The sequence below is a fragment of the Micromonospora musae genome, from assembly GCF_003626635.1.
GTDB lineage: Bacteria > Actinomycetota > Actinomycetes > Mycobacteriales > Micromonosporaceae > Micromonospora > Micromonospora musae.
Map to the genome: position 1 here is coordinate 228,293 of NZ_RAZT01000007.1, position 55,748 is coordinate 284,040.

Annotated in this window: 55 protein-coding genes, 1 pseudogene and 1 riboswitch (2 of these 57 running past the window's edge); of the genes and pseudogenes, 35 read left to right on the plus strand and 21 right to left on the minus strand. The window is 72.7% G+C overall.

Features of this window, described 5'->3' with window-relative positions:
- Positions 1 to 1,071: the 3' end of an RHS repeat domain-containing protein gene (locus tag D7044_RS15625; RefSeq protein ID WP_120689369.1), read on the plus strand. 1,836 nt of this gene lie to the left of the window's left edge; only the last 1,071 of its 2,907 coding nucleotides appear in the window; the start codon falls outside the window, past its left edge; its stop codon occupies positions 1,069 to 1,071.
- A 48-nt stretch (positions 1,072 to 1,119) separates the two neighbouring features.
- Here D7044_RS15625 and D7044_RS15630 read toward each other — a convergent pair whose 3' ends face one another.
- Positions 1,120 to 2,799: a DNA repair helicase XPB gene (locus tag D7044_RS15630; RefSeq protein WP_120673969.1), complete on the minus strand. Its 1,680-nt coding sequence runs from the start codon at positions 2,797 to 2,799 to the stop codon at positions 1,120 to 1,122.
- Between the two features lie 168 nt (positions 2,800 to 2,967).
- On the opposite strand from D7044_RS15630, the gene D7044_RS15635 reads away from it, so the two are divergent.
- Both D7044_RS15635 and D7044_RS15640 read left to right on the plus strand, forming a co-directional pair.
- The gene (locus D7044_RS15635; protein ID WP_120689370.1) at positions 2,968 to 3,834 is read left to right on the plus strand and encodes a L,D-transpeptidase family protein; all 867 of its coding nucleotides are present in this window, start codon (positions 2,968 to 2,970) and stop codon (positions 3,832 to 3,834) included.
- A 102-nt stretch (positions 3,835 to 3,936) separates the two neighbouring features.
- On the plus strand, positions 3,937 to 4,164 hold the full coding sequence (locus D7044_RS15640) for a hypothetical protein (protein ID WP_120673968.1): 228 nt from the start codon (positions 3,937 to 3,939) through the stop codon (positions 4,162 to 4,164).
- A 49-nt stretch (positions 4,165 to 4,213) separates the two neighbouring features.
- Here D7044_RS15640 and D7044_RS15645 read toward each other — a convergent pair whose 3' ends face one another.
- Positions 4,214 to 6,676, minus strand: coding sequence for a helicase-associated domain-containing protein (locus D7044_RS15645; RefSeq protein ID WP_120689371.1), 2,463 nt, complete (start codon positions 6,674 to 6,676; stop codon positions 4,214 to 4,216).
- A gap of 110 nt (positions 6,677 to 6,786) precedes the next feature.
- On the opposite strand from D7044_RS15645, the gene D7044_RS15650 reads away from it, so the two are divergent.
- Together D7044_RS15650 and D7044_RS15655 are read left to right on the plus strand one after the other, a co-directional pair.
- Entirely contained in the window at positions 6,787 to 7,410 is a 624-nt protein-coding gene (locus tag D7044_RS15650; RefSeq protein WP_120689372.1) for an HAD family hydrolase, read from the plus strand.
- A gap of 27 nt (positions 7,411 to 7,437) precedes the next feature.
- Positions 7,438 to 7,824, plus strand: coding sequence for a cold-shock protein (locus D7044_RS15655; protein ID WP_120689373.1), 387 nt, complete (start codon positions 7,438 to 7,440; stop codon positions 7,822 to 7,824).
- Here the strand turns inward: D7044_RS15655 and D7044_RS15660 are convergent.
- The gene (locus tag D7044_RS15660; RefSeq protein ID WP_120689374.1) at positions 7,785 to 8,615 is read right to left on the minus strand and encodes a 1,4-dihydroxy-6-naphthoate synthase; all 831 of its coding nucleotides are present in this window, start codon (positions 8,613 to 8,615) and stop codon (positions 7,785 to 7,787) included. The two genes, D7044_RS15655 and D7044_RS15660, sit on opposite strands and share 40 nt — an antisense overlap.
- Before the next feature lie 235 nt (positions 8,616 to 8,850).
- On the opposite strand from D7044_RS15660, the gene D7044_RS15665 reads away from it, so the two are divergent.
- Positions 8,851 to 9,066: a hypothetical protein gene (locus D7044_RS15665; RefSeq protein ID WP_147434673.1), complete on the plus strand. Its 216-nt coding sequence runs from the start codon at positions 8,851 to 8,853 to the stop codon at positions 9,064 to 9,066.
- Positions 9,067 to 9,232: 166 nt separating this feature from the next.
- Positions 9,233 to 10,093, plus strand: a complete 861-nt coding sequence (locus D7044_RS15670) for a GNAT family N-acetyltransferase (RefSeq protein WP_233564999.1) — start codon at positions 9,233 to 9,235, stop codon at positions 10,091 to 10,093.
- Positions 10,094 to 10,118: 25 nt separating this feature from the next.
- On the opposite strand, the gene D7044_RS15675 is transcribed toward D7044_RS15670, so the two are convergent.
- Positions 10,119 to 10,769: a futalosine hydrolase gene (locus D7044_RS15675; RefSeq protein WP_120689377.1), complete on the minus strand. Its 651-nt coding sequence runs from the start codon at positions 10,767 to 10,769 to the stop codon at positions 10,119 to 10,121.
- Entirely contained in the window at positions 10,766 to 12,397 is a 1,632-nt protein-coding gene (locus D7044_RS15680; protein ID WP_120689378.1) for an MFS transporter, read from the minus strand. The genes D7044_RS15675 and D7044_RS15680 overlap by 4 nt, the downstream gene beginning before the upstream one ends.
- 86 nt (positions 12,398 to 12,483) lie before the next feature.
- Between D7044_RS15680 and D7044_RS15685 the strand changes: the two genes are divergently transcribed.
- Entirely contained in the window at positions 12,484 to 13,323 is an 840-nt protein-coding gene (locus D7044_RS15685; RefSeq protein ID WP_120689379.1) for a DUF3027 domain-containing protein, read from the plus strand.
- Between the two features lie 28 nt (positions 13,324 to 13,351).
- Here D7044_RS15685 and D7044_RS15690 read toward each other — a convergent pair whose 3' ends face one another.
- On the minus strand, positions 13,352 to 13,603 hold the full coding sequence (locus D7044_RS15690) for a DUF2530 domain-containing protein (protein ID WP_120689380.1): 252 nt from the start codon (positions 13,601 to 13,603) through the stop codon (positions 13,352 to 13,354).
- Between the two features lie 88 nt (positions 13,604 to 13,691).
- Between D7044_RS15690 and D7044_RS15695 the strand changes: the two genes are divergently transcribed.
- The 5 genes from D7044_RS15695 to thpR all read left to right on the plus strand — a co-directional run bounded on the left by D7044_RS15695 (position 13,692) and on the right by thpR (position 18,340).
- A complete protein-coding gene (locus tag D7044_RS15695) occupies positions 13,692 to 15,170 on the plus strand; it encodes an NCS2 family permease (protein ID WP_120689457.1) in 1,479 nt (492 codons plus the stop codon).
- 119 nt (positions 15,171 to 15,289) lie between these two features.
- Entirely contained in the window at positions 15,290 to 15,739 is a 450-nt protein-coding gene (locus D7044_RS15700; RefSeq protein WP_187398797.1) for a MarR family winged helix-turn-helix transcriptional regulator, read from the plus strand.
- Positions 15,740 to 15,814: 75 nt separating this feature from the next.
- Positions 15,815 to 17,098, plus strand: a complete 1,284-nt coding sequence (locus D7044_RS15705; protein ID WP_120673621.1) for an MFS transporter — start codon at positions 15,815 to 15,817, stop codon at positions 17,096 to 17,098.
- 137 nt (positions 17,099 to 17,235) lie between these two features.
- On the plus strand, positions 17,236 to 17,748 hold the full coding sequence (locus tag D7044_RS15710; protein ID WP_120673620.1) for a hypothetical protein: 513 nt from the start codon (positions 17,236 to 17,238) through the stop codon (positions 17,746 to 17,748).
- Positions 17,749 to 17,761: 13 nt separating this feature from the next.
- On the plus strand, positions 17,762 to 18,340 hold the full coding sequence (gene thpR, locus D7044_RS15715) for an RNA 2',3'-cyclic phosphodiesterase (protein ID WP_120689458.1): 579 nt from the start codon (positions 17,762 to 17,764) through the stop codon (positions 18,338 to 18,340).
- 25 nt (positions 18,341 to 18,365) lie between these two features.
- Here thpR and D7044_RS15720 read toward each other — a convergent pair whose 3' ends face one another.
- The 4 genes from D7044_RS15720 to D7044_RS15735 all read right to left on the minus strand — a co-directional run bounded on the left by D7044_RS15720 (position 18,366) and on the right by D7044_RS15735 (position 23,338).
- Complete coding sequence (locus tag D7044_RS15720) at positions 18,366 to 19,364, minus strand: alpha/beta fold hydrolase (RefSeq protein WP_147434674.1); 999 nt, start codon at positions 19,362 to 19,364, stop codon at positions 18,366 to 18,368.
- Between the two features lie 131 nt (positions 19,365 to 19,495).
- Positions 19,496 to 20,572, minus strand: a complete 1,077-nt coding sequence (gene sepH / locus D7044_RS15725; protein WP_120673618.1) for a septation protein SepH — start codon at positions 20,570 to 20,572, stop codon at positions 19,496 to 19,498.
- 184 nt (positions 20,573 to 20,756) lie between these two features.
- On the minus strand, positions 20,757 to 21,884 hold the full coding sequence (gene serC, locus D7044_RS15730; protein ID WP_120689382.1) for a phosphoserine transaminase: 1,128 nt from the start codon (positions 21,882 to 21,884) through the stop codon (positions 20,757 to 20,759).
- A gap of 347 nt (positions 21,885 to 22,231) precedes the next feature.
- The gene (locus D7044_RS15735) at positions 22,232 to 23,338 is read right to left on the minus strand and encodes a citrate synthase 2 (protein ID WP_120673964.1); all 1,107 of its coding nucleotides are present in this window, start codon (positions 23,336 to 23,338) and stop codon (positions 22,232 to 22,234) included.
- A gap of 280 nt (positions 23,339 to 23,618) precedes the next feature.
- Here D7044_RS15735 and pdxH point away from each other — a divergent pair, with 280 nt between their 5' ends.
- The 7 genes and pseudogenes from pdxH (at position 23,619) to D7044_RS15770 (ending at position 29,798) form a co-directional block, all read left to right on the plus strand.
- A complete protein-coding gene (gene pdxH, locus D7044_RS15740) occupies positions 23,619 to 24,245 on the plus strand; it encodes a pyridoxamine 5'-phosphate oxidase (protein ID WP_120673616.1) in 627 nt (208 codons plus the stop codon).
- Positions 24,242 to 25,516: pseudogene (locus D7044_RS15745) on the plus strand (MFS transporter); the annotation flags it as partial. The gene pdxH and the pseudogene D7044_RS15745, both read left to right, overlap by 4 nt.
- Positions 25,517 to 25,651: 135 nt before the next feature.
- The gene (locus tag D7044_RS15750; protein ID WP_120673614.1) at positions 25,652 to 26,578 is read left to right on the plus strand and encodes an aldose 1-epimerase family protein; all 927 of its coding nucleotides are present in this window, start codon (positions 25,652 to 25,654) and stop codon (positions 26,576 to 26,578) included.
- 18 nt (positions 26,579 to 26,596) lie between these two features.
- Positions 26,597 to 27,199: a nitroreductase family protein gene (locus tag D7044_RS15755; RefSeq protein WP_120689383.1), complete on the plus strand. Its 603-nt coding sequence runs from the start codon at positions 26,597 to 26,599 to the stop codon at positions 27,197 to 27,199.
- A gap of 188 nt (positions 27,200 to 27,387) precedes the next feature.
- Positions 27,388 to 27,693, plus strand: a complete 306-nt coding sequence (locus D7044_RS15760) for a type II toxin-antitoxin system VapB family antitoxin (RefSeq protein ID WP_120673612.1) — start codon at positions 27,388 to 27,390, stop codon at positions 27,691 to 27,693.
- Positions 27,694 to 27,738: 45 nt separating this feature from the next.
- Positions 27,739 to 28,914 carry an acyl-CoA dehydrogenase family protein gene (locus D7044_RS15765; protein ID WP_120689384.1) on the plus strand — a complete coding sequence of 392 codons (1,176 nt, stop codon included), beginning with the start codon at positions 27,739 to 27,741 and terminating at the stop codon, positions 28,912 to 28,914.
- A gap of 122 nt (positions 28,915 to 29,036) precedes the next feature.
- The gene (locus D7044_RS15770) at positions 29,037 to 29,798 is read left to right on the plus strand and encodes a DUF4230 domain-containing protein (protein WP_120673610.1); all 762 of its coding nucleotides are present in this window, start codon (positions 29,037 to 29,039) and stop codon (positions 29,796 to 29,798) included.
- A gap of 568 nt (positions 29,799 to 30,366) precedes the next feature.
- On the opposite strand, the gene D7044_RS15780 is transcribed toward D7044_RS15770, so the two are convergent.
- On the minus strand, positions 30,367 to 30,573 hold the full coding sequence (locus D7044_RS15780) for a PspC domain-containing protein (protein WP_120673609.1): 207 nt from the start codon (positions 30,571 to 30,573) through the stop codon (positions 30,367 to 30,369).
- Positions 30,574 to 30,984: 411 nt separating this feature from the next.
- Between D7044_RS15780 and D7044_RS15785 the strand changes: the two genes are divergently transcribed.
- From D7044_RS15785 to D7044_RS15810, 6 genes are all read left to right on the plus strand, one after another.
- Complete coding sequence (locus tag D7044_RS15785) at positions 30,985 to 32,355, plus strand: L-serine ammonia-lyase (RefSeq protein WP_120689385.1); 1,371 nt, start codon at positions 30,985 to 30,987, stop codon at positions 32,353 to 32,355.
- Positions 32,356 to 32,423: 68 nt separating this feature from the next.
- Positions 32,424 to 33,251: an ABC transporter permease gene (locus tag D7044_RS15790; RefSeq protein ID WP_120673607.1), complete on the plus strand. Its 828-nt coding sequence runs from the start codon at positions 32,424 to 32,426 to the stop codon at positions 33,249 to 33,251.
- A gap of 1 nt (position 33,252) precedes the next feature.
- Positions 33,253 to 33,999 carry an ABC transporter ATP-binding protein gene (locus D7044_RS15795; RefSeq protein ID WP_120673606.1) on the plus strand — a complete coding sequence of 249 codons (747 nt, stop codon included), beginning with the start codon at positions 33,253 to 33,255 and terminating at the stop codon, positions 33,997 to 33,999.
- Positions 33,996 to 35,966 carry a DUF5941 domain-containing protein gene (locus D7044_RS15800; RefSeq protein WP_120689386.1) on the plus strand — a complete coding sequence of 657 codons (1,971 nt, stop codon included), beginning with the start codon at positions 33,996 to 33,998 and terminating at the stop codon, positions 35,964 to 35,966. Before D7044_RS15795 ends, D7044_RS15800 begins: the two co-directional genes overlap by 4 nt.
- Positions 35,967 to 35,981: 15 nt before the next feature.
- Positions 35,982 to 38,192, plus strand: coding sequence for a bifunctional glycosyltransferase/CDP-glycerol:glycerophosphate glycerophosphotransferase (locus D7044_RS15805; protein ID WP_120673604.1), 2,211 nt, complete (start codon positions 35,982 to 35,984; stop codon positions 38,190 to 38,192).
- A 167-nt stretch (positions 38,193 to 38,359) separates the two neighbouring features.
- A complete protein-coding gene (locus D7044_RS15810; RefSeq protein ID WP_120673963.1) occupies positions 38,360 to 39,658 on the plus strand; it encodes an ABC transporter ATP-binding protein in 1,299 nt (432 codons plus the stop codon).
- Positions 39,659 to 39,697: 39 nt separating this feature from the next.
- Here the strand turns inward: D7044_RS15810 and D7044_RS15815 are convergent, their stop codons facing one another.
- Positions 39,698 to 40,036, minus strand: a complete 339-nt coding sequence (locus tag D7044_RS15815) for a hypothetical protein (protein ID WP_120673603.1) — start codon at positions 40,034 to 40,036, stop codon at positions 39,698 to 39,700.
- Positions 40,037 to 40,251: 215 nt separating this feature from the next.
- Between D7044_RS15815 and D7044_RS15820 the strand changes: the two genes are divergently transcribed.
- The 5 genes from D7044_RS15820 to D7044_RS15840 all read left to right on the plus strand — a co-directional run bounded on the left by D7044_RS15820 (position 40,252) and on the right by D7044_RS15840 (position 45,001).
- Positions 40,252 to 41,052: a helix-turn-helix domain-containing protein gene (locus tag D7044_RS15820; protein ID WP_120689387.1), complete on the plus strand. Its 801-nt coding sequence runs from the start codon at positions 40,252 to 40,254 to the stop codon at positions 41,050 to 41,052.
- Entirely contained in the window at positions 41,043 to 41,231 is a 189-nt protein-coding gene (locus D7044_RS15825) for a DUF397 domain-containing protein (RefSeq protein WP_120689388.1), read from the plus strand. Before D7044_RS15820 ends, D7044_RS15825 begins: the two co-directional genes overlap by 10 nt.
- A 100-nt stretch (positions 41,232 to 41,331) precedes the next feature.
- Positions 41,332 to 41,796: a DUF4442 domain-containing protein gene (locus tag D7044_RS15830; RefSeq protein WP_120673600.1), complete on the plus strand. Its 465-nt coding sequence runs from the start codon at positions 41,332 to 41,334 to the stop codon at positions 41,794 to 41,796.
- Between the two features lie 83 nt (positions 41,797 to 41,879).
- Positions 41,880 to 42,632, plus strand: a complete 753-nt coding sequence (locus D7044_RS15835; protein WP_120689389.1) for an HAD-IA family hydrolase — start codon at positions 41,880 to 41,882, stop codon at positions 42,630 to 42,632.
- On the plus strand, positions 42,629 to 45,001 hold the full coding sequence (locus D7044_RS15840) for a glycoside hydrolase family 65 protein (RefSeq protein WP_120673598.1): 2,373 nt from the start codon (positions 42,629 to 42,631) through the stop codon (positions 44,999 to 45,001). Before D7044_RS15835 ends, D7044_RS15840 begins: the two co-directional genes overlap by 4 nt.
- A gap of 213 nt (positions 45,002 to 45,214) precedes the next feature.
- Here D7044_RS15840 and D7044_RS15845 read toward each other — a convergent pair whose 3' ends face one another.
- A complete protein-coding gene (locus tag D7044_RS15845) occupies positions 45,215 to 45,415 on the minus strand; it encodes a hypothetical protein (RefSeq protein WP_120673597.1) in 201 nt (66 codons plus the stop codon).
- Between the two features lie 340 nt (positions 45,416 to 45,755).
- Between D7044_RS15845 and D7044_RS15850 the strand changes: the two genes are divergently transcribed.
- The 3 genes from D7044_RS15850 to D7044_RS15860 all read left to right on the plus strand — a co-directional run bounded on the left by D7044_RS15850 (position 45,756) and on the right by D7044_RS15860 (position 48,138).
- A complete protein-coding gene (locus tag D7044_RS15850; protein ID WP_120689390.1) occupies positions 45,756 to 46,409 on the plus strand; it encodes a dienelactone hydrolase family protein in 654 nt (217 codons plus the stop codon).
- A 68-nt stretch (positions 46,410 to 46,477) separates the two neighbouring features.
- Positions 46,478 to 46,660, plus strand: a complete 183-nt coding sequence (locus D7044_RS15855; protein WP_120673595.1) for an antitoxin — start codon at positions 46,478 to 46,480, stop codon at positions 46,658 to 46,660.
- A gap of 128 nt (positions 46,661 to 46,788) precedes the next feature.
- Complete coding sequence (locus D7044_RS15860; protein ID WP_120689391.1) at positions 46,789 to 48,138, plus strand: FUSC family protein; 1,350 nt, start codon at positions 46,789 to 46,791, stop codon at positions 48,136 to 48,138.
- A gap of 8 nt (positions 48,139 to 48,146) precedes the next feature.
- Here the strand turns inward: D7044_RS15860 and D7044_RS15865 are convergent, their stop codons facing one another.
- From D7044_RS15865 to D7044_RS15890, 6 genes are all read right to left on the minus strand, one after another.
- Positions 48,147 to 48,803: a C39 family peptidase gene (locus D7044_RS15865; protein WP_120673593.1), complete on the minus strand. Its 657-nt coding sequence runs from the start codon at positions 48,801 to 48,803 to the stop codon at positions 48,147 to 48,149.
- A gap of 618 nt (positions 48,804 to 49,421) precedes the next feature.
- Positions 49,422 to 49,829, minus strand: a complete 408-nt coding sequence (locus D7044_RS15870; protein ID WP_120673592.1) for a pyridoxamine 5'-phosphate oxidase family protein — start codon at positions 49,827 to 49,829, stop codon at positions 49,422 to 49,424.
- Positions 49,830 to 49,856: 27 nt separating this feature from the next.
- Positions 49,857 to 50,201 (minus strand): YkvA family protein, encoded by a 345-nt coding sequence (locus D7044_RS15875; protein WP_120673591.1) that lies wholly within the window; start codon positions 50,199 to 50,201, stop codon positions 49,857 to 49,859.
- Positions 50,202 to 50,268: 67 nt separating this feature from the next.
- The gene (locus D7044_RS15880) at positions 50,269 to 51,066 is read right to left on the minus strand and encodes a hypothetical protein (protein WP_233565000.1); all 798 of its coding nucleotides are present in this window, start codon (positions 51,064 to 51,066) and stop codon (positions 50,269 to 50,271) included.
- A 270-nt stretch (positions 51,067 to 51,336) separates the two neighbouring features.
- Positions 51,337 to 51,705, minus strand: coding sequence for a hypothetical protein (locus D7044_RS15885; protein ID WP_120689392.1), 369 nt, complete (start codon positions 51,703 to 51,705; stop codon positions 51,337 to 51,339).
- Positions 51,706 to 51,868: 163 nt separating this feature from the next.
- A complete protein-coding gene (locus D7044_RS15890; RefSeq protein WP_411710984.1) occupies positions 51,869 to 52,264 on the minus strand; it encodes a helix-turn-helix transcriptional regulator in 396 nt (131 codons plus the stop codon).
- Positions 52,265 to 52,437: 173 nt separating this feature from the next.
- On the opposite strand from D7044_RS15890, the gene D7044_RS15895 reads away from it, so the two are divergent.
- Positions 52,438 to 53,091: a carbonic anhydrase gene (locus D7044_RS15895; RefSeq protein ID WP_120673589.1), complete on the plus strand. Its 654-nt coding sequence runs from the start codon at positions 52,438 to 52,440 to the stop codon at positions 53,089 to 53,091.
- A 77-nt stretch (positions 53,092 to 53,168) separates the two neighbouring features.
- On the opposite strand, the gene D7044_RS15900 is transcribed toward D7044_RS15895, so the two are convergent.
- Together D7044_RS15900 and D7044_RS15905 are read right to left on the minus strand one after the other, a co-directional pair.
- Positions 53,169 to 54,185 (minus strand): coiled-coil domain-containing protein, encoded by a 1,017-nt coding sequence (locus D7044_RS15900; protein ID WP_120673588.1) that lies wholly within the window; start codon positions 54,183 to 54,185, stop codon positions 53,169 to 53,171.
- 3 nt (positions 54,186 to 54,188) lie between these two features.
- A riboswitch (cyclic di-AMP (ydaO/yuaA leader) is annotated at positions 54,189 to 54,320 on the minus strand.
- 166 nt (positions 54,321 to 54,486) lie between these two features.
- Positions 54,487 to 55,748: the 3' portion of a YibE/F family protein gene (locus tag D7044_RS15905; protein ID WP_120673587.1), read on the minus strand. It continues 100 nt past the right edge of the window; only the last 1,262 of its 1,362 coding nucleotides appear in the window; the start codon falls outside the window, past its right edge; the stop codon is at positions 54,487 to 54,489.

Genomic DNA, 55,748 nt, shown 5'->3' on the forward strand with positions numbered 1-55,748 from the left:
GGCATCCCCGGCGAGTTCGACTTCGGCACCGCGATGCCGGATGTGGACGTCTTCCTCTACCGGCTCAACGACGGGCCCGAGCAGATCGCCAACGCGGAGTACGGCTCGGCTCGGGTGACGCTCGCGCCGGACCGCTCCGGCAGCAACACACTGACCGTGCGTACGCGTTTCCTGGACGGGTCCTTCTCGCCGTCGCGCACCTACACCTTCGAGGTCAGCGACGCGCCGGTGGTGGCGTCCAGCGACTACCCCGAGAACGGCGACGCCGGCCAGCCCGGCCAGCCGGGCCGGTTCACCTTCAACCCGGGCCGCTCCGGCGTGACCGAGTACCGCTACGTGCTGGAGTACACCGGCGAGGAGCAGGTGGTGGCCGCCGGCGCGGACGGCCGGGCCACAGTCGAGATCACGCCGACGCACTCCGGTTACACGCTGCTGACGGTCACCAGCCGGACGGCCGACGGCACGGTCAGCCCGGAGCGCCGGTACTACTTCCGGGTCCGCGATCCCCGGGTGAACGTGAGCAGCGCGTACGACGAGTACAGCCCGCGCGGCGGGATCGGTTCGGTCGGCAGGTTCGGGGTCTACACCGAGATCAGCGAGGTGACCACCTTCGAGTACCAGCTCAACGGCGGGGCCTGGCAGAGCGTTCCGAAGGAGCCCGACGCGCTCGTCACGGACATCTCGGTGACCATGGACCGCAACGGCGCGAACGTCTTCTCGGTGCGGGGCCGGACCGCGTCGGGCGACTACACGCCGCAGACCGACTACCCGTTCCTGGTCGGCACGGCACCGAAGGTCGCGTCGAGCACCTATCCGGCCGACGAGTGGGCCGGCGGAGTGGGCGTACCGGGTGAGTTCACCTTCACCCAGGGCAGCCCGGGTGTGGTGGAGTTCGAGTACACGGTCGACGACGGGCAGCCGCTGACGGTGGCGGCGAACGCCGCCGGAGTCGCCACCGTGACCTACACGCCGACCTCGTTCAGCTCGCACACCATGCGGGTGCGCGGGCGCACCGCCGACGGGGCGTGGACCGACATGACGAGCTACTACTTCCTGGTCAACTTCTCCTGACCCGATGGTGACGGTGGGCCGCCCGTGCGGGCGGCCCACCGTGCTCGCTCAGTCGACTGCCGGCAGCGAGGGGCCGAGGACGTCGTCGGCGTCCACGATGGTGTACGCGTACCCCTGCTCGGCGAGGAAGCGCTGCCGGTGGGCGGCGTACTCGGTGTCGATGGTGTCCCGGGAGACCACCGTGTAGAAGTGCGCCTGCCGGCCGTCGGCCTTGGGGCGGAGCACCCGGCCGAGGCGCTGCGCCTCCTCCTGCCGCGATCCGAACGTGCCGCTCACCTGGATGGCCACGGCCGCCTCGGGCAGGTCGATGGAGAAGTTGCCCACCTTCGAGATCACCAAGGTGCGCAGCGAACCGGAGCGGAACTCGTCGAAGAGGCGTTCCCGCTCCTTGTTGGTGGTCGAACCCTGGATGATCGGCGCGTCCAGGTATTCGCCGAGCTGGTGCAGCTGGTCGATGTAGCCGCCGATCACCAGCACCTGGTCGTCGGGGTGCCGGTCCACCAGCGCCTTGACCACGGGGAGCTTGGTGCGGGCGGTCGCCGCCATCCGGTAGCGCTCCTCGGCCTCCGCCGTGGCGTACGACATCCGCTCCGCGTCGGTAAGCGTCACGCGTACCTCGGTGCACTCGGCCGGGGCGATCCAGCCCTGCGACTCGATGTCCTTCCACGGCGCGTCGTACCGCTTCGGGCCGATGAGGCTGAACACGTCGCCCTCGCGGCCGTCCTCGCGGACCAGGGTCGCGGTGAGGCCCAGCCGGCGGCGGGCCTGGAGGTCCGCGGTGAACCGGAAGATCGGCGCGGGCAGCAGGTGCACCTCGTCGTAGATGACCAGGCCCCAGTCACGGGCGCCGAAGAGGTCCAGGTGGGTGAAGGCGCCGCCGCGCCGTGAGGTGAGCACCTGGTACGTGGCGATGGTGACCGGGCGGATCTCCTTGCGCTCGCCCGAGTACTCGCCGATCTCCTCCTCGGTCAGCGAGGTGCGGGCGATCAGCTCACGCTTCCACTGCCGCCCGGCGACCGTGTTGGTGACCAGGATCAGCGTGGTGGCCTTCGCCTCGGCCATCGCGGCCGCGCCGACCAGCGTCTTGCCGGCGCCGCAGGGGAGCACCACGACACCCGAGCCGCCCGCCCAGAACGTCTCGACCGCCTCCCGCTGGTACGACCGCAGCGTCCACGGCTTCCGGCCTTCCTTGCCGGCCTCGGCCAGCTCGATCGGGTGCGCCTCGCCGTCGACGTACCCGGCGAGGTCCTCGGCGGGCCAGCCGAGCTTCAGCAGCGCCTGCTTGAGCCGGCCCCGCTCGGAGGGGTGCACCGCGATCGTGTCGTCGTCGATCCTGGCGCCGAGCATGCCGGCGAGCTTCTTGCTCTTGGCGACCTCGACCAGCACCACCCGGTCCAGCGCCCGCAGCACGAGGCCGTGCACCGGGTCGTTGGCGAGCTGGAGCCGGCCGTACCGGTCCATCGTCTCGGCCACGTCGACGAGCAGCGCGTGCGGCACCGGGTAGCGGGAGAACTTGATCAGCGAGTCGACCACGCTCTCGGCGTCGTGCCCGGCGGCCCGGGCGTTCCAGAGGCCGAGCGGGGTCAAGCGGTAGGTGTGCACGTGCTCGGGGGAGCGCTCCAGCTCGGCGAAGGGGGCGATGGCCATCCGGCACGCCTGCGCGTCGGGGTGGTCGATCTCCAGCAGCAGGGTCTTGTCCGACTGCACGATCAGGGGTCCACCGCTCACGCCAGCGTCCTTCCGTCCGATGGGCTGCCCGACGAGGTGGAGTACCCACCGCAGGCCGACCATCCAGTGTTGCACGCGGCCGGAGCCGGACAGGAAGTTGCGCACGGGGTGCAACCGACCCGGCACTCGTGAACGTCTAAGAATGGGACGGCTGCCCAGGGAGGCCCCATGAAGCGTGTTCGGACAACTTCCCGGCTGGTCGCCCTCGTGGTGGTCACGCTGGTCGGCGCCGGTGCGTGCGCGCTCGATCCGCAGGCCGGCGGGAGTGGGGGCGGGGGCGCCGCTCCGGTCGGCGCGGCGGAGCAGGTATCGGGGGCGAGCGCGGCGCCCGGCCCGGACCAGCCCCCTGCCACGACGCCGGCGAAGCCGAAGGCGACGCCGACCCGGATGGCCCCGCCGACGAAGCCGGCTCCGAAGCCGAAGCCTTCCACCGCCGCGCCGTCCGGCTGCCCTCAGGGCGAGCACCAGCGGGCCGTGGAGGCGTACCTGGCCCAGCTGGGCGGCTTCGGCCGGGTGACCGTCGACGGCCGGCAGTCCGCCGCCGACTGCGCCGCCATCAAGAAGTTCCAGAAGAGGTACGACATCCGCCCGGTCCAGGGCCGCGCCGGGCCCACAACGTACGACGTGGCGAAGCGGCTCGCCACCACCGACACCAGCCGCTGCGAGGCCGGGTCGGGGCTGACCTTCTGCATCGACCTGACCCGGCAGACCACCTGGGTGATGCGCGGCGGCGAGGTGGTCGTGGCGCCCACGGTGACCCGTACCGGGATGTCCGGCTATCGGACGCCGGCCGGCACCTACAAGATCAACTTCCGTAACGTCAAGGAGTGGTCCGACCCGTACGAGGTCTGGCTGCCCTACTGGCAGCACTTCACCCAGGGGATGGGCTTCCACGAGACCACCACCTACCTGCACGACAAGTCGATCGGCTCGCACGGCTGCGTCAACCTGCTGCACGCCGACGCGGTCCGGTACTGGGAACTCGGGAAGGTCGGCAGCCGGGTGGTGCTCGTCGGCCGCCGCCCCGGCACCTGAGCCGCTGATCAGCGGGCGGGAGTCGGGGTGTTTCACCCTGTCACTCCCGCCACAACGGTGCCACTCTGGACGTCCGGCGTCGTACCGGACGGGGAGGCGCAGATGGCGCTCGATCATGAGGTGGCCCGGCAACGGGACGAGGAAGAGGTGTCCACCGCGACAGTGGTCGCCTACGTGCTCGCCGCGGTGGTCCTCTTCGGCTGGTTCCTCTACGGCTGGCTGGTGCTCCGGCAGGGCTTCGTCAACTCGATCGGCGAGGCCGCCGGCACCGGGTTCGCACTGCTGCTGATCGTCTCGATCGTCGGCACCGTACGCCGCAGCCGCCGCTGACCCGGCCGGCCGGATCGCCGGCGGCCGGGCCCGCTCCGCTCTTCGGCGGTCAGTCGGCGCGCACCGCCGCGGTGATCCGGTGCAGCGCGAAGGTGTGCAGCATCTCGGTCCGCTCGTCCTCCGCCCGCAGGTAACCGGCGCCGATGGAGACCGGCTTGACCAGCCGGGACGCGGTCGCCCCGTGCGCGTCCACGTAACCGACCCAGACCAGCGCCTTGTCCCGTACCGCCTGCTGGAGCACGGCGAGCGCGTCGCTGTGGCCCTGGACGGGCGCCGGACCGGTGGCACCCCGCCCGCCGCCGCGTACCGCCGCCGGGGCCCGCCGCGCCGCGCGTGCCGCCGCGTCGCCGCGCCGGATCTGCTCCACCACCCCGAGCAGTCGCGGCATCGGCACCCGCGGCGCGGCCAGCGGGTCCAGCGTCCGGGTGCCCACCGACACCCGGGCGGCCGCCCGCCGGGTCTTCGGGCGGGACAGCACCGCCGCGCCGGTGGCGTCCTCGGGCACCGGGGCGTACCCGGCGTCGCGCAGCGCGCCCAGCAGCCGCCCGACCTGGTACGGGCTGACCAGCACGGTCGGCGCCAGTCGGCGCAGCGCCAGCGACTCCAACCGCCGGTCGGCGCAGACCTCGCTGAGCAGCGCCTCGTCGTCACTGCGCAGGTACGCGCCGGCGGACCCGGCCCGCAGCCCACCGTGCCGGCGCGCCACGTCGTCCACCAGGTACGTGAGCGACTGCGGCACCGGCGTACGGGACCGCCGCCGGAAGAGCGCATGCAGGTCGTCGGCGCTGTACCCCGCGTCCAACGCCCGACGCACGCTCGCCGTGGTCACCCGGTGCACGCTGGCACCGCCCGCGGACTCCAGCTCGGCCACCGCGTCCAGCTCGGCCGCGAGCGCCGGCTCGGGCGGGCCCGGCACCACGAGGGTCAGGTCGGCCTGCATGAGGAAGTGGTCCACCGGGGCGGGCAGCAGGGCGTCCAGCGCCCGCGCCGCCGTCGACGGTTCGTCGCTGTCGGCCTCCAGGTGCAGCCCGAGCGGGTCGGCCGCGCCGTCGTCGGTGCGGGTGACGTCGGCCAGCAGCAGCCGCCCGTACGAGGTGAGCGCCCCCAGCCCGGTCACACCGAGCTGGGCGGCCTCGGCCAGCACCTCCCGGTGCGCGGCCTCCCGCCCCCGGCTGCGCCGCGGCGAGCGCCAGTCCAGCAGCGCCAGCACCTCGTCGACGGTGGGTGCGGTGGCCGGCTCCAGATCGGCCAGCACCCCGAGCACCGCTCGTCGGGAGAGCGGGGCGCTGGCCCGCTCCGCCTCGGCCGAGAGCGCCGTGATCGGCCGGTCCCGGTCGTCGCGCTGGCCGACCAGCCCCACCTGCCGGGTCATCGTCAGCCAGGCGCGGGCCAGCTGCTCCCAGCGCTGGGCCAGCGAGGCCGCCCGCCATACCTCGTAACCGGCGGCCGGCAACACCTGCTGGTCGGCACCGTACCGGTTGGTGGTGACGCCGGGAAGCTCCAGCTCGCCGAGGAGCCCGGCCGCGTACGCCACCTCGATCAGCAGCGCCGTCGTCGGCTCGTCCAACCCGCCGGTGCGGGCCAGCCGACGCAGGTCACGCACGCCGATGCCGCCGGAGCGGAGCACCGCGGCCGGTTCGGCGGCGAGCTGCTCCAGCAGACCTTCCGTGTGGCGTACCACCTCCATGGTCTGCCCGGCCCCGGCGGAGTCGACGGCCTTCGGCTCGCGGGGCGCGGCGGAGACCGGCGGAGGGCTGGTCCGCAGCGGCCCGAGCGGCCCGCTGTCCCGGCGCAGCAGCAGCCCCACCTCGCGGGGCAGCTCCACCGTTCCGGCCGAGACCGGTACGAGCAGCCGGTGCTCCACCAGCCAGCGCACGGGTGACCCGGTCGGCACACCGCCGTTGACCGGGTCGGGCGGCAGCTGGTCCTCCTCGCCGATCGGCGGCGCCTGCAACGCGCCCGGCGGCACACTGCCCACCGGCGGTCCGGCCGCCAGCCGGTCCAGGATCGCCCGGGCCGAGGGCGGTGCGGCCAGCAGCGTCCGACGCAGCTTCGCCGGGTCGGCGCAGAGCGCGGCCGCGCGCCCGTCCAGCTCCGCCGCCGGCCGACCCAGCCCTGCCGGGTACGGCGACACCTCGTCGACGCTCTCCACCACGCTCAGCGCGTGCTCCGGGCCGTACAGCAGGAAGAGCGCGCGCAGCCGGTCGACCGCGCCCCGGACGGTGGTCGGCGCGGGCGGCCGGGGCCCGCTCGTCGCCATGGCGAGCACCGCCTCGGTGGCGGTGGTGCCGTCGGCCGGGTCCCGGGTGAGCCGGGCGGCGTCGAGGATCTGCAGGGTGAACTGGTCCAGCCCGTCCAGGGCGCGGGCCACCGACACCCGGGACTGCGCGCGGGTGGCGAGCGCGGAGATGTCGGCGGGTACGGGCACGACGAGGTCCGGCCGCAGCTGGAGGAGGGCGGCCAGCGACTCGTCGGGGAGCGACCGCAGGTGGTCGGCGAGTGAGGTGGTCATCGTCGTTCCACGCTAGCCCGGCGCGGGCCCGTCCCGCCCCTCGGACGTCAGGCTGGCCTGCCGGGCACCGGCCTCCGGGGCGCGGAGGGCCCGGCCGGTACGTTCTCCGCATGCCTGCACTGACTGTCGGGTTCGATCTCGACATGACCCTCGTCGACTCGCGTCCCGGCATCGCCGCCGCGTACCGGGCGCTCACGGCGCGCACCGGCGTGCCGGTCGACGCGGACGCGGCGGTGTCCCGGCTCGGGCCGCCGCTGCGTACCGAGATCGCGCGGTGGTTCCCGCCGGAGCAGGTCGAGTCGGCGGTGTCGATCTTCCGTGAGCTCTACCCGGCGTACGCGATCACCCCGACCGTTCCGCTGCCCGGCGCCCGGGAGGCGATCGACGCGGTCCGGGCGCGGGGCGGACGGGTGCTCGTGGTCACCTCCAAGCTCGGCCGGCTTGCCCGGCTGCACCTTGATCACCTCGGACTGGAGGTGGACGAGGTGGCCGGTGATCTCTTCGCCGAGGGGAAGGCGACCGCCCTGCGCGAGTACGGCGCGACCCACTACGTCGGTGACCACGTGGCCGACATGGTCGCCGCCGAGACGGCCGGGATCCCGGGGATCGCCGTGGTGACCGGCCCGTGCTCGGCCGAGGAGCTGCGGACGGCCGGAGCGGAAGAGGTGCTCGACGATCTCAGCGGATTCCCAGCGGCGCTGGACCGCATGATCCAGCTAGCCTTGGAGCAGTAGACGTCTCAACGAAGCAGGGGATCTCAGGTGCCTACGGGTCGAGTGAAGTGGTACGACGCGGCCAAGGGATACGGTTTCGTCACCAGTGACGAGGGTGGCGACGTGTTCCTGCCGAAGGGCGCGCTACCGGCGGGTGTCACCGACCTCAAGGGTGGTCAGCGGGTCGACTTCAGCGTGGTCGACAGCCGGCGCGGCGCGCAGGCCATGGGGGTCAAGCTGCTGGACGCCCCGCCGTCGATTTCCGAGCTGCGCCGCCGGCCGGCGGAGGAGCTGCACGGGCTCGTCGAGGACATGATCAAGGTGCTGGAGGCGAAGGTCCAGCCGGATCTGCGCCGGGGCCGGTTCCCGGACCGGAAGACCGCGCAGAAGATCGCTCAGCTGGTCCACGCGGTGGCGAACGAGCTGGAGGTCTGAGGGACCAGCCCGGCGGCGGCGGCCCGGCCGAGCAGCGCGTCCACCGCGGCGAATCCCGCCTCGCCCAGGTCGGCGGAGAACTCGTTGACGTAGAGACCGATGTGCCGGTCCACCACGTCGAGCTCCATCTCCTGGGCGTGCGAGAGCACGTAGTCGCGGCTGGCGGCCGGGTCGGCCCAGGCCATCCGCACGGACTCCCGGATCCAGCCGGCGGCGGCCTCCGGGTCGACCGCGCCGCGCCGGGCCAGGATCGCGCCGAGTGGAATGGGGAGGCCGGTGTCGGCCTCCCACCACTCGCCGAGGTCGACCAGCGAGGTCAGGCCGTGCCGGTGGTAGGTGAACCGCGCCTCGTGGATGACCAGGCCGGCGTCGTACCGGCCGGCGGCCACGCCGGGCATGATCTCGTGGAACGGAACCACCTCGATGCGCGCCGGTGGGCGATCGGCCGCCCAGAGCCGGAACAGCAGGTACGCGGTGGTGCGGTCGCCGGGCACCGCCACGGTCGCGCCCGACAGGTCGTTGCGGTCGCCGCGGGTGAGCACCAGGGGGCCGCAGCCGCGGCCGAGCGCACCGCCGCAGGGCAGCAGATGGTACTTGTCCAGCAGCCACGGCAGCGCCGCGTAGCTCACCTTCACCAGGTCGAACTCGCCGCGCTCGGCAGCGGTGTTGGTGACGTCCACGTCGGCGAAGGTCACCTCGACCGGCGGAGCGCCGGCGACCTGGCCGTGCACCAGGGCGTGGAAGATGAAGGTGTCGTTGGGGCAGGGCGAGAATGCCAACGAGAGCGCCACGACCCCACCGTAGCCCCGTGCCGTGACGACCGTCTGAACCGGCCCCTGTGGTGTGACGCGCCGCTACCTCGGTCCCGGGTGCGCGACCTGGACCACGGTTCTCCCCCCGAGCGGATCGGCTCTCCCCCGAGCGGATCGGGGCGGAGTCGGCAAGCGTATGTGGTGCGTGCAGCCTTTGGAACTGATGTCGTAGGCGATTCGAGCGCAGCGCGGCAGGTGCGTAGGTGGCCGGTGGGTGGTCGATGCCGCCGCGCATCCGGTGACCCGCACCGTGATGACCCCGCATCCGGTGGCCCGCATCGTGCTGACCCCGCATCCGGTGGCCCGCATCGTGCTGACCCCGCATCCGGTGGCCCGCATCGTGCTGACCCGCGCATCGTGCCGGCTCGCGTATCGGTGCTGGCTCGCGCGTCGTGCTGACCCCGGCATCGTGCTGGCTCGCGCATCGTGATGACGTGGGTGGCTCAGCTCTAAAGCGTCGGCGGACCATGGGTTGGCCCCCGGTGCGTCCGTCGTCTGTCCACCGCTCCATGAGTTTCCACCGGGTTATCCACAAGGTTGTCCACAGGTCCGCGACGGGTGTTGATAACCGCGCCGCCGGTGTCGAGCATCGATCCGTGGGCGAATCGGTGGACGCGGTCGAGCGCAGGGCCGCCGAGCAGGGCACGGCGGTCGAGCTGGGCAGGACGCTGCGGGCCCTGCGCCGTAGGGCGGATCTGAGCCAACGGGAGCTGGCCGAGCGATCGGGCGTACCGCAGGCGACCTTGGCGCGCATCGAGTCCGGCCGGACGCGAGACCCGAGGTTCCGCACGGTCGAGCGCCTGGTGCGGGCCGCAGGTGGCGACCTCGCGATCGGAGCACCCGCCGGAGAGGTGTTGCCGGCGCCGGAAGTGCCGCACGACGAGATGCGGGACGAGGCGGGGCGGCGCTACCCGGCCCATCTGGACGTGTGGGAGGTCCGTGAGCCACGCGACTGGCCGGGAGCCTGGTGGGCCGACTGGTACAAGCTGCCACCGGAGCGGTACCCCTTGCCCCTCCCGCCGGCGACCTACGAGCGGAACCGGCGCTACCGCGACAACCGGCGGCGGCGCGAGGCGGTGCGGCGGACTGTGCGGTTACGCCGGGTGACCGGCGCGGACGTGCCGCACACCGGCTGGCGGTTCGTCGCCGAGCTGCCGGACGGCGAACTCGTCGGCGAGCTGCGGGCCCACGAGCGGGACCCGCACCTGAGGTACGGGCAGGGGCTCGCGCACGAGCGGGAGGTGGTGCTCGACGGGATCCTGGTGGCGTACGACTACCGCCGTCTGGGCATCGGGCGGCAACTGGTCGAGGCGCTCGTCGCCGGAATGCGTGAGCGGGAGATCGTCAGCGCGTACGCGATCGCCGACGGCCCGGGCATCGACCTGCTGCTGGCGTGCGGATTCCGGTTCGAGGCGAGCCGGCCGGCGGCGCTACGGCTCGACCGGCCCCGACGTTGACGTCCCGCCCACCGTCGCGCTCAGCTCAGCTCAGGGCGGGGGCGGCCTCGGTCAGGGCGGCGAGCGCCTCGCGCATCCGCCAGGCCGCGCGGTCGCGGGGGCCGACCGGGTTGGAGATCGTCCGCAGCTCGCCGAAGGGGAGACCGGCCTGCGCGGCGGCCATCGCCACGCCGTACCCCTCCATCGCCTCGGCCACCGCCTCCGGGTGGCGTCGGGCGAGCAGTTCGGTGCTCGACGCGGTGCCGGTCACCGTGTTCACGGTGAGGACCGGCCCGACCGTGGCGTCCGGCAGGGCGGCCCGGAGCGCGGCCAGCAGCTCCCGGTCCGCGGGGACGGTGCTTCCGCCGCCCAGCAGCGCCGGGGGCATGCCCAGCTCGTCGATCGGGAGGAAACCCTCCGGGGTCTCGGCGCCGAGATCGGCGGCGATGCTCGCGGTGCCCAGCACGGTGCCGCCAACCGGGACCCGACCGACGAAGCCGCCGCCGACTCCGGCGCTGACGACCGCGCGGTACGGCTGCCCGGCCGCCTCGGCCAGCGCCAGCGCCCGGGCCGTGGCCGCCGCGGCGACGGCGGGCCCCACGCCCGCCGGCAGCACGGTCACCGTCGGGTCGATGAGGCCCGCCCGGATCGCCTCCGCCTCGGCGGGTACGGCGGTGACCACCAGCAGCCCGCTCACGACACCGGTCCGCGTGGTTCCTGGCGGCTCTCCTCGTCGCTGCCACCCGGCCCGGCGACGGACGGGGAGGGGCGGTAGATGTGGTAGCCGGGCGGGGCGGTGGGACCGGGCTCGTAACCCGCGCTCTCCTGCGGTGCCGGCGCGGGTGAGGTGGGGCGCGGATCGTCGGTCTCCGCGGCCGGCCGCGCCGTCGGCTGCTCCGCCGGCTCCTCCGTCTCGGTCAGCTCGTCGTCGCCGAGCGGGCGACCGACCAGGCGTTCGCCACGGAGCCGGCCGGCGACCAGTACGCCCCGGATCGCGGCGACCACGCCCACGGCGCCGGCGACCGCGATGCCGATCCGACCGTCGAAGGGGACCAGTCCGAGCCCGCCACCGGCGACGAACGCGATCATCAGCACCGTCTCGGAGTGGGCGAAGGAGCTGGCCCGCAGCCGCTCCGGGATCCGTTCCTGGATCGACGCGTCGACGGCGAGCTTGGCGATGCCGCTGAAGAGGGAGGCGACCAGGCAGAAGAGGGCGACCATGGGGAGCGAGAACTTCACCACGGCGAGCACCGAGACCCCGGCCACGATGATCATGCTGCTGGACTGGATGGCGGTCGGCCGGTGGATGCGCAGCCGGGTGCCGATCGCGGTGGCCAGGAAGGTTCCCACGACCAGGGCGCCACCGACCAGGCCGAGGGCGGCCTCGTCGGTGAGGTCGCGACCGAACGCGACCGTCGTCAGGTCGCCCTTCTTGATGGCGAAGGCGAGGAAGAGCAGCAGGAACCCGTAGACCCCGCGCAGCGTGGCCGCGCCGATCAGGGTGGCGATCACCAGCCGGCCGGCGGGGTTGCCCCGGCCCAGCGGGCGGTCCGCGGGCCGGCGGCGGCGCAGCAGCGCCCGCAGCGGACGGGGCACCCGTTCCGGCGGCTCCGAGTCGGCCTTCGGCGGCAGCCGTAGCGAGATCACCATGCCGATCAGGAAGATCACCGAAGCGACCCGCAGCGGCCACTGCGGCCCGAACCAGAACGCGGCCAGTCCGATCGGCGCGACCAGGCCACCGGCGATCGTGCCGTAGACGCTGGCCCGCGCCCCGACCTGGGACAGGCCCAGCCCCTCCGGCAGCAGTCTCGGCACCGCCGCCGAACGCGCGACCCCGTACGCCCGGGAGAGCGCCAGCACCCCGAAGGCCGCCGGATAGAGCCCGAGACCGTGGATGTGGTCGCTGATCATCCAGGCCAGGAAGGCGCGGCCGAGCATGGTGGTGGCCAGCGCGTACCGGCGGCCGTGGCGGAAGTGGTCGAGCAGCGGCCCGACCACGGGGGCGAGCATCGCGAACGGCACCATGGTGATCAGCAGGTAGAGCGCCACCTTGCTGCGCGCCTCGCCCAACGGGACGTTGAAGAAGATCGTGCCCGCCAGGCCGATGGCGATCAGGGTGTCCCCGGCGCAGGAGAGCGCGTGCAGGTCGAAGAGGCGGACCATGCCGGTCTCGCCACCCGCGCCCCGTGCCCGGGCCCGACCTGCGCTCCGGGTCACCCAGCGTCCGCTGCCGATCGAACCGCGCAGCATCAGCCGGGCGAAGCGGATGCCGGTGCCGACGGTCCGCCCGAGGACGGACCGCTCAGGGCGGGATGACGGCGGCATGTGCACCATCCTCGCCCATCGGATCCGGGTGTGCCGCACCAGTTCGGGAGAACGGTCGGGGAGTCCCCGTCGCCGGTGACGTAAGCATGGGGAACAATGGTCGGGTGACCAGGCCCGCCTCCACCCGTGCCGCCCGTCTCGACCAGGTCTGCGCCGCCGCCGTCGAGGTGGCCCGCGCCGGCATCACCGAGGTGGACGCCTCCGACGTCGGTGAGCATCTACAGGCTGTCGCCGAGGGCGAACGGCTTGTCACGCACTACTTCGAGTGCCGGCTGGCCGGCTACTGCGGCTGGCGCTGGGCGGTCACCGTCACCCGGGTGCCGCGCAGCCGCAACGTGACGATCTGCGAGACGGTGCTGCTGCCCGGCACGGACGCGCTGCTCGCGCCCGGCTGGCTGCCCTGGCAGGAGCGGCTCAAGCCGGGCGACCTGGGCCCGGGCGACCTGCTGCCCACCCCGCCCGACGACGAGCGGCTCGCCCCCGGTTACCTGCTCTCCGACGACCCGGCGGTCGAGGAGACGGCCTGGGAGCTCGGCCAGGGCCGGGCCCGGGTCTTCTCCCGTGAGGGGCGCGCCGAGGCGGCCCAGCGTTGGTACGACGGGGACCACGGCCCCTCCGCGCCGATCTCCACGTCCGCCCCGGCGGCTGCCCGCTGCGGCACCTGCGGCTTCTACCTGCCGCTCGCCGGCCAGCTCCGGCAGGCCTTCGGCGCCTGCGGCAACTTCTACGCGCCGGACGACGGCCGGGTGGTGAGCGTCGATCACGGTTGCGGCGCGCACTCGGAGACGCTCATCGAGGCGGCCGAGACCTCCGTCGACGAGATGCCGACCGTCTACGACGACAGCGCGGTGGAGGCGGTCGCGGTCAGCCGCGCGCCCGGGTCGGTCGAGGGGGCCGAGCCGGCGGAGCCGTACGGCCACTCCTGAGTAAACGCCCCGGTCAGCGGGGCGCGGTTCAGCGGGGGGCGGCGCGACGGCGGCGACGGTTCGCGTCGTGCCGGAGCATCACGGCGAGGCCGGGAAGGCCCCAGAGGAACCCCGCCAGGCTGATCCAGAGCCAGTTCTCGTGCCCGTGCTCGGTCAGCCAGCCACGGAAGAAGAGCAGTAGCACCAGGCCGACTACCGCCCAGCCGGCCATCCCGGCGAGGGCGAACGGCACCATCGGCGGATCGAGTGGCTCGGGCCGCGGCGGCTGCTGGTTCGGCACGTCGCAAGCGTACGCGATCAACTTCCCTGCCAGCCCACTGATCTGGGACGATGCGCGCGACGACCCGAAGATCACCTGCGAGGACGTGATGGCAGTACCGCCCCCCAAGAACGGCACACCACCCGATCCCGATTCGCCGCGCAACGGATTCGACCGGTACTTCGAGATCTCCGCCCGTGGCTCGACGTTGAGCCGGGAGGTCCGTGGTGGCCTGGCGACCTTCTTCACGATGGCCTACATCGTGGTGCTCAATCCACTGATCCTCGGCAGCGCCGCCGACGGTGACGGCAAGAAACTCGCGATCCCGGCGATCGCGGCCGCGACGGCCCTGGTCGCCGGCGTGATGACCATCCTGATGGGTGTGGTCGGCCGGTTCCCGCTGGCGCTCGCCGCGGGCCTCGGCGTCAACGCGCTGGTCGCGTTCGAGATCGCCCCGGAGATGACCTGGGCCGACGCCATGGGCCTCGTGCTGATCGAGGGTGTGATCATCGCGGTGCTGGTGCTGACCGGGCTGCGTAGCGCCGTGTTCCGCGCGGTGCCCACCCAGCTGAAGACGGCGATCGGCGTCGGCATCGGGCTCTTCCTGACCATCATCGGGCTGGTCGACGCCGGCTTCGTACGTCGGGTGCCCGACGTGGCCAACACCACCGTGCCGGTGGGGCTGGGGATCGGCGGCAAGCTGGTCAGCTGGCCGCTGCTCGTCTTCGTGGTGGGGCTGCTGCTGACGCTGGTGCTGGTGGTACGCCGGGTCCGGGGCGCGATCCTGATCGGAATTCTCGGCTCGACGGTGCTGGCGATCATCGTCGAGGCGATCGCGAACGTCGGCCCGTCGGTGGTCGACGGCAAGCCCAACCCGAAGGGCTGGTCGCTCAACGTTCCGGAGTTGCCGAAGACCATCGTGGACCTGCCGGACCTGTCGCTGCTCGGTCACTTCAACGTGCTCGACTCGTGGGGCCGGGCCGGCTGGCTGGTCGTGCTGATGTTCGTCTTCACGCTGCTGATCACGGACTTCTTCGACACGATGGGCACGATGGTCGCGGTCGGCCAGGAGGGCGGGATGCTCGACGAGCGGGGCACCCCGCCGCGGGCCAAGGAGATCCTGCTGGTCGACTCGATCGCGGCGGCGGCGGGCGGTGCGGCGAGCACCTCCAGCAACACCTCGTACATCGAGAGCGCCGCGGGTGTGGCGGAGGGCGCCCGGACCGGTGTGGCGAACCTGGTCACCGGCGGGCTCTTCCTGCTGGCGATGTTCCTGGCGCCGCTGGTGGTGGTCGTGCCGTTCGAGGCGGCCTCGACCGCCCTGGTGGTGGTGGGCTTCCTGATGATGACCGCGGTGCGGACCATCGACTGGTCCGACTACGAGATCGCGATCCCGGCGTTCCTCACCATCGTGCTGATGCCCTTCACCTACTCGATCTCCAACGGGATCGGGGCCGGTGTCATCACCTACGTACTGCTGAAGCTGGCCCGGGGCAAGGCGCGGGAGGTGCATCCGCTGATGTACGGGGTGGCCGCGCTCTTCGTCCTCTACTTCCTGCGCGGGCCGATCGAGTCCCTGGTGCTGTGAACGCTCGTCCCGGGGCCGGTCGTCCGGCAGCGGAGGGCCGGCCCCGGGACCGGCGATGTCCTCGTGAGCCTGGTCATATCAGATGTCGTTAGCCATGCTCATTAGTTAAGCTAACTATCGTGACGGAGCGGACGGTGACGGCGAAACGCGTGCCACCGGCGCAGCTGGCCCCTCAGCTGCGTGATGCGATCACTCGACTCAACCGGCGGGTCCGACAGGCCCGGCCGGTCGGAGACCTGACGATCACCCAGCTCAGCGCACTCACCAGCCTCGGCTTGGCGGGCGCGCTGACACCTCGGGAACTGGCCGACGTCGAGCGGGTACAACCGCCGACGATGACCCGGATCGTCGCGAAGTTGGAGGAGCGCGGCCTCGTGCAGCGCACCCCCCATCCGACCGACGGACGCCAGGTGATCCTCTCGTCGACCGAGGGAGGGCGGGCGGTGCTCGAGCAGTTCGAGCGCGCTCGCAACGAGTGGCTGGCCAACCAGCTGGCCGAACTCAGCGAGGCCGATCGGGAGACGCTGCGGAGAGCCGCCGAGCTTCTGCAGCAGATCGCACGCGCCTGACTCACGCGCCCGTACCGCCGGGTCCGCGCCGTCCGCTGTGGATGACGCGTACGACCTGAGGAGGCGCAACCAAGAGTGCAGGCCCGGCTGAGCACCATGTTCCAGTCCCTAACGGTTCGCAACTACCGGCTCTTCGCCACCGGACAGCTGATCAAACTGCTCGGCGTCTGGATGATGTACATCGCCCAGGACTGGCTCGTCCTCGACCTCTCCGGGAACTCCGCGACCGCGCTCGGCGTGGTCACGGCCCTCCAGTTCACTCCGGTGCTCCTGCTCACCCTCCTCTCCGGCCGCCTCGCCGACCGGTACGACAAGCGCATCCTGCTCTTCGTCGCCAACACCTTCTGGACGGTGCTGGCGCTCGGCATGAGCGTGCTGGTCCTCACCGGCCTGGCCCAGCTCTGGCACGTCTTCGCCTTCGCCCTCCTGCTCGGCGTCGCCAACGCGGTCGAGACCCCCGTCCGGCAGTCCTTCGTCTCCGAGCTGGTCGGCGTCTCGCTGCTGCCGAACGCCCTCTCGCTCAACGCCGCCGTCTTCAACTCCGCGCGGATCATCGGCCCGGCCATCGCCGGCGTGGCCATCGCCCTCTTCGACGTCGGGCCGGTCTTCCTCATCACCGCGGTCAGCTCGATCGCGCCGCTGGTGAACGTGGTGCGGATGCGTACGTCCGAGCTCTACCGGGACGCCCTGCCGCCGCGCGACGAACGCGCCGAGGCCCGCGTGATCGACGGCTTGCGGTACGTCTGGCACCGCTCCGACCTGCTGCTCCCGATGGTCGTCATGTCGGTGATCGGCATGTCGTTGTTCAACTTCCAGCTCACCCTGGCGGCGCTCGCCAAGACCGTGTTCCACACCGGGGCCGCCTCGTTCGGCCTCTTCACCACCGCGCTGGCGGTCGGCGCGCTCGGTGGGGCGCTCGCCGGCACCGGGCGGCGCAGCCGGCCGTCCGTCTGGCTGGTGCTCGGCGCCGCCATCGCCTGCGCGAGCTTCGGCACGCTGGTCGGCCTCGCCCAGGCGTACTGGCTGGTGACCGTACTGCTGGTGCCGACCGGCTTCTTCATGGTCTTCTTCGCCCAGGCCGCCAACCAGCGGGTGCAGCTCGGAGTGGACGCCGCCTTCCGGGGCCGGGTCATGGCCCTCTGGGTGCTGGTCTTCCTCGGCACCAACCCGGTCGGCGCGCCGTTGATCGGTTGGGTCGCGGAGACCTTCGGCGCCGGGGCCGCCATCTGGATCGGCGCACTGATCTCGCTGGTCACCGCCCTGCTGGCGCTGGCCTGGCAGCTGCGCCGCTCCGGGGCCCGGCTCCGGTTCCGGGTGCTGCCGCTGCCCCGCTTCTACGTGACGCAGACGGAGAGCTGAGCCGCGAGGGGCCCCTGTTGCCGGATCCGGCGCAGGGGCTCCTTTCTCCGCGGCCGGGCGAAGCATCCCGATGCGCGGATGGCGCGGATGCCGCCATTCCGGTGGCGGAGCGGCATCGCGGAGCTTAGCGTCGATGCGTGGAGGTCGGACGTGCACTGCTGCTCGCCCTGGCGTTCGTCGCCGTGGCGAGCCTGCCGGCGGTGATCGCCCTGCTCTTCTGCGCCGACGAGATCATCGACCGGGTGGCCTGCGGCTGGGCGGAGTGGCGTGAGCGCCGACGGGAACGGCGCGTCATCGCCCGGCTCGATCGGGCCGTCGAGGCCGACGCGTTGACCCGGAACATCGACCTGTCCGAGTTCGACCGGGAGGACCGGCGCCCGCTGGAGCAGCTCGCCAACGACCTGCGCCGGCTGGGCGGCCAGCGGCTCGGTGGTCACGGCCGGCCGATGGTCTGGCACGACTCGGTGCTCCAGGCGTACGACGACCGGCTGCGCCTGGCCTGCCGCGCCCTCGGCATCACCGAACACCTGAGCGAGCTCGACGGCGTCGACCAGGAGATCGAGCGGGTCCGGGTGGAGGGGGTGCTGCACGCCGCCGGGCTGACCCTGCCCGCCGCGAGGGGTGTGGGTCGCCGCCAGCAGCACCGGTGAGGACGTACGCCGGTTGAGGCTCTTCGTCGCGGTCAACCCGCCGGCGGACGTGGTCGCCGACCTGACCACGCAGGTCTCCCGACTCCGGGTCGCGGCAGCGGCCGCCGCCGGCACCAACGTACGGCTGGCCGACCCGGCGCACGCCCACCTCACGCTCGCCTTCCTCGGTGAGGTCGAGGAGGCCCGGCTGGTCGAGGTGGAGAGCGCCCTCGGGCTCGCCGCCCAGTGGTTCCGCGAGTCCCGGGACACCGCGCCCCGGCTGCGGCTGGGCGGAGGTGGCCGGTTCGGCGCGAACCGGTTCACGATCCTCTGGGTGGACGTACGGGGTGAGGTCGAGGCCCTCGCCACCCTGGCCCGGCTGATCCGCTCCCGACTGCGCAGCGCCCGCCTGCCCCACGACGAGAAACCCTTCCGTCCGCACCTCACCATCGCCCGGCCCGGTGACCGGGTGGACGAGTCGGACGTCGAGGCGGACCGGATCGCCCTCGACGGCTACCAGGGGCCGGAGTGGCCGGCGCACGAGCTGGTGCTGACGCGCAGCCACCCCGGGCCCCGGCCACGGTACGACCGGGTCGCCGCCTGGCCGCTGTGACCGGGTGTTCCCGGATGTGTCGATCTCAGCCCTTGCGCGTGCCCTCGTAGAGGTCGAAGTAGATCCCGTCGAGCTCGTCGGCCCGGCCGCCCAGCCCGTCGGGCTCGACGACGTCGTGCCCGATACCCAGCTCCGCGGGCAACTCGTGCACGACGAGTGTGCGGTTGCTGGACGTGGCGAGACGCCGGGGGACGGCCACCGCCTCCTGGCGATCGATGAAGTCGTCGTTCGCCGACGTCACGACGGCCACGCTCGCCAGCTGCGGGTTCCGGTGGTCCAGGTCGAGGTTGCGCGCGATGCGCAGGTACTGGGAGAGCGCGGCGAACGAGAAACCGGCCGAGTTGACCTTGTCCGGGAGGAGGTGGAAGCCGAAGAGCACGATCGTCGGCTTCACCACGAAGCCCGGCGCCTGGGCGCTGTTCGGCTTGTAGAAGGGCGAGAGCAGCAGGAGGTGGCGTACCGCGTCGGGTCGGCGGTCCGCCAGCCAGGTGGCGAGCACCCCGCCTCCGGAGATGCCCACCACGCCGACCTCGTCGCCGAGCCCGGTGGCCAGATTCAGCGCGTCGTCGGCGTAGCTCACCAGCTCGCCGGCTTCGAGCTTCGCGTGCGCCAGCTCGTCGGTGACCCCGTGGCGGGGCGCCCGAGGCACCCAGACGTTGTAGCCCTCGTCGAAGTAGCGCTTCGCGAGGCTCGCGTACTGCTTCGGGCAGTCGGTGTATCCGTGCAGCAGCAGGACGGCCTTGGTCGTCTTGGCACCGTGTGACATCACCACGCTGCGGCACTCGGGGCGTACCGCCGGGTCTGCGGTCTCGGCGGCGACGACCTGTTGGGCCTGGCCGACGGCGGCGTCGAAGGTGAAGGTCTTGGGGGTGGCGCGCTGGAGGTCGCTCCCACCCAGGGGCCAGGCGTAGAGGACGGCCACCGCCAGGAGAACGAGCGCGAGCAGCGCGCTGAGGGTGATGCCGATCCGGCCGAGGGCCGTTCGCCGGGCCGGACTGTTCTGCTGTGCCACTTCGAGGCTCAAGCTGCGTGCCTTCCACGTGAGGGGACTACGTGGACACGCGTCTGCTCCGCCCGCGGTTCGGGCGATCTACTGTGGGCTGACTCTCCTTCGGGTCGGAAGGCGGGCGAATCCGCCCGCCTTCCGAGGGCGCGCTAGGAGGACTCGCGGGCCGCCGGGCCGCTGCCGAAGAGCACGTCGTCCCAGCTCGGCAGGCGCTTGCGCGGCTTGCCCGAGCTGTCGGTGGACTCACCGCCCGCGGCGGCCGCCGCTCCGGTCCGGCGGGGCCGCAGCACCGCCAGCGACGGCACGGCCGGCACCTCCTTGGGCGCGTCCGAGTCGTCGTCGAAGGCGGAACCGGGCCCGCCGCCGAGCAGCGACGCGGCACCGCCCGCGACGGCCCGCTGCCGGGGTGCGTCGGACCCCGCGAGGGCCGCGGGGGTACGCGGCTCCAGGCCTCGGCCGGACGACCCGCCCAGCGGACGGTCGAGGGAGGCGAGCAGCGCGTCCCGACCGGCCCGGATCGGGTCCCGACCGGGGCGAGGGTGCTCGGCGGGAGCCGGCAGGCCGTGCCCGCCCCGACTCGGCTCGCTCCGGGCCGGCCCGGGCAGGGCGTGCCCGCCCCGCTCCGGCGGCTCCTGACCGAGGATCGGCGTGGGCCGCTCGGCGCAGAGATACTGCGCCATGTCGTCGTGCGGGGCGACCGACTGCCGGGTCTTCTCGAGAACCCAGATCGCCTGCGCGGTGGCCTTGCCGGACGGCCAGGTGGCGATGATCCGCCAGGTGCCGTCGTCGCGCCGGTAAGCGTCCCAGGAGATCTTCTCGGTGTCGATGCCGTGCTGGGCCAGCCGGCCGTTGACCACTTCGGCGAGCGGCGTCGGCTTGTCGGCGCCCTTGAGCCGGGTGCGCCGAGCGTGCTGGGCGAGCATCGCCCGCTCCTGCAGCACCGGGCCGGCGTAGCGCAGCACCCGGTCGACCGGCACTCCGGCGATCCGGGCGACGTCCTCGGCGGACTCGCCGGAGCGGATGCGGGCCTGAATGTCGCGTGGGGACAGGGACGGGACGGGATCGGCGGTCGTGGCCGCCACGGCGAGCGGCGGGGCGCCCGGTTCGGCGTGCATCGCCGAACTCACCCGCTCGTCGATGGGCAGCGCGAGCAGTCGCCCGACCTCGTCGGCGAGCACCAGAGCCTGGCCGTCCTCGGAAAGGGCGACGAAGCGTACTGGGCGCATTACGTTGCCTCCGTCCCGCTTCGTTGGCCCACGCCACGAGTCAGCCACCCGGGCGTCTCGCACCACCGTACGCTCATCTGCCCTGAGGTGGGGGATGCGACACCCGCATGTTGTGGGTGAGCTGCAGCGATGATCACGGTGGGTGGCCGGCGCTCGGCGCGTCGACCACCCACTGTCATCTGGATCAGAGACGCTCGATCACGTAGTCGATCGACGCGGTGAGCGCTTCGACGTCGGCCGGCTCGACGGCCGGGAAGAGCGCGACCCGCAGCTGGTTGCGGCCCAGCTTGCGGTACGGCTCGGTGTCCACGATGCCGTTGGCCCGCAGGGCCTTGGCGATCGCGCCCGCGTCCACCCCGTCGGCGAAGTCGACGGTGGCGACCACGTTGGAGCGCAGCGCCGGGTCGGTGACGAAGGGCGTGGCGACCTCCGAGCGCTCGGCCCAGCCGTACACGATGGAGGCGCTCTCGGCCGTGCGCTTGGCCGCCCAGGCCAGGCCACCCTGCTCGTTCATCCAGTCGGTCTGCTCCGCGGCCAGGAAGATGGTGGCCAGCGCGGGGGTGTTGTAGGTCTGCTCGAGCCGCGAGTTGTCGATGGCGGTGACCAGGTCGAGGAAGGCCGGGATGTAGCGGCTGGAGGCCTTGATCTCGGCGGCCCGCTCCAGCGCGGCGGGGGACATGAGGGCGAGCCAGAGTCCGCCGTCGGAGCCGAAGCACTTCTGCGGTGCGAAGTAGTAGACGTCGGTCTCCGCGATGTCCACGTCGAGACCGCCCGCGCCGGAGGTGGCGTCGACCAGCAGCAGCGAACCCGCGTCCGCCCCGGGGACCCGGGAGATCGGCACGGCCACACCGGTCGAGGTCTCGTTCTGCGGGGTCGCGTAGACGTCGACGCCCGCCTCGGCGACCAGGCTCGGTGCGGTGCCCGCCTCCGACTTGCGGACGGTCGGTTCGCCGAGGAAGGGCGCGTCCTTGACCGACTTGGCGAACTTGGCGCCGAACTCGCCGAAGCTGGCGAACTGGGCCCGGTCGCGGATCAGGCCGAAGGTGGCGACCTCCCAGAAGGCCGTCGTGCCGCCGTTCCCGATGATCACCTCGTAGCCCTCGGGCAGCGAGAAGAACTGGGCGATGCCACTGCGCAGGCGGGCCACCTGGTCGCGGACCGTCTTCTGCCGGTGGGAGGTGCCGAGGTAGCTGGTGGCGACCTCGGTGAGGGCGGAGACCGCCGCTGGGCGGACCTTGGACGGTCCGCAGCCGAACCGCCCGTCGGCAGGCTTGATCTCGTCGGGAATCCGGATGGTCGGTGCGTCAGCCACGGTTCTCAAGATCCTTCCGCGTGGGCCGGGGCCCGGTCAGCTGGCGGGCGCGGAGCGGCGGCGGGCGCGGAGGCGCACGGTGGCCGGGATCCGAGCCCGGTCCGGCGGCACTGCCGAAATCACATCCTCCCATCCCGGCCGGCGGGCCCGAGTTCTGGTCCCGCCTCCGGCATTGAGGCGTACGCCACAGCCCCCGGGGCGGCTGGCAGGGGTGGTGCGGCGGGATCGTCGCCGACGACGGGGCCGCTGGCGGGCCGGCGGGAACGCGGGCGCCAGGGCGGGATGCGTCGCAGAAAGGGGCCCCTCGTGCCGCACCAGGCGGCACGAGGAGCCCCTCGGATCAGACCTCAGACGCCGTGCGGAATGGCGTCCCAGCCCTCGACCTCCTGCGGCTTGCGCGGGGCGGGGCCGATATAACGGGCGGACGGGCGGACCAGCCGCTGGAGCCGCTTCTGCTCCAGGATGTGGGCGCTCCAGCCACCCATCCGGGCGCAGGTGAACATCGAGGTGAACATGTGGGCCGGCACCTCGGCGAAGTCGAGCACGACGGCGGACCAGAACTCGACGTTGGTGGCGAGCACCCGGTCGGGCTTGCGGTTGTGCAGCTCCTCCAGAGCGGCCTTCTCCAGCGCCTCGGCCACCTCGAAGCGCGGCGCGCCGAGCTCCTTGGCCGTCCGACGGAGCACCCGGGCACGCGGGTCCTCGGCCCGGTAGACCCGGTGCCCGAAGCCCATCAGCCGCTCGCCGCGATCCAGCACACCCTTGACGTACCCCTCGGCGTCGCCGCCGCGCTCGACCGCCTCCAGCATGTTGAGCACCCGGGACGGGGCGCCACCGTGCAGCGGGCCGGAGAGGGCACCGATGCCGGAGGAGATGCAGGCGGCCGCGTCCGCGCCGGTCGAGGCGACGATCCGGGCGGTGAAGGTCGAGGCGTTCAGGCCGTGTTCGGCGGCCGAGATGAAGTACGCGTCGACGGCCTTGACGTGCCGCGGGTCCGGCTCGCCGCGCCAGCGCTTCATGAACCGCTCGACGATCGTGGACGCCTTGTCGATCTCCTTCTGCGGCACGGCCGGCAGGCCGAGACCACGGGCGGACTGGGCGACGAAGGAGAGCGCGGTCACCGAGACCCGGGCCAGATCCTCACGCGCCTGCTCGTCGGTGATGTCGAGCAGCTGGTCGAGGCCCCAGTACGGGGCGAGCATCGCGACCGCCGACTGCACGTCGACCCGGATGTCGCCGGAGTGCACCGGCACCGGGAACGGTTCGGCGGGCGGCAGGCCCGGCCCGAACCGGCCGTCGACCAGCAGCGCCCACACGTTGCCGAAGGAGACCTGGCCGATCAGATCCTCGATGTCCACCCCGCGGTAGCGCAGCGCGCCACCCTCGCGGTCGGGTTCGGCGATCTCGGTCTCGAAGGCGACGACGCCCTCCAGTCCCGGCTTGAAATCGGCCATGTCGCTCTCCTGGCTCTGGTCGCCACCCTCACGGCTGCGCACGGCCCGGTCGGTCGAGCACCTTGGGCGACCCTTGGGGTTTCGTTCGAAACATCTTGCCTGGTGAGTAACCGAGTCCGCGACCCGCTGCGACTGTGCCGCACGCGACATCCCCGGACGCGCATCCCGTTCGCGGCTGGGCAAGACTGGGGCGGTACGGGCTGGCCAGCCTTGACCGGCGTGCGCCGACCCGGTGAAAGGGAGTAGAAACGTGACGGGCGACACACCAGCCCCGGGTGCGATGCGTAACGAGTACGCCGCGGACCGGGGCCTTTCCGAGCCTGACCTGGCCGGCGACTGGCACGCCCAGTTCGCCCGCTGGTTCGCCGACGCCGTGGCCTTCGGCCTTCCGGAGCCGAACGCCATGGTGGTCGGCACCGCCGACGCCGTCGGGCGGCCCAGCGGCCGCACCGTGCTGCTGAAGGGCTACGACCCGGAGGGCTTCGTCTTCTTCACCAACCACGCCTCGCGCAAGGGCACCGAGGCGGCCGCGAATCCGTACGCCAGCCTGGTCTTCCCCTGGTTCCCCATGCAGCGCCAGGTCGTGGTCGCCGGCACCGTGCGGGAGGTGCCGAGGGCGGAGACCGAGGCGTACTTCGCGACCCGGCCCCGCGCCTCCCAGCTCGGCGCCTGGGCCAGCCCGCAGTCGCAGGTGATCCCCGACCGGGCGGCGTTGGAGGCCCGTTACCGGGAGGCGGCGCAGCGCTTCGGCGACGGCCCGATCCCCGCCCCGCCGCACTGGGGCGGGCTGCGGGTCCGCCCGGACTCGGTGGAGTTCTGGCAGGGCCACGCCGGCCGGCTGCACGACCGGCTGCGGTTCCGGCGCACCGACGCCGGTGACTGGACCGTCGAACGGCTGGCGCCGTGACCGGAAAACAACGCGCCGGGGTACGCCGGTGGGCGATCGACCTGCGTCCGCTGCGGGTGCCGAACTACCGGCGGATCTGGCTCGGCAACGGCATCGCGATGTTCGGCTTCCAGTTCACCGCGGTGGCCGTGCCGGTCGAGATGTACGACATCACGGAGGCTTCCCTCTGGGTGGGCCTGCTCGGCATCGCCGGCTTCGTACCTCTGCTGATCTTCGGTCTCTGGGGCGGCGCGGTCGCCGACGCCAGTGACCGACGCAAGGTGCTGCTCGGCGCCGGCACGCTGCTCTGGGCGTCGACCCTGGGGCTGCTGGCCCAGTCGCTGCTGCAGGTGGGCAGTCCCGTGCTGCTGCTGATCCTGGTGGCGGTGCAGTCGATCGCCTTCGCGATCACCGCGCCGGCCCGCAGCGCGATCCTGCCGCGGTTGGTGCCCGACGAGCTGGTCCCCGCGGCCAGCACGCTGAACTACACCACCTTCACCGCCGCCTCGGTGGTCGGCCCGCTCGCGGCGGGCCTGATCTTCTCGTCCTGGGGTGTCGACGTCGGCCTGCCGGTCGCGTATGCGGTCGACGCCCTGCTCTTCACGGTCTCGCTCTGGGCCACGCTGCGGCTGCCCGCGCTGCCGCCCGAGCCGGACCCGGAGGGCGACGGCACACCCCGCCGGGCGGGGCTGGCGAGCGTCGTGGACGGCTTCCGCTACCTGGCGACGACCCCGGTGCTGCTGCTCTCGTTCGCCGTCGACCTGATCGCGATGATCCTGGCCATGCCCCGGGCGCTCTTCCCGGAGATCGCCCACGAGCGGTTCAGCGACGGGGCGGTCGGATGGCTGTACAGCGCGATCGCCATCGGCTCGATGATCGGCGGGCTCACCTCCGGCTGGATCAGCCGGCTCCGCCGGCAGGGGCTCGGGCTGGTGCTCGCGGTGGTCGCCTGGGGCGTGGCCATCGCGGCGGCCGGGTTCGCCCACCAACTCTGGTTGATGGTCCTGCTGCTCGGCGTCGCCGGCGCGGCCGACCTGGTCAGCGCGGTGCTGCGCCAGTCCATGCTGCTGATCTACGCGCCGGACCGGATGCGTGGCCGGCTCCAGGGGGTCAACACGGTGGTCGTCGCCGGCGGGCCGCGCCTCGGTGACCTGCGCGCCGGCGCGATGGCGGCCGGGCTCGGCGGCGGAGTCGCGTGGATAGCCGGCGGTGTCGCCTCGGCGGTGCTGGTCGTGGTGCTCGCGGTCGCCTTCCCGGCGCTGCTGCGCTACCGGGCCGCCACGAACGCGGCCGGCACCGACGCGGCGCCGGCCGGTGGCGCGGGATCGACGGCCGTGGACGGTAGTCCGGCGGCCGGGGCACCCGGCGGCGACCGTGCGGCGACGGCGTCGGGCGGTGACCGAGAGTGACCGATTAGGGTCGCCGACATGCGCACCCCTGACCAGCGTCCCCCGTCGGGCACCCAGTGGACCATCTCCGCCGCCGGCCATGAGGCCGTCATCGTCGAGGTGGGTGGCGGGCTGCGGACGTACTCGCACGACGGCGTCGACTACCTCGACGGGTACGCCGAGGACGAACTCTGCCCCGGCTCCGCCGGCCAGGTGCTCGCTCCGTGGCCGAACCGGATCCGGGACGGGCGCTACAGCACCGGCGAGCGGACCCACCAGCTGCCGCTCACCGAGCCGGCGCGGCACGTGGCGATCCACGGCCTGGTCAACTGGGTGTCCTGGGAGCTGATCGAGGAGTCGGCGGACGCGGTGACCCTCGGGTGCTGGATGCCGCCGCAGCCCGGCTACCCGTGGGCGCTGCAGCTGCGCAGCCGGTGGAGCGTCGGGGAGGGCGGCCTGCGCGCCGAGCACGAGGTGCGCAACGTCAGCGGTGAGCCGGCGCCGTTCGGCTTCTCCGTGCACCCGTACCTGCAGCTGCCCGGGGTGCCGGTCGACGACCTGGCGATGCGGGTGCCCGGCCGGAGCCGGATGATGCTGGACAACCGCCTGCTCCCGATCGGCGTGACCCCGGTGGACGGCACCGAGTACGACTGGACGAGCCCGCGCCCGATCGGCGCGGCAGTCCTCGACCTCGCCTTCGGGGACGTGGTCCGGGAGGCCGACGGTGGCTCGTCGGTGAGCCTGGCCGCGCCGGACGGGTCGGGCGTGACCATCTGGGCCGACCGGGAGTTCGGGTGGTGGCAGGTCTTCACCGGCGACACGCTGACCGGTGAGCGGCACCGCCGCTCGGTCGCGATCGAGCCGATGACCTGCCCGCCGGACGCCTTCCGCTCCAACCACGACGTGATCGTGCTCGGGCCGGACGAGACCTGGCGGGGCGTCTGGGGTATCCGTCCCGGCGCCTGAGGCGGGAGGGGGAGCAGCATGGAGTTCGCCGAGGTGCTGCGGCGCCGGCGGATGGTGCGCAACTACGACCCGGACCGTCCGGTCCCGCCCGACGTGGTGCAGCGCCTGCTCGACCACGCGCTCCGCGCGCCCTCGGCCGGCTTCGCACAGGGCTGGGCGTTCCTGGTGTTGGAGGAGGCCGCCGACCGGGAGAGGTTCTGGGCGGCGGCCACTCCGGACGGTGGCGGCCGGGAGCGCTGGCTGGCGGGGATGCGCAAGGCACCGCTGATCGTCGTGCCGCACGCCAACCGCTCGGCCTACCTGGAGCGGTACGCCGAGCCGGACAAGGGCTGGACGGACCGTTCGGAGCAGCGTTGGCCGGTGCCCTACTGGTATGTGGACACCGGCTTCGCCGCCCTGCTGATGCTGCTCACGGCGGTGGACGAGGGGCTGGGGGCGTGCTTCTTCGGCATCCACCCTCAGCGGCTGGCGGCGTACCGGGAGGCGTTCGGCGTGCCGGAGGAGTACGAGCCGATCGGTGCGGTGACGGTCGGTTACCGGGCGGCCGACCATCGGTCACCGTCGCTGCGGCGGGGGCGGCGTCCGGTCGACGAGGTGGTCCACCGGGGCCGGTGGAGTTGACCGGCACGCCGGATTCGCCCGGTTGGAGATCGGGCGAGCGGTAGCGAAACTGACATCAGGGAGAAGTACGCGGTGTGCGACAGGCGGCTAGGCTGGCACGGGTCATCGGTGCCGCGCCCTGCGGTGCCACGCCGCGACCCGGCACGGCGCCGCCGGTCGGCTCGGCCACGGGGAGGGAGCGTGCCGTCGTGATCTTCAGAGCGGTTCGGGACGGGCGTCCCTATCCGGAGCACAACCTGACGCTCAAGCAGTGGGCGGAGATCCCGCCGCGACCGCTGCGCCTGGACCAGTTGATCACCACCAAGCGCGAGCTGGCCCTCGACAAGCTCCTCGCCGAGGACTCCACCTTCTACGGCGACCTCTTTCCGCACGTGGTGCAGTGGCACGGCGGCCTCTACCTGGAGGACGGCCTGCACCGGGCGCTGCGGGCGGCGCTCCAGCAGCGCAACCAGATCCACGCCCGGGTGCTGGTGCTCTCCGAGCCGGCGGAGTGATCCGCTCCTCGCCTCCGGAGCTGAGCCACCGTTAGGGTGGCTGCCATGAGCCCCCGCACCAGCGCACCGCTCGAACTGCTCGACCTGGACTCCGCGCTCAGCGAGGAGGAGCGGCAGATCCGCGCCGTCGTGCGCCAGCTGATGGACGAGCGGGTACGACCGCACGTCGCCGACTGGTACGAGCAGGGCCAGTTGCCCGCCCGTGAGCTGGCCCGCGAGTTCGGCAAGCTCGGCCTGCTCGGCATGCACCTGAGCGGCTACGGCTGCGCGGGCGCGTCGGCGGTCGCGTACGGGCTGGCCTGCCTGGAGCTGGAGGCCGGTGACTCGGGGATCCGTTCGCTGGTCTCGGTGCAGGGTTCGCTGGCGATGTACGCGATCTGGCGCTTCGGCAGCGAGGAGCAGAAGCAGCGCTGGCTGCCGGCGATGGCCGCCGGCGAGGCGATCGGCTGTTTCGGGCTGACCGAGCCCGATCACGGCTCCGATCCGGCCTCGATGGCCACCCGGGCCCGCCGCGACGGCGACGACTGGGTCCTCGACGGCGGCAAGATGTGGATCACGAACGCGCCGATCGCCGACGTCGGGGTGGTCTGGGCGCGTACCGAGGACGGGGTGCGGGGCTTCGTGGTGCCCATGGACACAACGGGCGTGAGCACCCAGGAGATCCGCCACAAGATGTCACTGCGCGCGTCGCTCACCGGCGAGATCGTGCTCGACGGCGTGCGGCTTCCCGCAGCCGCCCAACTGCCCGAGGCGGTCGGGCTCAAGGCGCCGCTGAGCTGCCTCACCGAGGCCCGCCACGGCATCGTCTGGGGTGCGCTCGGCGCCGCCCGGGACTGCCTGGAGACCGCCCTGGCGTACGCGGTCACCCGCACCCAGTTCGGCCGTCCGCTGGCCGGCTTCCAGCTGACCCAGGCCAAGCTCGCCGACATGACCGTGGAGCTGCAGAAGGGCTACCTGCTGGCGCTGCACCTGGGCCGGCTCGCCGACGCCGGCCGGCTCCGCCCCGAGCAGGTGAGCGTCGGGAAGCTCAACAACGTCCGTGAGGCGTTGGAGATCGCGCGGCAGTGCCGGACGATCCTCGGCGCGAACGGGATCTCCGGCGAGTACCCGGTGATGCGGCACGCCAACAACCTGGAGAGCGTGCTCACCTACGAGGGCACCTCGGAGATCCACCAGCTCGTCATCGGGCAGCGGTTGACCGGGCTCAACGCCTTCGCCTGAGCCCTCCCGTGTGCCGGGGCTGACCTGCGGATACAGCTTTCATGCCGGCTCGACGCGCGGCTGTCGTACGGCGGACGTACCGTCATTGCAGACGGCAGTGTCTGACGAGGACGGTGAGGGCGATGGCCCGCGACGCTGACAGCAACGAGCCCACCAGGGAGTTCCCGGGTTACCCGACCGGCGATGCGCTCAAGGAACGCTCGGACGCCGCGCCCGAGGCGCCGGCGACACCGACGGCCACCAACCGCCCCGCCCGGGGTCTGCTCTGGGTGCTCGGCGCGGCGGCGCTCGCCGTGATCGTGCTGCTCGGTGTGCAGACCGCCGGGCTGTTCCCCAGCTTCCGCAACCCGTTCGCCGAGGAGACGACGGATCGCAGCCAACCGACGCTGCTGAAGTCGATTCAGGACCTGAGCCGCTACGTGGCCGCCGAGGGCAACTTCCAGGTGGTGGTCGATCTTCAGAAGGACCGCCAGTACGTGCCGGACTTCCTGCTCAACGAGCGCACCCTCTTCGTCGGGGCGGGCAGCGTCGAGGCGTACGTGGACTTCTCGAAGATCTCCGACGGGGCGATCGTCGAGTCGGCCGACGGCAAGTCGGTGGAGATCAAGCTGCCCGCGCCGCAGCTCGGCGAGACCAACCTGGACCTGGAGAAGAGCTACGTCTTCGCTGAGAAGCGTGGCCTGCTCAACCGGTTGGGTGACGTGTTCGGCAGCGACCCGAACCGGCAGCAGGAGGTCTACCGCCTCGCCGAGGACCGGATCACCGCCGCCGCCCGGGACAGCGGGCTCGGCGCCCGGGCGGAGGAGAACACCCGCAAGATGCTGGAGGGGCTGCTCGGCTCCCTCGGCTACGAGCGGGTCACCATCACCTACGTGGCCCCCTGACCGCAAACCCCCGACGGCGCCCGCCCCGATCCCGGGGCGGGCGCCGCCCCGTCCACCGCCCCGTCCGCCCCGTCCGCGCCTCCGCGCCTCCGCGCCTCCGCCCTCCGCGCCTCCGCGCCTCCGCGCCTCCGCGCCTCCGCGCCTCCGCGCCTCCGCGCCTCCGCGCCCCCGCGCCCCCGCCTCCCCGCCTCCGCCCTCCGATCGTCCAGTTGATCAAGAGCTTTGCGTCAGATTCCGCAGCTGCGGTGACGCAAAGCTCTTGATCAACGGGGTTGGCGGCGGGCGCGGGCGCGGGCGCGGGCGCGGACGGGGCGCGGGGGTGGGGCGCCGGGGGTGGGGCGCGGGGTCGCTGGGCGCTGTGTGCCTGCGGGGCGTGGCCGAAGATCTGCGCAATTTCCGGGTAATTGCTGCTTACGGCTGGGGAAAGGCGACAACTTCCCGGAAATTGCTCTGCGGCGTGGGCCTGGTCGCCCGTGGGCCGGGCCGTTCGGGGGCTGGGGCCGTTCGGAGGGTCGGGTCGCCCCGGGGGCCGGGCCGCAGGGGGCCGGGCCGCCCGGGGGCCGGCTGGTTAGCGGGTGGGGGCGAGGTGGCGGTCTTCGTTGGGCATCAGGAGCCAGAGCACCAGGTAGACGATCACCTGCGTGCCGGGCAGCAGCAGCGACAGCAGGAACAGCAGCCGGACCATGCCGGCCGACATGCCGAACCGCTGGGCCAGGCCGGCGCAGACACCGGCGAGCATGCGCCCCTGGCGGGGCCGGACCAGTTTGCGACTCATCGTCGTACTCCCACTCTGCGGCGGTGAGTGCCGCGTCTGAAACCCACGGTAGGAACCCGCCGCCGCCCCGCCCTCAGACCGCAGGACGAACGGTGGATCCCGTACCCGTAGGTGGTTACCCGCGTCCGCCGCAGCCGACTCGTCGCAGCCATATGTCCGATTCGGCGCAGTTCGCGCCGCAGCCCGTACGTGCCCCTGGCGAAGCGGATCAGGGTGGGTCACCGTCGGTTGTGTGGCCGTGACCCTGCGACGCGGCGATCGGTGCGGACTGCCGGGTGGGGTGCGGACCCGCCGGGTAGGCTCGCCGGTTGGACACCCACACCCCTGGGCTTCCGCGGCGGCCGCCCGACCCGGGCGACCATGACGGGGCCGTACCCGCACGACGGGCGTGACGGCGAGGAAAGTGCAGCCATGATCAGCGTTTTTGACCTCTTCAGCGTCGGAATCGGGCCATCCAGCTCGCACACCGTCGGGCCGATGCGGGCCGCGCGGACCTTCGTCACCGGGCTCAAGGCCGACGGGCTGCTCGCCGTCACCGCCCGGGTGCACGCGGAGCTGTTCGGCTCGCTCGGGGCGACCGGCCACGGCCACGGCAGCGACCGGGCGGTGCTGCTCGGGCTGACCGGCGAGGCGCCGGAGACGGTCGACACCGACAGCGTGGCTTCCCGGGTGGCCCGGATCCGTGAGGAGCGGCGGATCGGCCTCCTCGACGCGCACGAGATCGACTTCGATCCGGACCGGGATCTGGTGCTGCACCGCCGCCGTTCGCTGCCGTACCACCCGAACGGGATGACCTTCACCGCGTACGACGAGAGCGGTGCGGAGCTGCGGGCGCGCACCTACTACTCCGTCGGCGGCGGGTTCGTGGTCGACGAGGCGGCGGCCGGCGCCGACCGGATCGTGCCCGACACGACAGCCGTCCCCTACCCCTTCCTCACCGGCGCGGAGCTGCTGAAGGTCACCACCGCCACCGGGCTGTCGATCAGCGAGGTGATGCTCGCCAACGAGCTCTCCTGGCGCAGCGAGGCCGAGGTGCGCGCGGGCCTGCTGGAGATCTGGCGGGTGATGCGCGAGTGCGTCGATCGGGGTTGCGAGCGGGACGGGGTGCTGCCCGGCGGGTTGAAGGTCCGCCGTCGGGCCGCCGAGCTGCGCCGTGGGCTGGAGGCGGAGGCCGGCAGTGACGATCCGCTGCGGGCGATGGACTGGGTGACCCTCTTCGCGTTGGCGGTCAACGAGGAGAACGCGGCCGGCGGCCGGGTGGTCACCGCCCCGACCAACGGCGCGGCCGGGATCATCCCCGCGGTGCTGCACTACTACACGCGGTTCGTGCCGGATGCGTCCGAGGACGGGGTGGTCCGGTTCCTGCTGGCGGCGGGCGCGATCGGTGTGCTGTTCAAGGAGAACGCGTCGATCTCCGGTGCGGAGGTCGGCTGCCAGGGCGAGGTGGGTTCGGCGTGTTCGATGGCGGCCGCTGGGCTCGCCGAGGCGCTGGGCGGCACCCCGGAGCAGGTGGAGAACGCCGCCGAGATCGGTATGGAGCACAACCTGGGGCTGACCTGCGACCCGGTGGGCGGCCTCGTGCAGATCCCCTGCATCGAGCGCAACGCGGTGGCTAGCATCAAGGCGATCACGGCCGCCCGGCTCGCGCTGCGCGGGGACGGGGTGCACGCCGTCTCGCTGGACAAGGTCATCAAGACCATGCGGGAGACCGGCGCCGACATGAAGGTCAAGTACAAGGAGACGGCACGCGGCGGTCTGGCCGTCAACGTGATCGAGTGTTGAGCGTGCCGGCAGGGCGACCGTTCACCGGCTGCTAACCTGTCGTCCGTTTACTCAGGCGGGAGGCAGCGGTGACCTCTGGGGTCGCGGCGTTGTGGTCGCACCGCAACTCCCTGCGCATCCTGGTCAAACGCGATCTCGCGGTCAAGTACCAGCAGTCGCTGCTGGGTTACGTCTGGTCGCTCATCGAGCCGCTCGGCATGGGGGCGATCTACTGGTTCGTCTTCGGGGTGCTCTACTCCCGGGACACCGGCCGGCACCTGGGTGAGGCGGCGGAGTCGTACCCGCTCTTCCTGATCACCGGGATCTTCGCCTGGATGTGGACGAGTTCGGCGTTGAGCGAGGCGACCAACGCGCTCACCGGCCAGGCCCGGCTGATCACCACGATGAACGTGCCGCGGCAGGTCTTCCCCATCGGGCGGGTGACCGGCCGGTTCGCCGAGTACCTGGCCGGTCTGCCGGTCCTCGTCGCGGTCGCGGTGGCGTACGCCGTGCACGGGCGGATCGACCTCGGGTGGTCCCTGCTGGCGCTGCCGCTCGCCGTGCTCGTCCAGGGCACCCTGCTGGTCGGGTTGGCGCTGCTGCTCTCCGCGTTCAACGTGCTGATGCGCGACGTGGAGCGGTTCATGCGGCTGATCATCCGGGTGCTCTTCTACGCGACGCCGATCATCTATCCGCTGAGCCTGGTCCGGGACTCCGACCTCCCCGGCTGGCTCAAGATCGTGTATGAGCTCAATCCGCTGGTCGGCGTCTTCCAGCTGCACCATTCGATCTGGTACGCGGACGAGTTCCCGGACGCCCGGCTGCTCGGCACCACGGTCGCCGGCAGTCTGCTGGTGCTGGCGGCCGGCTGGTGGTCGTTCCGTCGTCTCGAACCCGCCGTGCTCAAGGAACTCTGACATGGGCGACGTGATCATCGAGGCGAACGGTCTCGGCATCCGGTTCGTCCGCAACCGGCGCCGGCAGCTGCGGCTGCGTGACCTGTTCATCCACCGGGGTGGGCGGAACGCCCTGTCGGGCCAGTTCTGGCCGCTGCGGGACGTGTCGTTCACCGTCCGGGCCGGTGACACGATCGGGGTGATCGGGCGCAACGGCACCGGCAAGAGCACGCTGCTGCGGTTGATCGCCGGGGTGCTGATCCCCGACGAGGGTGACATCCGGGTTCGCGGTGACGTCGCGCCGCTGCTGGAGCTCTCCGCCGGCTTCTCCAACGACCTGACCGGGCGGGAGAACCTCTATCTGGTGGGCGGCCTGCACGGGCTGTCGTCGGGCTATCTGAAGCGGCACTTCGACGACATCGTCTCGTTCGCCGGTGAGCAGGTGGAGCGGGCCATCGACACGTCGGTGCGGCACTACTCGTCCGGCATGAAGGTCCGGCTCGGCTTCGCGATCATCTCGCATCTGCCGCATCCGATCCTGCTGATGGACGAGGTGACCGCGGTCGGTGACGCCGAGTTCCGAAAAAAGTGTTATGCGACGATTGACCGTCTGCTCGGGGAGGGGCGCACACTGGTGCTGGTGTCACACAACGAAAAGGACCTGACCCGCTTCTGCCGTCGGGGGCTCTTCCTCGACGGCGGGCGGTTGACCGTCGACGGCACGGTCGCCGAGGCGCTAGAGGCCTACCACAGCGCGGTCCCCCGGTGACCCTCGCGATCGTGCTCGCCGGCGGGAGCACGGCGGGCCTGCCCACGCGTACCGGCGAGACGCTCGCCGACCGGCTCGCCGCGCAGTGCGGCCGGGCCGGGGCGGACGAGGTCCGGTTCGTCGCCGACCTCGGTGAACTGGCCGCCCTCGTCGAGGTCGCCACCGGCCCGGTGCTGGTGGCCGGCGCCGACCTGGTCGCGCACACGGCGGTGCTCCGGCACCTGCTCACCAGTCCGGTCGGCCCGACCGTGGCGCTGGTGCTCGGTGACCCGCCGGCCGCCGATCGGACGGCGGTGCGCGAGGAGCGCGGGCAGGTGGTCGAGACCGGGCCGGCGGGGGCGCTGCCCGACGCCACCGGGGTCTTCGGTGGCGCGCTGCGGGTCGCCGCGCAGGATCTGCCCGCGCTCGCCGCCGCCGCCCGGGCCGCCGCGGTGACATCGGCCGGGGAGACCGCGGTGGACCGGCTCTTCGCCGGGCTCGCCGCGCGGGGCACGGTCGCCTTCGCCCACCGGGTACGGCTGCTCGTCGCGCACCGGGTGGGCGACGCGGCCGAGCTGGCCGCCGCCGAGGCGGCGGTGGCCGCGGTCGACGAGAAGCGCGCCGAGCTGCGCCTGTCGGTGAAGGAGCGGGACGACTTCTTCACCACCTTCTTCGTGAGCACCTGGTCGACGCTGGTGGTGCGGGCCTCGGCCCGGCTGCGTCTCACCCCGACCATCGTCACGGCGATCTCGGTGGCGTTCGCGGTGGCCGCCGCGGTGCTCTTCGCGGTCGGTGACCGGGCGGCGCTGGTCGGCGGGGCGATCCTGCTCTACCTCGGGTTCGTGCTCGACTGCGTGGACGGGCAGCTGGCCCGCTACACCCGCAACTTCAGCGCCTGGGGTGGCTGGCTCGACACGATGGCCGACCGGGCCAAGGAGTACGTGGTCTACGCCGGCCTGGGCATCGGTGCGACGCAGGCGGGTCACCGGTACGGCTGGGCGCTGGCGATCGCCGCCATGACCTTGCAGACCGTCCGGCACATGACCGACACGTGGTACGGCGTCCTGCACGACGAGGCGGCGCGTCGCCCCCGGACGGCGGCCACCGCTGGTGGCATCGGCGACCGGCTGAACAGCGCCTCGACCCGGGTGCAGGCCGACACGGGTTCGCTGTCGTACTGGCTGAAGCGCACGGTGGTCTTCCCGATCGGGGAGCGGTGGGCGCTGATCGCGCTGACCGTGGCGTTGTTCAACCCGCTGGTCAGCCTGATCGCGGTGCTGGTCTGGGGCGTGCTGGCGTTCGTCTACACGGGTGCGCTGCGGACGCTGCGGGCGCGCTGGATGCGGGTCGGGGTGCTGGCCACCGTCGATGCCACCCTGCACCGTGACGACGGCCCGCTGGTGCGGTGGCTGCCGGCGTCGCGTACGCCGGGGCCGCTCGGCTACGCGCTCCTCGCGGCGCTCGGCCCGGCGGCGCTGCTGGTGGCGGCGCTGGTGGTCGGGCGCTCCGACGGCGGGACGGACGAGCTGCGTTGGCTGCTGCCGGTCGCCCTGCTGATGCTGCTGGTCGGCGGCCTGGGGGCCCGGGCCCGGCACGACGGTCCGCTGGACTGGCTGGTGCCGGCCGCGCTGCGGGCCGCCGAGTTCCTCTTCGCGATCACCGTGGGGGTGCTCGGTGACGTGCCGCCCTGGCTGATCTTCGGGTACCTCTTCGTGCTCACGGTGCACCACTACGACCTCACCGCCCGGCTGGAGAAGCGGCAGGCCGCCCCGCCGCTGCACGCGGCCACGTTCGGCTGGGACGGGCGCTCGGTGCTGCTGACCCTCGCGGCAATTGTCGGGTTCGGCGGTATCGGGATGGCTACACTCGGTACGTACCTTCTCGTGGTTTTCGTGGCGAGCGTCGTCCTGGCCTGGGTGGTTCTGCCGGCCCGCGCCGCACGGGCGTCGGCGGTGCCGGTGCGGATGGGGGACGGCGTACCGGGCTGACGGAGGGACGGCCGGATGACCCTGATCAGCTTCGTCGTGCCGGCCTACCGAGTGCAGGGCTACCTGCGTGAGTGCCTGGACTCGATCCTCGACCAGCCCTTCACCGACCTGGAGGTCATCGCCGTCGACGACTGCTCGCCGGACGACAGCGGCGAGATCATCGACGAGTACGCGGCGCGCGACCCACGGGTCCGCGCCGTCCGGCTGACCGAGAACGTCGGGCTCGGTCCGGCCCGCAACATCGGGCTGGACCGGGCCACCGGCGAGTACGTCTGGTTCGTGGACGGGGACGACTGGCTGACGCCGGAGTGCCTGCCGGTGGTCGTCGAGCGGCTGCACGAGACCCGGCCGGACGTGCTGGTCGTCGACCACGTACGCACCCACTGGAACGACAGCGCCACCCGCAGCGCCATGCGCGAGGTCTTCCCCACCCCACCCGGCGTCGAGACGTTCCGGCTGCGGGACCGGCCGGAGACGATGCGGCTGCTGCACACCGCCTGGAACCGGCTGGTCCGCCGGCGGTTCCTGCTCGACCTGGGGCTGCGCTTCGCGCCCGGCTGGTACGAGGACGTGTCGTTCAGCTACCCGGCGCTGATGGCGGCCGACCGGATCGGCGTACTGGACCGGGTCTGCGTCAACTACCGGCAGCGCCGCGCCGGGGCGATCACCCGCACCCGGGGGGAGCGGCACTTCGAGGTCTTCCCGCAGTGGCATCGGGTGTTCCGGCTGATGGACCGGTGGGGGTCGGCGGTCGACGGACTACGCCCGGCGGTCTTCGAGCGGATGATCTGGCATTACCTGACCGTCCTCGGCAACGGGCAGCGGATCGCGCCGGAGCTGCGCCCGGCGTTCTTCGCGCAGATCACCGCCGACTACTCCCGTTGGCTGCCGCCCGAGGGCTATCCGGCCCCGCACGGCGTGGAGGGGCTGAAGCACCGGCTGGTCGCCACCGGCCGCTGGCGTACCTTCAGCGCCCTGCGGACCGCGAACCGGGCCCGGGACGCGGCCCGCCGGTCGGCGCGTACCGCCAGGCGGCGGGTGACGCCGGTGGCCCGGCGCAGCGCCAGACGGGCCCGCGACGTCCTGCTGCGCGAGTACTACCGGGCGGAGCTGCGACGGCCGCTCGACCCGACGCTCGCCGTCTACGCCGCGTACTGGTACCGGGGGTACTCCTGTAACCCGGCGGCGATCTACGAGGCGGCCCGCCGGCTCGCACCCGGTGTACGCGGGGTCTGGGTGGTCCGGCGGGACCGGGTGCGGACGCTCCCGCCCGGCGTCGAGTTCGTCGTGGCCGGCAGCCGGGCCTACTACCGGGCGCTGGCTCGGGCCCGCTGGCTGGTGAACAACGTCAACTTCCCGGACTTCGTCCGCAAGCGGCCCGGCTCCACGCACGTGCAGACCCATCACGGCACCCCGGTCAAGGTGATGGGGCTCGACCAGCAGCGGTACCCGATCGGCGCCGGCCGGATGGACTTCGCCGGCCTGCTGCGCCGGGTGGACCGCTGGGACTACAGCATCACCTCGAACAGCTTCTCCACCCAGATGTGGGACCGCGCGTACCCGGCGCGGTACACCACGCTGGAGGTGGGCTACCCGCGCAACGACCTGCTGGTGACGGCCACCCCGGAGGACGTCCGGCGGCTGCGTGCCGGACTCGGCATCGGCCTCGCCGAGCAGGTCGTGCTCTACGCGCCCACGCACCGGGAGCACCTGCCCAACTACCGGCCGCCGTTCGACCCGGATCACTTCGTCGACGCGCTCGGGCCCTCCGTCCGGCTGCTGATGCGCAGCCACTACTTCCACGACCGGGACCGGCGGCCGCGTCGCGCGGTGCAGCGGGACCAGGTGACCGACGTGAGCGCGTACCAACGGGTGGAGGAGCTCTACCTGGTCGCCGACGTGTTGATCACCGACTACTCATCGGCGATGTTCGACTACGCCGTCCTGGACCGGCCCATCGTCATCTACGCGCCCGACTGGGAGGCGTACCGGCTGGCCCGGGGGGTCTACTTCGACATCACGGCCGAGCCGCCGGGCGCGGTGGCGATGACCTTCCACGACCTGCTCCAGGTGTTCCGCACGGGCGCGGTCTCGGCGGACGCGGCGACCCGGGCCCGCCGGCGGTTCCGCGACCGGTTCTGCACCCTGGACGACGGGCGGGCGGCCGAACGGGTGGTCCGGCAGGTCTTCCTCGGCGAGCCGCCCGAGTCCCGCCACCGCTGCTGACCGTCGCGCCCGACCGCATCGACGCGCCACCCGGCGGCATAGTCGTGCCTCGATCCGTCCGTGACGGCGTCGTCACGGAGCGAACTTGGCACGTTCACCCGATGTGCGCGCGGCATGACTTTCGTCACAGTCATTCGGGTTCGGTGCGACGAGTCGGGGAGGTGGCGGTGACCACCGTCGCGTTGAAGGATGTCACCAAGGTCTTCCGGGACGGCACCGTGGCCGTCGACAGCGTCAACCTCGACGTCAGCGACGGCGAGTTCATGGTGCTGCTCGGCCCGTCCGGGTGCGGAAAGTCGACGGTGCTGCGGATGGTCGCCGGCCTGGAGGACCCGACCCGGGGCGCGGTCATGCTCGGTGGCGAGCTGGCCAACGACCTGTCGCCGCGCGAGCGGGGCGTCGCCATGGTCTTCCAGGACTTCGCGCTCTACCCGCACATGACGGTCGGCGACAACATCTCCTTCCCGCTGCGGCTCGCCGGGATGGAGCCGGGCGCGCGTGGTGAGCGCGTCACCGACGTGGCGGGCGCGCTCGGCATCGGCGACGTGCTCGGTCGCCGGCCCGGCCAGCTCTCCGGCGGGCAGCGGCAGCGGGTCGCCATGGGCCGGGCGATCGTCCGCCGGCCCCGGCTGTTCCTCATGGACGAGCCGTTGTCCAACCTCGACAGCGGGCTGCGCGCCGAACTGCGCGCCGAGATCTCCGGCCTCACCCGTGAGCTGGGCGTGACCACCGTCTACGTCACGCACGACCAGGCCGAGGCGCTCACGATGGCCGACCGGGTCGCGATCATGCGCCGCGGCGTGCTCCAGGACGTCGGCACGCCCACCCAGGTCTACGGCCGGCCGGCGACGCTCTACGTGGCCGCGTTCCTGGGCAGCCCGCGGATGAACCTGCTGGAGGCGTCGGTCTACGTCCACCTCGACCGCTACGTCACCCTCACCCTCGGCGAGCAGGCGCTCTACCTGCCCTGGGACGACATCCGCAGCCGGGCGGTGGCGCACTACCACGGTGAGCGGATCGTGGTCGGGATGCGGGCCGAGGCGCTCACCCCGGTCGGCCCGGACGACCCGGGCGACCTGCTGCACGGCCGGATCCGCTACCTGGAGCACCACGGGCACGAGTCGCTGGCCTACCTCGACATCGGGGCCACCGCGATCGTGGTGGACGAGATGGGCAGCCGGGGCGAGCCTGCGGACCCCGGTCAGCGCGGGCGGCGTCGCTTCGGGCAGGTGGTCCAGCGGCTCGCCGGCAAGTCGGCCGAGGCGCCGGAGCGGGCCGAGGGCCGGGCCCGGTCGAGTGTGCTGCCCGACGCCGGCGCGCACGCCCGGCGCGCCGCCGATCTCGCGGTACGCCTCGCGCCGTACCCGGCGGCCGCGGCCGGTCACTCGCTCTCGGTGCGGGTACGGATGGACGCCCTGCACTTCTTCGACGAGCGGGGCGACCGGATCGACGTGGGCTGGCGTTAGAGACCATCGGGTTTCCCGACGGTCTCTTGGCCGGAACGCTCAGCGGGGGAGGTCCACGATCGGCCGCCGGTACGGGCCCCAGGCGACGAACCGGGTGAAGAGGTCGCCGGGGCTCGGGCCGTGGTCGGGGTCGAGTCGGTAGAGGTCCTGGGCCGCCTCGTAGAGCAGCCCGCAGAGGTAGATCGAGAGCGCGACCTGGTCGGCCGCGTACTCCGCCTTGAGCAGCAGCCGCGCGTCGGCGCACGGCCAGGGCCGGCCGCACGCTCCGCAGCACCACATCGGGCGCAGCGGAAGGTGCGGCTTCGCGTACGACGGGTACGGCCTGGGCCGCTCGGCGGCCGGTCCCTCCTGCGGCTGCGGTAGCCGGTGACCTGTCACGTCCGCCTCCTCTCGCCGCGGCTGCCCCGCGGATCGTGGTCGGGTGGGGCCGTCCCGGCCCGGGGGAGGCGGGACGGCCCCGGCGACCCGTTCTCGCTGGACAGGGACGGGCCGCTGGGTGACAGTCTGCTGATGGCGGCACTACGGTCGGAAGTGGAACGCGCCGTACGGCGCCGCCGTGCAGTTCGCCGTCACCCGTGTGCAGAGGTGTGCAGATGAGCCGGATGCCGATGCTGGAGCTGTTCGCCGGGGAGTTGCGCCGCCTTCGGGTGGCCGCCGGGCTCTCTCAGGAGGCGCTCGGCGAGCGCCTCAGCTACTCCGCCTCGCTGGTGGCCGCGGTCGAGCAGTGTCGCCGCCCGCCCCGGGAGGAGTTCGCCCGGCGCTGCGACGAGGTGCTCTCGGGCGGCGGGCTGCTGGCGCGGATCCGGGAGACGCTGGTCCGCGAGAGCCTGATGCCGTGGTTCCGCGAGTGGGTGACGATCGAGCAGGAGGCGGCCGCGCTGCGCAGCTTCGAACCGCTGGTCGTGCCCGGTCTCCTCCAGACCGAGGCGTACGCGCGAACCCTCTACGAGGGGGCCGGTCAGTTCGTCGGCGACGAAGTGGAGCAGCAGGTCGCCGCCCGGCTGGCCCGGCAGACGGTGCTCACCCGCCCGGCCCCGCCGCAGCTGGTTGTGGTGCTCGACTACACGGTGCTGGAGCGCCCGGTCGGCGGGCCGAAGGTGATGCGCGAGCAGCTGCGGCACCTGCTGGAGGTGGGTGGCCGGCCGAAGGTCCATCTGCACCTGGTGCCGCGCAGCACCGGCGCCTACCCCGGCCTGAACGGGGCATTCGTGCTCGCCACGCCGCCCGAGGGCGATGACATCGCGTACCTGGACAACCAGTTGCACGGCACGATCGTCGAGCGGAGCGCGGACGTACACTCCCTGCGGCAGACCTGGGAGTCCGTGCGGGCCGAGGCGACGCCCCACGGGGCCACCCTGAAGCTGATTTCGGAGGCGGCGGAGACATGGACCTGACCGGCGCGACCTGGCGCACGAGCACCCGCAGCAGCGGCAACGGCGGCAACTGCGTGGAGGTGGCCGACAACCTGCCGGGCGTCGTCGCCGTGCGGGACAGCAAGGACCGGCAGGGCTCCGTGCTCGCCTTCGACCCGCGGGCCTGGGCTGCGTTCGTGCGCTTCACCAAGGCCCGCTGAGCGCTCCGCGCCGAGGGGGCCGTCGCCTCCCCCGCCGGCAGCAGACCGGGCGCTGATCCGGGCCTAGCGAGATCGGGTTACCCAGGAGTAGCGTTCCGTCATGTCCATCGACTCACGCCAGGTGGCGGCCCGGATGACCGAGGCCGTGCCGTTCGCCCGTACGCTCGGCTTCGAGTTCGTCGAGATCGCCCCCGAGGCCGAGGGCGGCGTCCGCGCGGTCCTCCGGTTGCCCGACACGCCGGACACGCACAACCACGTCGGCGGTCCGCACGCCGGGGCCGTCTTCACCCTCGGCGAGACCGCCTCCGGCGCGGTCGTGCTGGCCGCCTTCGGGCAGCTGCTCGACCGGGTGGTGCCGCTGGCCGTACGCGCGGACATCGCCTACCGCAAGTTGGCCCTCGGGCCGGTGCGCGCCACCGCCCGGCTGGGACGCCCGCCCGCCGAGGTGATCGCGGAGCTGGAGTCCGGGCGGCGACCGGAGTTCCCGGTGCGGATCGAGATCACCACCGACGACGGCACGCCGACGTCGGAGATGACGGTGATCTGGACGCTCCGCTCGCAGTGACCCGGCGGGCGCGAACCGCCCGAAGCCGATCTCGACCCCCCGAAACGGGTTTGCCGGCCGGTTCCGGTGGTTAGATTCGGAGCGTGCTGGGCCTGCCTGCTGACGTGACCGCCTGCCTATTCGATCTTGACGGTGTGCTGACGCAGACCGCCCGGGTGCACAACGCGGCCTGGACCGAGACGTTCGACGAGTTCCTGCGCCAGCGCGCCGCCGCCACCGGGGAGCCGTACCGACCCTTCGACCCCGGGCCGGACTACAACCGTTACGTCGACGGGCGCCCCCGGGCCGACGGCGTACGGACCTTCCTGGCCTCCCGCGGGATCGTGCTCCCCGAGGGCAGCCCGGATGATCCGCCCGAGGCGGCGACGGTGAACGGGATCGGCAACCGGAAGAACGTCCTGCTCCTGAAGGAGCTGCGTACCCGCGGCGTCGACGTCTACCCCGGCTCGGTGACGTACCTCAAGGCGGCGGCCGCCGCCGGGCTGCGGCGGGCCGTGGTCACGGCGAGCGCCAACGGCCGCGAGGTGGTCGCCGCCGCCGGCCTGGAACCGCTGATCGAGGAACGGGTCGACGGACTGGTCGCCCGCGCCCAGGGCCTGCGCGGCAAACCGGAGCCGGACACCTTCCTCGCCGGGGCGCGGATGCTCGGCGTCGACCCGTCCCGGGCGGCCGTCTTCGAGGACGCGCTCGCCGGCGTGGCCGCCGGCCGCGCCGGTGGCTTCGGCTACGTGGTGGGGGTCGACCGGGTGGGCCAGGCGGACGAGCTACGGGCGCACGGGGCCGACGTCGTGGTCCGCGACCTCTCCGAGCTGCTCGACGAAGGGCGCGGCGCATGATCAGGGAACGGGCCTATCCGGTCGACCCGTGGCACGTCCGGGAGATCCGGCTGGACATGGACGTGCTGGCCCAGTCCGAGTCGGTCTTCGCGCTCTCCAACGGGCACATCGGCCTGCGCGGCAACCTGGACGAGGGCGAGCCGCACGGACTGCCCGGCACGTACCTGAACTCCTTCTACGAGCTGCGCCCGTTGCCGTACGCCGAGGCCGGATACGGCTTCCCCGAGTCCGGCCAGACCATCGTCAACGTCACCAACGGCAAGCTGATCCGGCTGCTCGTCGACGACGAGCCGCTCGACGTCCGCTACGGCGAGCTGCTCTCCCACGAACGCATCCTCGACATGCGCGCCGGCACCCTGCACCGGGAGGTGCACTGGCGCTCGCCGGCCGGCCGCGAGGTCAAGGTGCGCACCACCCGGGTGGTCTCGTTCACCCAGCGGTCGGTGGCCGCGATCAACTACGAGGTGGAGGCGATCGACGCCCCGCTGCGGCTGATCGTCCAGTCGGAGCTGGTCGCCAACGAGACGTTGCCGGCGCAGAGCCGCGACCCGCGCGTCGCGGCGGTACTCGAATCGCCGTTGCAGGCCGAGGAGGAGCTGACCACCGACGACGGCGGGCTGCTCCTGCACCGCACCAAGGTCTCCGGGCTGCGGGTCGCCGCCGCCATGGACCACGAGGTGTACGGGCCCGACCGCACCACCATCGAGTCCGAAGGGTACGAGGACTGGGTCCGCACCACGATCGGCTGCGTGCTCCAGCCCGGCGAGAAGCTGCGGGTGGTCAAGTACCTGGCGTACGGCTGGTCCAGCCGCCGGTCGTTGCCGGCGCTGCGCGACCAGGTCGGCGCGGCGCTCGCCGCCGCCCGGCTCGACGGCTGGGACGGCCTCTGCCGCGAGCAGCGGACCTACCTCGACGAGTTCTGGGACGCCTCGGACGTGCGGGTCGAGGGCGACCCGGAGGTCCAGCAGGCGGTCCGTTTCGGCCTCTTCCATGTGCTCCAGGCCGGTGCTCGGGCCGAGCGCAGACCGATCTCGGCGAAGGGGCTGACCGGCCCCGGATACGACGGGCACGCCTTCTGGGACACCGAGATGTTCGTCCTGCCGGTGCTCACGTACACCCAGCCGAACGCGGTCCGCGATGCGCTGCACTGGCGGCACGCAACCCTCGACTCGGCCCGGGAGCGGGCCCAGACGTTGAACCTGAAGGGCGCGGCCTTCCCCTGGCGGACCATCGAAGGCCCCGAGTCCTCCGGCTACTGGCCGGCGGGCACCGCCGGGTTCCACATCGCCGCCGATATCGCCGACGCGCTGCGCCGGTACGTGCTGGTCACCGGGGACGACCAGTTGGAGCGCGAGATCGGCCTGGAGCTGCTGGTGGAGACCGCCCGCCTGTGGCGTTCGCTCGGCCACCACGACCGGCACGGCAAGTTCCACATCGACGGGGTGACCGGGCCGGACGAGTACACGGCGGTCAAGAACGACAACGTCTACACCAACCTGATGGCGCAGCGGAACCTGCTCGCCGCCGCCGAGGCGGTGAACCGCTACCGGGACGAGGCGCTGCGCCTCGGCGTCACCGACGAGGAGGCGGCGGGCTGGCGGGACGCGGCGACCGACATGCACCTGCCGTACGACGACGACGTCGACGTGCACCAGCAGGTGGAGGGCTTCACCCGGCTCCAGGAGTGGGACTTCGTGCACACCCCGGCGGAGAAGTACCCGCTGCTGCTGCATTACCCCTACTTCGACCTGTACCGCAAGCAGGTCGTCAAGCAGGCGGACCTGGTGCTCGCCATGCACTGGCGGGGCGACGCGTTCACCCCGGAGCAGAAGCTGCGCAATTTCCTCTACTACGAGCGGCGCACGGTGCGGGACTCGTCCCTCTCGGCCTGCACCCAGGCGGTGCTCGCCGCCGAGGTCGGCCACCCGGAGCTGGCCCACAGCTACCTGCGCGAGGCCGCGCTGATGGACCTGCACGACCTGAACGAGAACACCCGCGACGGCGTGCACATGGCCTCGCTCGCGGGCGCCTGGATCGCCCTGGTGGCCGGGTTCGGTGGGCTACGCGACCACGACGGCACACTCTCCTTCGCGCCCCGGCTCTCCAGCGGGCTGAACCGGCTGGAGTTCTCGCTGCTGTGGCGGGGCCGGCGGCTGCGGGTGGACGTCCGGCAGCACCAGACCACGTACGCGCTGCGGCACGCCGACCCGGACGACGTGATCGAGCTGCGCCACCACGGTGAGACGATCCGGGTCACCTGCGACGAGCCGGTGACCGTGCCGGTCCCCTCGGCGCATCCCGCTGGACCGGCCCCGGAACACCCACCCGGGCGGTCGCCGCTGCTCCGGCTGCCGGAGCGGGAGCGCTGACGCGCGGTCGGGGCGGGACGACGCCCACCCCGACCGTCGGGTTCAGAGGGTGTTTGAGGAGGCTCGCCCGTAGCGAGCCGGTTGCCAGGCGGCGTTCGGCAAGGCGGAGGTTCGCCCGGATACCGGTGTTGTATCCGGGCGAACCGACAACGCGGCCGGGCGTCGTCTGTGGCCGGCGCAGTAGGGCACGGCCTTCTCAAACACCCTCTCGGGTCAGAAACGGTCACCCGTGGAGGGGCGGCCCCCCGCGTCCCGCGGTGCCATCGTCCGGGGATCGTCGGCCGTACGCGCGTGGGCGGCATCGTCCGCCCAGTCCTTGTTGCGTTCGGCCGACCGTAGCCGGTTCTCCTCCTCCGCCCTCTGCTTGTGCCGGGACGCCTGTTGCTGCCGGGACGTCTGCCGCTGCTGGGCCATGGTGATCCTCGCGATCCGTCGGGGCGCGGCTGCGCCGACACGGTCTGCGGTCGATACGTCGGCTACCCGGCGCACCCGTCGGCAAACGCCGGCCGGCCCGTCCGGCGGTGCCACCGTCGTTGGTGCACGGCGCAGGCCCCCGTCCGGCGGTGCCACCGTCGTGGTGCGCGGTGCGGGGCGGCACCGCCCCGTCCGGCAGTGCCCCCCCGTCGTGGTGCGCGGTGTCGCCCCCGGCACGGCTCGTCGTGGTGCGCGGTGTGCGGCGGCACGCTTGCCCTCCGGCGGGCGGGGTAAGACGTTCCCCGCCCGGTGCAGAGACCGGCGGGTGGAGGTCATTGGCATGGACGTGCGCAGCAGTGAGGTGACGATCCCGGTCGGCGACGCCCAACTCGTGGCCGACGTGATCCTCCCGAGCGAACCGGTCGGAGTCGTGCTCTTCGCCCACGGCAGCGGCAGCTCCCGGCACAGCCCCCGAAACACGGCGGTGGCCCGCGTACTGCAGCAACGGGCGCTCGGCACGGTGCTGGTCGACCTGCTCACGCCGGCCGAGGACGCGGTGGACGCCCGCACCGCCGAGCTCCGCTTCAACATCGAGCTGCTCGCCGACCGGCTCTCCGCGATCGTCGACTGGCTGGGCGGCGAGCAGTGGACGCGCGGGCTGCCGATCGGGCTCTTCGGCGCCAGCACGGGCGCCGGGGCGGCGCTGGTCAGCGCGGCGGCCCGGCCCGCGCAGGTGGGCGCGGTGGTCTCCCGGGGCGGCCGGCCGGATCTGGCCCACTCCGCGCTGTCCGGCGTACGCGCCCCGACGCTCCTGCTCGTCGGCGGCCTCGACGACGAGGTGATCACCCTGAACGAGCAGGCGCGCGCCATGCTCACCGGGACTGTCGAACTGCGCATCGTGCCCGGCGCCACCCACCTCTTCGAGGAGCCCGGCACCCTCGACCAGGTCACCGAGGCGGCCGCCGACTGGTTCAGCACGCACCTCGCCCGTTGACCCTCCCCGTTTGCCCCCCGGCCTCCGGGGAAGGCATCAGGTTCGATGCTCGGACCGGGGAGGTAGCCATGGGTGAGTTCATGAACAAGGCCAAGGACTTCGCGAAGAAGCACGACAAGCAGGTCGACCAGGCGCTCGAGAAGGGCGGCCAGATGGCCGACAAGCGCACCGGCGGCAAGTACGCCGACAAGATCGACAAGGGCGTCGACCGGGCGCAGGCGCGTACCGGCGAGGGTGACCAGGTGCGTTGACCGGAACAGCGTTCACCGGGCGGCCGGGTACCGGCCGCCCGGAACGTCCCCGGCCCGTCGCCCGACGTCCGCCCCGCAGAGCCGCCGCGCCGGACGATTCACCCGTCCCGGGTGGGGTAACTACCGTCATGACCGACGACCGCGCCGACCAGGAGCCCGAACGGTCGCCCGTGAGCGCGGCCGCCGAACGGGGCGGTCGCCATCTCCGCCGCTTCCGGCGTCTGGGCAGTGAGGCCAGCAAGGCGCGGCTGCGCCAACTGGAGATCATCTCCGTGATCGCGGTGCAGGCCGGGCTCGCCGCCGCGCTCGCCTCCCTCATCGCACAGGAGCTCTTCGGCCGCGGCATGCACGTCTTCGCCCCGGCCGCCGCCGTCGCCACCATCGCCAGCGCGATCGGGCAACGCGCCCGCCGCACCTTCGAGCTGCTGGCCGGGGTGGGGCTCGGCATCGTCGTCGGTGACCTGCTCCGCTACTCCCTCGGCACCGGGGCCTGGCAGACCGGGCTGGTGGTGGCCTTCGCGATCGTGATCGCACTGCTGGTGGCCGGCCGGGGTGGGGCACTCGTCGGCCAGGCGGGTGGTACCGCAGTGCTGATCTCCACGCTGATGCCCACGGAGGGCCGGCTGGAGCTGCCCCGGATCTTCGACGCGTTGATCGGGGGCGTCATCGGCCTGGTGGTCGTCGTGCTGCTGCTGCCGGTCAACCCGATACGGGTGCTCGACCGGGCGGCGACGCCGGTCTTCGCGGCGGTCTCGGATCAGCTCGACGAGATCGCCGCCGCACTTCGCCAACGAGACGCGGAGCGCTCGATCCGGTCCCTGGAGCGGGTGCGTGGCCTCGAAGGGGACATCGGCCGGTTGAACGAGGCGCTCAGCGGGGCGGAGGAGGTGGTCACCCTGGCCCCGGCGCGTTGGCACCGCCGGGCGGTGTTCCATCGGTACGCCCGCGGCCTCACCCATGTCGAACGAGTCGTGATCAACGTCCGGGTCATGGCGAGACGGTCCGCGACCGCCATCCAGTACGGCGAACCGATTCCGGACGAGCTGCCCGCCGCCCTCACGCGGTTCTCCGCCGCCGTGCGGGAGCTGCGGGAGGAGTGCCGGCGAGGAGAGGAGAGGCCCGAGCGGACCCGGGCCCTCATCCTGGAGACCGCCGACCTCGCCGGCCGCGCGTGGGCCCAGGGCGTCCGCTCGTTCGGCGACACCCTCACCACCGACCTGCGCGCCAGCGCGAGCGACCTGATGCGGGCCACCGGTTACGAGCCCGAAGAGGCGAACCGGCTGGTGCGTACGGCCGCCGGTGCGGGTCAGCGGGCAGTCCGCCCGTTGGTGCACCGCCGGCTGCAGCGGGCCGCTCGGCGGACCTTCTCCACCAGGACCGTACGGCTGGCCCGTAAGGCTTCGCTGCGTTCCCGCAGGGACCGGCCCCGAACGACGAGAAGCGCCGGGCGCCCCCGTGGGGGCAGCCCGGCGCGGTGAAGCTCAGATCAGGCGGAGTAACCGCGCGACGCGATCCAGTTCGCGACCTTGTCGAGCGGCATCCAGTACTCGTTGTCGGCCGGATCGGCCGGGTCGGCGATCTGAATGCTCTGCCCGCCGTCCCGGTAGCCGATGAGCGTCACGTAGTGACCGCCCTCGTACGAGTGCGGGCTGCCGATCTCGTCGACCGCCGTGCCCCTGACGTTCGCCACCACCGGACGGCCGTCGTCCAGCGCCTTCATGACGTCGTCACGGAGCCGCTGCACCTCGCTCGGCTTGGCCACGTCGTCCGGGATCTCGCCGGTCTTGTACTTCCCGCCGGTCAGCTGGTTGAGCACGCGGGTGGTGTCCAGGGCGGACGGTGTGCCCGCCTCGGTGGTGCCGAGCAGTGCTGCCACGTCGTCCTGCGACAGCTGCTTGCCCTGCGCGGAGAGCGCGATCCGCGTCGCGGCCGGCCCACAGTAGAAGAAGTTCGGCTGGGCCTGGTAGTCCACGTTCAGCAGGCGCTCGGACCGGCTGTCGTGGCCCTTGTCGGACTGCGTGGACGTCGTCGGGGCGGACTGGACCGGGGCGGCGTGGGCCGCCACCGCCGGGCCCAGCGCACACCCGCCGGCGACCAGCAGGCCGGCGACGGAGAGGCCACTCCGGTGGATGATCGGGTTCATGAATCGGGCTCCAATCGGGGGTTTGCCGCCTCCGACGGAGGCGTAAGCACCAGAACGGGGCGCTCGGCTCATTTACGGGCGACCCCGAGCCGTCGGACACTCCCGGGGTACCGGGGGTGCAACGGCCCCGTCACGGCCGGCATTCCGGCCGCCGATGCCGGGGGCAAGGGCGTCGCGACCAGGTGCAACGGCGGCGGTGGCAGGGGGATTCCGGCGCGCCGAGGCGCCGTGACCTCGTGCACGTCGCAGGGCCCGGCGGGAACAACCCGGGGCGCGGCCCGCTCCGTCTTCCTCGCAGTCCCGGCGGGATGATGCGACAACCGTGGCGGCCCCGCCGTCGCGGCCGGTCGACTCATCGACCCGGCCGCGCGGCCCGGCCCTGGGCCCTTGATCGACTCGGGGTCCTTGAAGTCGGGGCATCACGCGGCCGGGGACACCCCGACATCAAGGAAACCGAGTCGATCATCGGCGCGCACGGGCGATGAGCGCGATGTGCCCGGTTTGCGGCCTGGAGGGGCGGCGGGTAGTGCCCAGCGACCGGGCTCCGCCCCGGGTGCCAGCCCGATCCTCCCGAAGGTCCATTCGAGGGCCGCGAGACCGGTCAAATCGACCGGTACGTCACAAACTGCCCATGAGTCGGGTGACGGTGACCTCGATGACGACCCGTTCCGGGTTGGGGCGCGGGGCGCGGTAACGCTCCGCGTACCGCCGCTCCGCCTCGGCGACCGCCGTCCCGTCCGACCGGACGACGGCCCGCCCCTCGATGGTGAGCCAGCGGCGGCCGTCGACGTGGCAGAGCGCCACCGGCGCGCCCTCAGCCCCGGCAGCGGCGACGTGCCGGGCCTTGCGGGAGGCGGCGGAGGTGATCACCCGGGCGAGGCCGGACGCCGGGTCCAGGGTCACCCCGACGGGCACCACGTGCGGGGTACCGTCCGGCCGGAGCGTGGTGAGCGTGGCGAGGTGCCGTTCCCGGCAGAAGGCGATCACCCGATCGTCACGTACGTCCAGCAGGCGCGTGCCCGGCATCTCCGGTCCCCCCAATCCGTCGACCGATCATGGCACGCGCCGGCGGTCCTGCCCGGGGCCCGGGGGCGCGTACGGCTGGCTCGGCAACCGGCGAGCGGCCTCCCGGTGCTTCTGCACCAGCCGGCTCAGATAGATCAACGTGCCCGCGAGGATGCCCATGTCGTCCAGGTAGATGGGGTCGGGCAGCAGGTCGACCGGGAAGATCGTGTAAGCCAGGGCCCCGTAGAGAGCCACCTTGCCGCTGGAGCCGAGCGAGGTCAGCAGCCGGTGGGTCCGTACCACCCGGACGGCCAGCACCACGGCGCCGACCAGCGTCGCGAGCAGCACGACGCCGGCGATGACGAGGAGGACGATCCACGCTTCGCGCGACATGCGGTCACGCTAACCCAATCCGGCCGCCTGCACCCTGTTCGAGGCGGCCGTCAGCGCCGGGCCCCGGTCAGTACGCCGGTACGGCCGCGCGCCCCCGCGCCACGACCTGGTTCTCCCGCGTCTGCTCCATCGGCCGGGCGACCTCGCTGAGCGGCAGCACCGACTCGGCGTCCTCCGCCCGGCGTCCGGTGGCGGCGAACGCCTCCTCCCGCAGGCTGCGGGCGGCCGCGGCAGTGCGTTCGACCTCCCGCCAGGCGAGCTGCTCCTGTTCGCGTGCCACCTGGTGGCGGGCGAGGAGGTTGTCGCGTACCGCCCGTCGCAGCACCAGCTCCTGCTCCACCGGGTGCAGCCGCGGGTCCCAGCCGTTGCGGTGCGCGAACACGTCGCTGAGCTGCTCGACGGAGAGCTCCCGCTGCCAGTACGCGTCGAGCGCGGCGCGGTGCAGGAAGCGCTCGCGGTCCACGTACTCGGCCGGCGTGCGGGCGGTACGCGGCAGCGGCATGGCAGCGGCGGCGCCCAGGCGTCGGACGTCCGCCTCGGCCGCCTCGTACGCCTGCCAGGCCACCTCGACCGCGTCCTGCGCGGCGAGCCACTCCGCCCGCTGTCGCTCCGCGGTGCTGGTGGCGCGCTCGGCGGCGACGGCGACCTCCTGCGAGTAGCGGGTGCGGTCCCGCTCCTCCTCGGCGAACTCGAGCCGGCCCGGCATCGCCGCGCGCCGGATCCTCGTGGCGGCGCCGATCGCGAGCCGGCCCGGTCGGAGCAGCAGGGCGGCGACGACGACGCCCACCACGGCGAGCAGGCTCAGCCAGATCACGGCGGCGCGGGGCACGTCGGGCAGGACGGCGGAGAGGACGGTCTGCATCATCTGCACCTCGTGGTCGGTTGTCGGTAATGGACGATCTGACCCGCTGGTGAGCGGAGGGAAGATTCGGGGGCCGGTCCCGCACCGCTCCGCGACGCGAAGGTCGGTGGTGCGAGACGCACGGCGGCCATCCGGTGTGCGGGCTCGGCGGTCGAGCCGGGCGACGCAGCGGTCAGACCGTTGCGGGCGAACGACGCCGGCCAGGGCTTACGGCGCGAACTGCGCCGGCCACGGCCGTGGTGGCCGTCGGTGCCGGGGCGGATGGCCCTCGGGTCAGGCGAGCGGAGGGCCGCGGCGACCGGGCGCGGCGCGGCCGGCGTCGAGCGCCGGGAGAGCCTCGGGCGTCGCCGTCAGGGTGCCGGCGGCCGGGGCGGCGAGCAGCGGCCGGTCGGCCGGACGGTGCGCGGGAGCCTCGGCCGGGGTCAACCGCTCGGCGACCGGCGCGATCTCGGGTCGCAGCACCTCGACCTGGCTGCTGACCGAGGTGGGCTGGAGCTGGGCGGCGGTGGCCGGCGGCCCGGCCGGGGCCGCGGCGCCGAGGCCGACGGCGAGCGCGAGCGTGGCTACGGCGAGCCGGGTCAGCTCGCCCAACGTGCGCAGCGTGGCCCGCCAGGTGGGGCGGGCGGACGCTATGGACAGCACGGGACCAACCTACCGCTCTCGGCCGTCGGGCGCAGCCTGGCCGGAACCACCGCCGACGTGACCGTGCCCACCCGTCCTCATCGGACGGACGGTCACCGGTGACCGGCGGCGGGCGCGACCGCGGCCCGGCCACCTCGCGGCATCCGGGCCTCGGTCGAGTCGATCAACCGTCCAGGTCACCGGTGCCGGCGTCGTCGGCGTCGGACCGGTCCGCGTCGGTCGCGGGCCCGGCGACGGCGGTGTCGGGCAGCTCGGTGAAGAGAGCAAGCAGGGCCCCGACCTCGAGGTCGGCCTCGGCCGGATGGCGGAACCGGCCGGCCGGGTTGAGGGTGTACTCGTTGCGGCGCCCCACCCGGGTCCGGCTGAGATAACCGCCGGCCTCCAGGTCGGCGACGATCGCCTGGGCGGCCCGCTCGGTGACCCCCACCTCGTCCGCGACGTCCCGCAGCCGCGCGGTGGGATTGCGCGCGATGGCGAGCAGCACATGTCCATGATTGGTGAGGAACGTCCAGTTCCGGGTGCCGCCGTACCCGCTCGCGCTCGTCGCCATGGCCGTCATCGTAGGGCCCGGCCCATCCCTCCGATTCCATCGATCGTGACCCGTCCGCGAATACCTGAAACGCAAATCACGTATACCTTGACGTGTCTCCGGGTGGGTGTGACCGTGGACGGGAGCCCGCGGCGGTCACCGTGGGTGATCACACCGATCGCATAGGAAGTCGAGGTGCGGGGATGAGTGGACCCGAAACGCCGGTGCTGCGTCCGGAGCAGGCGCTCGCCGAGCTGATCGAGGGCAACCACCGCTTCGTCACCGGCACCCCGAGCCACCCCAACCAGGACGCCGGCCACCGGGCCGCGGTCGCCGACGAGCAGCACCCGTTCGCGGTGATCGTGGGCTGCTCCGACTCCCGCCTCGCCGCCGAGATCATCTTCGACCGTGGGCTGGGCGACCTCTTCGTGGTGCGTACGGCCGGGCACACCACCGGGCCGGAGGTGCTGGGCAGCGTCGAGTACGCGGTCACGGTGCTGCGCGCGCCGCTGGTCGTGGTGCTCGGGCACGACTCGTGCGGGGCCGTGAAGGCGGCCCGGGAGTCGCTCGACACCGGCACGCAGCCCCCCGGTCACCTGGGCGCGGTGGTGGACGCCGTGCTGCCCAGCCTGCGTCGCGCCGCCGCCGAGGGGGTCGACGACCTCGACCGGATCATCGACCTCCACATCGCGCAGACCGTCGAGGCGCTGCTCGAGAACTCGGCAGTGCTGGCCGCCGAGGTCGAGGCCGGGCGGTGCGGGGTGGTCGGCATGTCGTACCGGCTCGCCGCCGGCGAGGTCCGTCAGGTCGCCGGGGTGCTTCCGCCCGCGGCGGGCGCGGATCCGACGGCGGGCTGACACCCTCCACGACGCCAGGAGAAGCGAGAGGGCCGCCCCGCGAATGCGGGGCGGCCCTTGCCGTTCTCAACCGGTCGCTACAGCAGCGACATGTGCACGTGGTCCGTGTGGTTGGACGGGCCGCTGTAGGACTTCCAGCCGGTGGCCGGGAACCAGATCTGCCGGTTCCAGATCACGTAGTAGATGCCGAGCCGGTCGGCGTTGCGAATGAGGAACGCGGCGACGTTGTTGCCGTACATCCGGGTGTCGTCGTTGTGCCAGGGCGAGAAGCCGCTCTTCTGCAGGGACCAGTCGCAGGCCCGGCCCTTCGGGTGCTCCCACGGCCCGCCCGGTCGGTAGCAGCCGACGAACCGGTTGAAGCCGGCTCGCTTGACCTCCTTGTAGGCGTGCAGCGTGCGGGGCGTGATGCAGCCCGAGGTGGTCGGGTCGGGCTCACTGCACGACATCGGCTTCCAGTCGCCGTCGGCCGTCCGGCCGGGACCCATCCTCGCCACCGGCGAGGTGGCCGAGACGAGACCGCCGGTGAAGCCCTTTCCGCCGACCAGGGCCAGGGCCTTGTCCGCCTCGCGCTTCTGCTTGGCCATGATGGCGGCCTGCTTCTGCTGCTCGCGGACCTCGGTGTCGATCGCCAGCTTGGCGAGCTCGGCGCGGTGCTTGACCTCGTTGATCCGGGACAGCTTCTGCGAGTTGACCATGTTGAGTTCGTCGAGGCCCATCACCCGCTCCACGAAGGAGTCCGGGTCGTTGCTCGACAGCAACATCCCGACCGCGCCCATCCGACCGGTGCGGTACGACTGGGCGGCGACCTGGCCGACCTGCGGCGCCAACGCGTTCAGCTCGGCCTCGGCCCGCTTGACGTCCAGGCCCAGCTCCACCTGGCGCTTCTTGGACTTCTCCAGCTTGGCCTTGGCCGCGGTGTAGTTGCGGTTCGTCGTCTCGACGACGTCGGTGAGCAGTGGCGGGTCGTCGTCCTCGTGCCCGGACGGAACGGCCGGCTTGGGTGCGGCGGACGCCGGGAGGGGCCCGGCGAGCACGGTCAGCGCGGCGATCACGGCCACCACGGGTATCAACCAGCGGCGTAGGGGTGCCGTCACAGTTTTCCCTTCCGTCGACCGCCGACCGGGTTAGCTGACGGGTTCGGGGCGGAAGTGGCCCCTACCGCTGACGCGGACTCACCCCAGGTACCTGGGTTCCCGGCTCGCCGTCCGGCGATTGGGCGGTGGTACCGCAGGCGCCGCTGCGCGCCTTCGGCGGTTACCGGCAGCGAGGTTACCCGAGAGCCCGGCCGGGGAGCTACGCCCGGATGCCGACTAAAGGCGTCATTTCGCCATAGCGCTGGGTAACCAGTGGCGCAGCTGCCAGGCCGGCGAGCCTGCGCGGTCACGTTGAGGAGTGTCACCATGCGCTCTCCGTTCTCCTGTCCGGGTCGGGCCGGCCACCGGGGGTGGCGGGGGGTGGGATCGGGCTCGGGTCGTGTCGCCCGGCGCCCAGCGCCTCCAACACGTCGCTCCGGTCCGGGGCGGGCCGGGTGGTCGGGTGGGTGGGCTTCGCCTCGCCGTCGGCCGGTGCGGCGACCGAGCGTCCGGCCGTCGTGACGATCGCGGCCAGGCCGGTGGTGAGCGGGACGGCGGCGATCAGCCCGAGCGTCGCGACCGCGCTACGGACGATCTCCTGGGCCAGGAACTCGCTGGTGAGGAGTTGACCCACCGGGCGCGAGTCGGCGGTCAGCAGGAGCAGCAGCGGCAGCGAGGCGCCCGCGTACGCGAGCACGATGGTGTTCACCGTGGACGCGATGTGCGCGCGGCCGACCCGGGTCGCGGCCCGGTAGAGCTGGAGCCGGGACAACCCCGGGTTCGCGTGGGCCAGCTCGGTGACCGTGGCCGCCTGGGTGACCGTGACGTCGTCGAGCACGCCGAGCGACCCGATGATGATCCCGGCGAGCAGCAGGCCCCGCAGGTCCACGTCGCCGCGGAACATCGAGAGCGTCAGGGCGTCCTCGCTGCCGAAGCCGGTGAGGTGGGTGGCGGCGGTGGCAGCCGCGCCGAGGACGCCGGTGAGCACCAGGCTGCCGAGGGTGCCGAGCACGGCGACCGAGGTCTGCGCGGTCACGCCGTGCGTCAGGTAGAGCACCACGAACATGATCAGGGCGGCGCCGACCACGGCGACCAGCAGCGGTGAGTGCCCGGCGCCGATGCCGGGCAGGACGAAGGTGAGCAGGATGCCGAAGCTCGCGGCGAGGCCGGCGAGCGCGGCCAGGCCCCGCCACCGTCCGAACGCGACGATCGCCCCGGCGAAGATCAACGCCAGCCAGACGAGCGGCTGGCCGCGCTGGTGCTCGGCGACGTTCCAACTCGACGACGAGGGGTCGGTCGGATCGGTCAGCTGCACCATGATCACCTCGTCGCCCGCCTCGACGACCGGTGCCCCCGGACCGTCCGGGACCGGCGCCTCGACCTGCTGACCGGCGGCCGGGCCGTCCTGCACACGTACGGTCACCGTGCCGCAGCGCTGTGGCCGTCCACCGGGCGTCCCCTCCGGCGTCTCCGACACCGGGGAGCAGGCCTCGCTCACCACCCGGGTGACGGTGCCGTGATACCGGGCCGGATCGCCGCTGCCCTCCGTCTCCGGAACGTCGCGGGGCCAGAGCACCAGGGCGG

What these genes read in the sequence shown, in the direction of transcription:
- D7044_RS15635 (WP_120689370.1), top strand. Translation starts at nt 2,968, where the DNA reads ATGAAGCGTGTTCGGACAACTTCCCGGCTGGTCGCCCTCGTGGTGGTC.
- D7044_RS15640 (WP_120673968.1), top strand. Translation starts at nt 3,937, where the DNA reads ATGGCGCTCGATCATGAGGTGGCCCGGCAACGGGACGAGGAAGAGGTG.
- D7044_RS15645 (WP_120689371.1), bottom strand. Translation starts at nt 6,676, where the DNA reads ATGACCACCTCACTCGCCGACCACCTGCGGTCGCTCCCCGACGAGTCG.
- D7044_RS15650 (WP_120689372.1), top strand. Translation starts at nt 6,787, where the DNA reads ATGCCTGCACTGACTGTCGGGTTCGATCTCGACATGACCCTCGTCGAC.
- D7044_RS15680 (WP_120689378.1), bottom strand. Translation starts at nt 12,397, where the DNA reads ATGCCGCCGTCATCCCGCCCTGAGCGGTCCGTCCTCGGGCGGACCGTC.
- D7044_RS15685 (WP_120689379.1), top strand. Translation starts at nt 12,484, where the DNA reads ATGGGGAACAATGGTCGGGTGACCAGGCCCGCCTCCACCCGTGCCGCC.
- D7044_RS15695 (WP_120689457.1), top strand. Translation starts at nt 13,692, where the DNA reads ATGGCAGTACCGCCCCCCAAGAACGGCACACCACCCGATCCCGATTCG.
- sepH (WP_120673618.1), bottom strand. Translation starts at nt 20,572, where the DNA reads ATGCGCCCAGTACGCTTCGTCGCCCTTTCCGAGGACGGCCAGGCTCTG.
- D7044_RS15735 (WP_120673964.1), bottom strand. Translation starts at nt 23,338, where the DNA reads ATGGCCGATTTCAAGCCGGGACTGGAGGGCGTCGTCGCCTTCGAGACC.
- pdxH (WP_120673616.1), top strand. Translation starts at nt 23,619, where the DNA reads ATGCGTAACGAGTACGCCGCGGACCGGGGCCTTTCCGAGCCTGACCTG.
- D7044_RS15750 (WP_120673614.1), top strand. Translation starts at nt 25,652, where the DNA reads ATGCGCACCCCTGACCAGCGTCCCCCGTCGGGCACCCAGTGGACCATC.
- D7044_RS15755 (WP_120689383.1), top strand. Translation starts at nt 26,597, where the DNA reads ATGGAGTTCGCCGAGGTGCTGCGGCGCCGGCGGATGGTGCGCAACTAC.
- D7044_RS15765 (WP_120689384.1), top strand. Translation starts at nt 27,739, where the DNA reads ATGAGCCCCCGCACCAGCGCACCGCTCGAACTGCTCGACCTGGACTCC.
- D7044_RS15770 (WP_120673610.1), top strand. Translation starts at nt 29,037, where the DNA reads ATGGCCCGCGACGCTGACAGCAACGAGCCCACCAGGGAGTTCCCGGGT.
- D7044_RS15780 (WP_120673609.1), bottom strand. Translation starts at nt 30,573, where the DNA reads ATGAGTCGCAAACTGGTCCGGCCCCGCCAGGGGCGCATGCTCGCCGGT.
- D7044_RS15785 (WP_120689385.1), top strand. Translation starts at nt 30,985, where the DNA reads ATGATCAGCGTTTTTGACCTCTTCAGCGTCGGAATCGGGCCATCCAGC.
- D7044_RS15795 (WP_120673606.1), top strand. Translation starts at nt 33,253, where the DNA reads ATGGGCGACGTGATCATCGAGGCGAACGGTCTCGGCATCCGGTTCGTC.
- D7044_RS15805 (WP_120673604.1), top strand. Translation starts at nt 35,982, where the DNA reads ATGACCCTGATCAGCTTCGTCGTGCCGGCCTACCGAGTGCAGGGCTAC.
- D7044_RS15820 (WP_120689387.1), top strand. Translation starts at nt 40,252, where the DNA reads ATGAGCCGGATGCCGATGCTGGAGCTGTTCGCCGGGGAGTTGCGCCGC.
- D7044_RS15825 (WP_120689388.1), top strand. Translation starts at nt 41,043, where the DNA reads ATGGACCTGACCGGCGCGACCTGGCGCACGAGCACCCGCAGCAGCGGC.
- D7044_RS15830 (WP_120673600.1), top strand. Translation starts at nt 41,332, where the DNA reads ATGTCCATCGACTCACGCCAGGTGGCGGCCCGGATGACCGAGGCCGTG.
- D7044_RS15840 (WP_120673598.1), top strand. Translation starts at nt 42,629, where the DNA reads ATGATCAGGGAACGGGCCTATCCGGTCGACCCGTGGCACGTCCGGGAG.
- D7044_RS15845 (WP_120673597.1), bottom strand. Translation starts at nt 45,415, where the DNA reads ATGGCCCAGCAGCGGCAGACGTCCCGGCAGCAACAGGCGTCCCGGCAC.
- D7044_RS15850 (WP_120689390.1), top strand. Translation starts at nt 45,756, where the DNA reads ATGGACGTGCGCAGCAGTGAGGTGACGATCCCGGTCGGCGACGCCCAA.
- D7044_RS15855 (WP_120673595.1), top strand. Translation starts at nt 46,478, where the DNA reads ATGGGTGAGTTCATGAACAAGGCCAAGGACTTCGCGAAGAAGCACGAC.
- D7044_RS15860 (WP_120689391.1), top strand. Translation starts at nt 46,789, where the DNA reads ATGACCGACGACCGCGCCGACCAGGAGCCCGAACGGTCGCCCGTGAGC.
- D7044_RS15865 (WP_120673593.1), bottom strand. Translation starts at nt 48,803, where the DNA reads ATGAACCCGATCATCCACCGGAGTGGCCTCTCCGTCGCCGGCCTGCTG.
- D7044_RS15870 (WP_120673592.1), bottom strand. Translation starts at nt 49,829, where the DNA reads ATGCCGGGCACGCGCCTGCTGGACGTACGTGACGATCGGGTGATCGCC.
- D7044_RS15875 (WP_120673591.1), bottom strand. Translation starts at nt 50,201, where the DNA reads ATGTCGCGCGAAGCGTGGATCGTCCTCCTCGTCATCGCCGGCGTCGTG.
- D7044_RS15880 (WP_233565000.1), bottom strand. Translation starts at nt 51,066, where the DNA reads ATGATGCAGACCGTCCTCTCCGCCGTCCTGCCCGACGTGCCCCGCGCC.
- D7044_RS15890 (WP_411710984.1), bottom strand. Translation starts at nt 52,264, where the DNA reads ATGACGGCCATGGCGACGAGCGCGAGCGGGTACGGCGGCACCCGGAAC.
- D7044_RS15895 (WP_120673589.1), top strand. Translation starts at nt 52,438, where the DNA reads ATGAGTGGACCCGAAACGCCGGTGCTGCGTCCGGAGCAGGCGCTCGCC.